A 57,671-nucleotide genomic window follows, 5' to 3' on the forward strand; every position below is an offset into this window, starting at 1 on the left:
GTGTCAACAACTGTTTGGCAAAAATGTTTAGGTTTATTACAGGATGAGTATTCTGCTCAGCAATTCAACACTTGGTTGCGTCCCTTGCAAGCTCATACAGATGAGCAGCGCCTGGTTTTGCTTGCCCCAAATCGCTTTGTTGTCGATTGGGTAAAAAAACATTTTTTTACGCGTATTGAAGAACTAATTAACCAATTTTGCGGCGATGATATCAAGTCTGTTTCCATTGAAATTGGTAGCAAAGCTATTGAGCCGATCGTATCTTCAGCTGATGCCTCGGGCTCTTCTTCTGAAGCTGCTGGAACTAAAACAATATCTAAAAAAGCTGTGGATTATAAAAGCAGCCACTTAAATAAAAAATTCGTATTTGATAGTTTTGTTGAGGGAAATTCTAACCAGTTAGCACGAGCAGCCTCTATGCAAGTAGCAGAGCGTCCCGGTGATGCCTATAATCCATTGTTTATCTACGGCGGTGTGGGATTAGGTAAAACCCATCTGATGCACGCAATTGGCAACAATATTCTCAAGAGTAATCCCGAGGCGAAGGTACTCTATTTACATTCAGAACGCTTTGTTGCTGATATGGTGAAGGCTTTGCAAACAAATTCCATTAATGAGTTTAAACGTTTTTATCGTTCTTTGAACGCATTGCTCATTGATGATATTCAGTTTTTTGCTGGTAAAGATCGTTCCCAAGAAGAGTTTTTCCATACCTTTAATGCGTTATTAGAAGGTCAGCAACAAATTATTTTAACTAGTGATCGCTATCCGAAAGAGATCGAGGGTATGGAAGAACGGCTTAAGTCTCGTTTTGGTTGGGGTTTAACCGTTGCAGTAGAACCTCCTGAATTGGAGACTCGAGTAGCTATTTTAATTAGTAAGGCAGAACAATCAAATATCGAATTGCCCTATGAAGTCGCTTTTTTTATTGCTAAACGCATCCGCTCTAATGTTAGAGAACTCGAAGGTGCTCTGCGACGGGTTATCGCGAATGCACATTTCACTGGTAAATCTATTACTATAGAGTTCGTACATGAGGCTTTGCGTGATCTTCTCGCCTTACAAGATAAATTAGTCACGATAGAGAATATTCAAAAGACTGTTGCTGAATATTACAAGGTAAAAGTGGCTGACTTACTTTCTAAACGTCGCAGTCGCTCAATCGCGAGACCACGCCAAATGGCTATGGCTTTAAGTAAAGAATTAACCAATCATAGTTTACCTGAAATAGGCGATCATTTTGGTGGCCGAGATCACACTACCGTCATTCATGCCTGTAGAAAGGTCAAGGAATTGGTACAGGATGACAGTGATTTTGCCGAAGATTATAAGAATTTAATGAGAATTTTATCGTCCTGATAAGGAGCTTGTCTTGTTTGAGTTTGCTATAAAAAAGGAAGATCTGCTGACTCCTTTGCTTACAGTTGCCGGAGCTGTTGATAAAAAACAATCCCTGGCCATATTGTCTCATTTTTTATTGAAGTTATCTGATGGCTTATTGTTCATTACTGCCACTGATTTAGAGATAGAAATTTCTGCCCAGGTAGTGTGCCAGTCGAATAGTTCTGCAGGGTCTATTACTGTCCCCGCAAAAAAATTTATTGATATCATTCGTTCACTCGATGAACATGCTACTCCTGCCATTGTTTTTGATAATGGTGTTTTAACTATTAAACAGGGACGTAGCTCTTTCAAATTGGCAACTTTACCTGCAGAAAATTATCCTTCAAGCGAGGATGAGTGTAATGATGTTGAATTAACTATACCTCGTCTGGTGTTATTGCAATTATTACAGTCCACTCATTTTGCAATGTCTCAGCAGGATGTGCGTGTTTTTCTTAACGGTTTATTTCTTGAGTTTGAGCCTAACCTAATTTCTGCCGTTGCTACTGATGGACACAGAATGGCTATTAGTCGTTATTCTTGTTCCAATGTTAGTCATAGCAAACTCTTACTTCCTAAAAAAGGAGTTCAGGAGTTGTTGCGGCTTTTAAATTGCATCAACGATGAGCATGTCTTACTTGCTGCTGGCAAATCACACGTCAAATTAATTGCGAGTCAGTTTATTTTCTTATCCAAATTGATTGAGGCGCGTTTCCCTCCCTATGCCAAAGCGATACCGAAAGAGCAGAATAAATACATCATTATTGATTGTGCTGCCTTAAAACGATCCTTGTCACGTATTGTTATTTTGGCCCATGAAAAGTCCAAGGCCGTTATGCTTTATCTCCAGTCTGGTCAGTTGACTCTGATTGCCCATAATAACGAGCAAGAAGAAGCTGTGGAATCGTTAGTTGCTGAAACTCAGGGAGAAGAGTTAAAAATTGGATTAAATGCAACCTATTTGCTTGATGTTTTAAGCCATTTAGGAGAAGGCCAGATACGCTTGTCTATGTCAAATACTGACAGTAGTATTTTAATTGAATCGTTACAAAACGATTCGTATCAATACATTATTATGCCTATGAAAATATGATTTTAACGGATTTACAGATTCATCATTTGCGTAATATTTCTTCCGCACATATCTCACTTAACTCCCGATTTACTATTATAACTGGGCCTAATGGAAGTGGTAAAACGTCTATCCTGGAAGCACTTTATTTACTTAGTTGTGGTCATTCTTTTCGCTCTCGAGAAATTGCATCAGTTGTAACTCACGGTCAATCGACCCTTACTGTGTTTGCTCGTGCACAAAATGAAAATACGATTAGTATTCAAAAATCATGCTCCGAACCTACTCAGATTAAATTAAATAACCTTTTTTGCACCACTACCAGTCAGCTCGCTTATGCCTTACCCTGTCAAATTTTCTATTCTGATATATTCCAGATTATAGATGCAGGCCCTTCTACGCGACGAAGTGTTCTTGATTGGGGATTGTTTCACGTGAAACCTGGTTACCTGGTTTTATGGAAAGAATATAAAAAAGTATTAAAACACCGTAATGCCTTATTAAAAAAACATGCACCCTATGCTCATTTTGTTCCCTGGGATCAACAGTTAAGTCATCTCGCGCATCAGCTTGATAATTTGAGAGAGAGTTATTTTGACTTGTTGAAAACAAGATTTTACGATGTTCTGCAGCATTTAACAGATAGTCCCTGCAGTATCGAATATGTTAAAGGTTGGGATAAAAAGAAAACGGGAAAGCCCTTAGAGCAAATTCTTGTTGAACATTTTAAAAGTGATACTCTAAAACAATATACTCAGTACGGAGCCCATCAGGCTGATATCACTATTGAAAGTAACGACATCAGGGCAAAACAACTGCTATCCCGCGGTCAGCAAAAAATTATTTTGATAGCGTTAAAACTTGCTCAAGGCGACTTACTCCAACACCCCTGTTTGTATCTTTTTGATGATTTGGTTTCTGAACTTGATCATTGCCATCAAAAAAATTTACTACGGTATCTTAATCGACAACAAGGACAATTTGTTATAACTTCAATAGATAAACTGGACATTATTGCTGAATTTCCTCCCGATCAGGTGCTTTCATATTCCATTGAAAACGGTTTGATAGCTAATAAACCAACCCATAATATTGTTTCACGTGAAACATGGCGTTCAGAAGAGTTCAAAACCCAGCTCATTAATGATGCTCCTATTTGATAGTTCAGAGTGATATAGTGGCTTTGCAATCGGATTTAAAAAGAAAACCCTCCTGAGATTAATCTCCATACTTCAAAAGACCCATCAAAAACAAGCTATGATAGTTTTGAAAAACAGAGTTGCAAAAATATCGTTCAGAAGATTATATAGCCAGAGCAGTCCCCAATGAAATAGCTGAGCCAGGTAACATAAACTTTTGCGATTTCGGCAAAAAATTCAAGAATCAAATTTAGTTAGAAAAGCGGAAGGGCTTGTTTTGGTCAGTTGTAGGGATGGTAAACTTAGAGCAAATTCATCAGCACACAATCAATTAAAGCCTATCCTGATTCGACTTTAGAAGGTTTCAGAAAAAACCCTACTTATGACTAGTTAGCTGAACAATGCCCCAACTTTGCAGATCCCTTCATGGATTCTTTGCCGATGACTAGACTCTCTCTAAACTAAATTGAACGGTTAAAATTTTAATACTAATAGCAATGTAATCGATAGCGCTTACTCCAAATCAGAAGAAGCAGATAGATGGCCGCAAAGTTACCCGGAAGATATAAACCCTCAGTAAAAGATGCTATAATGAGTGCATTTGAAATGCCACAATATGGTAAATGAGGTCCCTAATGAGCGTTGACGCCAGTTATGATTCAAATAATATTAAAGTCCTAAAGGGTTTAGATGCAGTAAGAAAAAGACCAGGTATGTATATAGGCGATACTGATGATGGAACAGGGCTTCATCATATGGTATTTGAGGTGGTTGATAATTCCATCGACGAAGCTTTAGCCGGTCACTGTAAAGAAATATTTGTAACCATTCATGGGGATGAATCCATTACCGTTAAAGACGATGGCCGTGGAATTCCAGTAGATATTCATAAAGAGGAAGGCCGATCCGCGGCAGAAGTTATTTTGACTATCTTGCATGCCGGAGGTAAATTTGATGATAACTCCTACAAAGTTTCAGGTGGACTACATGGAGTAGGTGTGTCTGTTGTTAATGCTTTATCCGAAGAATTGCATTTAACAGTACGTCGTCATGGAAAAATACATGAGCAAAATTACCGTCATGGAGTTCCCACTGCGCCTATAACAGAAACAGGGGATGCAACAAATACCGGGACTCAAATCTGGTTTAAACCAAGTCCTGCAACCTTCACCAACATCGAATTCCATTATGATATATTGGCCAAACGCTTAAGGGAGTTATCCTATCTTAACTCCGGAGTATGTATTCATTTATACGATGAGCGTACACAACGTCAAGACACCTTTCATTACGAAGGGGGAATAAAAGCTTTTGTAGAACATCTAAATAAAAACAAGACTCCTATTATCCCCATTGTTTTTTCAATGAATGCAGAAAAAGATGGCATTGTGGTAGAGCTGTCCATGCAATGGAACGATTCCTATCAGGAAACCCTCTTTTGTTTTACCAACAACATTCCGCAACGTGATGGCGGAACTCATATGGCGGGATTTAGAGCAGCATTAACCAGAACCTTGAATAATTATATTGAAAATGAAGGTTATGCCAAGAAAGCAAAAGTATCACCCACAGGTGATGATTCCCGTGAAGGTTTAACCGCAGTACTTTCGGTCAAAGTACCTGATCCCAAGTTTTCTTCTCAAACGAAAGATAAGCTGGTTTCTTCTGAGGTCAAATCAGCAGTTGAATCCAGTGTTGCAGAAAAATTTAATGATTTTTTAATGGAGAATCCGGCTGCTGCAAAAGCAATCGTTGCTAAAATCATTGATGCTGCAAGAGCACGAGAAGCTGCTCGTCGCGCCCGTGAAATGACGCGTAGGAAGGGTGCTTTGGATATAGCAGGGTTGCCAGGAAAACTGGCAGACTGCCAGGAAAAAGATCCGGCATTATCCGAGTTGTATTTAGTTGAGGGTGACTCGGCAGGTGGTTCTGCAAAACAAGGACGCGATCGAAAATTCCAGGCTATTTTACCGCTCAAGGGTAAAATATTGAACGTTGAGAAAGCGCGATTTGATAAAATGCTTGCCTCTCAGGAGGTTGCTACTCTTATTACTGCCTTAGGTTGTGGTATAGGTCCAGATGAGTATGATCCGGATAAAGTGCGTTATCATCGTATTATCATTATGACTGACGCCGATGTCGACGGTTCACATATTCGAACACTGTTATTAACTTTTTTCTACAGGCAGACACCTGAACTGGTGGAAAGAGGGTATATTTACATTGCCCAACCGCCTCTCTATAAAGTCAAGCGCGGGAAACAAGAGCAATACGTTAAAGATGATGAAGCGTTATTTGATTACTTAACCCAAAGCGCCCTAGACGGCGCCGCATTTTATCCTGCACAGGATGCACCTGCAATAACTGCGATGGCTTTAGAAGAATTAGTGCAGCAATTTAGACGCGTTGAGAAAATTATCAAACGTTACAAGCGAAGATATCCTTCTGATATTTTGAAGCGTGTTGCATATCTACCCGTTTTACAGAATGATGATTTTAATCAAGAAGCAAAAATTGCTAATTGGTGTAAACAGTTACATTTAAGTTTGCAACAAGTAGACAGTAAAACAGAACAATATAAAGTCGAGATGCAAGAGCTTCCTGACAGTAATTTATTTATTCCGCGAATAATAATCACCCAGCATGGAATGGATAACTATATTCCAATGAATGCTGAGTTTTTCTATTCTAAAGACTATAAAGAGATGGTTAACTTAGGTTCAAAATTAGCAAGCCTGGTCGACGAAGGCGCATACATCAAACGAGCAGATAAAGTTCTTGCTGTTGAAAACTTCGAGCAAGCATTAAATTGGCTAATGGAAGAGGCTAAAAAAGGACAAACCATCCAGCGTTACAAAGGTCTCGGAGAAATGAACCCCTCACAACTATGGGAAACAACTATGGATCCAGCAGTAAGGCGAATGCTGCAAGTGAATATAGAAGATGCGGTTGCTGCAGATGCCATCTTTACCACTTTAATGGGTGATAACGTAGAGCCTAGAAGAGACTTTATCGAATCGAATGCTTTGGATGCTGAAAATATAGATATATAAAACCACTTGAAAAGTAAAGCCCTCCAATTTGAATAATCTATGGCGGGCTTTTCTCGGTATAAATATTCAAAATGTGATTAAATATAACAGGGCTATGCAGTTGACTAACCCAACCACTATATATAGTATTCGGCCACATGAATATCTACCCCAAAAATGTGGTTGAACTGATGGATCTTTTTCCAACTGAAGAAGCTTGTTTAGAATATTTAAGCCTTATTCGTTGGCCTGATGGCTATGTGTGCATGCGTTGCGATGGAAAGGATGTTTGTAAAATGAGCAGCGGGTTATACCGTTGCCAAACGTGTCGGTATGCCGGATCAGTCATTTCTGGAACGCTTTTTCAAGATACACACAAACCTCTTCGGCTATGGTTTCAAGCCATCTGGTATGTAGTGAGCCAAAAAAACGGCGTTAGTGCACTTGGGCTGCAGAAGGCACTTGGACTGGGTAGTTATCACACGGCTTGGGAGTGGTTACATAAACTTCGTAGAGCTATGGTGCGGCCTGGTCGTGATAAGTTGAGTGGTATTGTTGAAGTAAATGAAACCATGATTGGTGGCGAGCACGCAGGCACACGGGGTCGTGGTGCGGGCGGTAAAACATTAGTGTTGATAGCAGCAGAAGACACAGGCGGTGGCATTGGACGCATTAGGCTTTCTACTATCAGTGATGCATCCGGTGGCGTATTGACCGACACTATTCAGAAAATGGTTTCACTAGGCAGTACAATCCGAACAGATGGCTGGAGTGGATACAGTGGTTTGAGCAGTAACGGGTATACACATTTGTCGATTAGTAATAATAACGTGAAAGAGACCGATGCAATTCAGATTGCTCATCGTGTTGCGTCGTTACTTAAACGCTGGTTGGTTGGCACACACCATGGTGCTATTAACCACAAGAATTTACCCTACTACCTTGATGAATTTACGTTTCGATTTAATCGAAGGACATCCACATCAAGAGGTAAGCTTTTTTTGCGATTAATACAGCAGGCGCTTGAAATTGATCCAGTGCCAGCAAAATCGCTAAACACTATATGTAGTGGTTAGGTTAGTAAACTGCATAGCCCTGAAATATAATTACATTTGCATCATCAATTGAGACGTCCCTAAATCAGAGTCCAGATTACGTTCTTTTGCATTATATTGAGGTAGGGGTAAATCAGAGTCCAGATTACGCTCTCTTTCAATAAATTGAGATAGGGAGAAATTAGCGTCCAGATTAGGTTCTCTTTCTTTAATGCGTTGTTCTTTACAGGACAGGCAGACCCCACAAAGGCATTTAAGGGTTCGACTGACAATTAAGGGCGTGGCTCCAAGCGATGCCCCCAAACCTATACTCAACAACCACCCGGAAACTGGAAGAAAGCAAGATGCCACTGCTCCCCCAACAATACCAAATACACAGAAACAGCCTGTAAACTGGATCTCTTCTTCAGTAATGTTAATGTCTTCAAATAGTTTGTCCTCGGAACGCACTGACCATGCTTCTAGATCAGATTTCAATAGGTTGCGAGATTTTTTAAGGGCATCAATTTCAGCTATTTCTTTATTGCGCGCCATCTTCTGATCAAAATAGTCACGACATATTTCGAGGAACTTTGGAAAGTCACCGTTAAATTCCCGGTTGCTTATTTTAATATGTATGTTGGGCAACTGACAAATCATGTCATAGGCGGATTTACTCGTTATTATTAAATTAGCGAGAGAACGGGCATCAAGGAACAGCACAATTTGCTGAATCAGGTCTGTTGGTAATGTGTTAAAAAAGCCCATTCTGATCGTTCGCTTTACCGAATTGTGTTCGTTCATTTTTAGTTGCACAAATACACCTTTAAATAAATTAAAATAGAGTTAGGACATCGCCATCCACGAGATCAAAAAGAAGACAGGCTTAATAATATCCTAAGCTAAATTAAACATGTTATCTGAAAGAAATGAAAATGACAAAAGTTCTGGTTCTTATCGATGTTGATGCGATGGTAATCGCAGATTGACTATAAAATTTTTTGCACAATGGGTATGATTCATTAGTTTAATCTAGTTATCCCAAGGTAATCCCAATTTCGCAATAACGAGTTTGTTACTGTATTCGGTCATGGTTCCTATTAGTGTCTGAGTACAGATAGTATAAAACGAGGATTTATGGCAGTAAATTACTTCAAAATACATTTATTAAGAGAATAATCTGGATTAAAGTGCTGCATCCTTGCAGCGAGTACGTCCATTGTACTGGTCCTTTATTTAACATCCTGTCAGAGGTAATCCCTTTCATCCTTTTGTTAAGTATATACAATTCGTTGAGGGAGTCATTGCGTGTAGTGAGGACAGAAGTGCAAGAGATATCTCAAAGAGTAGAGGGTATTTTCTTCCATTGGCGAGAAAAGCCTGTTCTCTAATAAGAAAATACCAGAATTTAAGTTGGAAACCAGTAAATAGTGTTTGAAACATTCAGTCTTGGTACGGATGTTACTTACTTACTGGTTGTTGTTGAGTAATACAATGAATGCCCCCCCCCCCAGCAAAAACATCCAGAGCATCAATTTGTCTTATCTTATAGCCTGAGAATAATTGTTTGAACAGTTGAAAGGCTTCTTTATCATACGATTCATAACCAAATGCAGGCATCACGATACCCTTATTGGCCAGATAAAAATTAATATAGGATAAAGTGAGCCTTTCATCATCAAGATAGGTGGCCGGGGGTTGCTCCACTGTATAAACCTCCAGGGTACGTCCTTTGGAATCTTTAGCAGACTTAAGAGTTTCAAGATTTTCTTGTAACCTGAGATAATTGGGATCTTGAGGGTCTTTAGTTATAAGACATAAAACCTTACCTGGTGCAATAAAGCAGGCAATCTCATCAATGTGTCCGTCAGTTTCATCGCCTAATAGGCCTTGATTTAGCCAAATAATTCGTTCGCCACCTAGATAATCATTAAGGTATTGTTCAATCTCTTGCTGCGAGAGATTGGGGTTGCGATTGGTATTGAGCAAACACTCTCGGCTGGTTAAAATGGTACCTTCACCATCAACGTGAAAGGAGCCTCCTTCCATAACCAGAGGCGCATGGAAATAATGAGCCTGGGTTAATTTCAGGAGGACGGAAGCAATTTGATTGTCTAATGTACAGTCGGGATAATTCCCGCCCCAGGCATTATGAATCCAATCAACTCCTGCCAGTTTTTGGTCTTGATTCAATAAAAAAGTAGGGCCTGTATCTCTGGTCCATGAATCATTGATAGGAATAGTGACCAGCTCAATGTTTTTTCCACAATATTGCTTTGCCGAGGGTTCATCTCCAGGATTAACTAATAATGTGACTGGCTCAAATTGTGCTATGGCTTGAGCAACTCGAGCATAGGCTATTCGCGCTCTCTCCAAACCTACTTTAGTCCAGGTAGCTGGATGACAAGGCCAAGCCATCCAGCATCGTTGATGTGGATGCCACTCTGCGGGCATAAAAAATCCTGCTTGTTTTGGTGAGTTCGTCATTACGGTCTATGTCCATCAAGATAGGTTAATTGAGAAAAAATACTTCTTAATTCATTGAGATAGGAAAGCATGGTCTCTTTGGATAATCCAGTTTGAATTAATTGTTTTTCATAAGACTGAATTAATTTTTTGGTATCAAAATGGGCAAAATTCAGTACATTAGTTACTGTATCACCACTAACCAAATCGTTAATTTCAAACTTCCCATCATCTGAAAGTTTTACGTCTAAAGAGTTAGTATCGCCAAATAGATTATGCAGATTGCCTAGTATTTCTTGATATGCTCCAACGAGGAAAAAGCCTATTGAATAGGGATTATTTATATCGTATGGAGGCAGCATTAACGTAGAGGTGACACAGGAACTTCCTGGATATAGCTTGATAGTACCATCCGAATCACAAGTTAAATCCTGTAAAATACTGTGCATGGTTGGCGGTTCAGTTAACTGCGAAATAGGTGCTACGGGAAAAATTTGTCCAATAGCCCAGGCATCAGGAATGGATTGGAAAAAAGAGATATTACAAAAAATTTTGGCCGCCATGCTTTCATTAATCATTAATAACAAGGATTGCTCAGTAGGATTGTCCTCGTCCAATCTCTCTTTTAATTCCATGCAGATATTTGTATAAAATGCTTCAACTTTAGCTTTTTCTTGTAAACTTATCACACCATGTTTGAATAAAGAATGAGCCTCAGTCAGCGAATGCTCAGCATAATTGTAGATTTCTGTTGGTGAACTGTCGGTGATTGCCTGATAGGTATCATAGATGTCTTGAATTACATGAGAATCTTCTTTTTCAATATTAGGCAGTACAGGTGACTTATCAATTATTTCGATATCAGTAATATTGGAGATTAATACCGCATGATGTGCGGTCAATGCTCGGCCTGATTCGGAGATTAGATTGGGCTCCGGTACTTCTGCATCCTGGCATATATGTTTAAGGGCTAGCAGAATATGAGTTGCGTATTCGCTAAGGCTGTAGTTCATAGAGCAGCCTTTGTTAGAACGAGTGCCCTCATAATCAACGCTGAGACCACCACCAACGTCTATGGTGTCTATGGGTGCATTTAGCTGACGTAATTCAACGTAATAACGTGACACTTCCTGCATGCAGTGACGAATATCATGGATGTTAGCTATCTGTGATCCTAAATGACAGTGCATTAACTGGAGGCAATCAAGCATTTTATTGGCTTTTAACTGCTCAATCAATTCTAATACCTGTTTGGCATTTAAACCAAATTTAGATTTAACCCCGCCGGTATTCTCCCATTTACCCGCGCTTTTACTCACTAAGCGGATACGAACACCAAGAGTAGGTTTTACCTGCAGCCGAGCAGATTCACTTAAAATGATATCTAGCTCAGACTTCTTCTCAATAACAATAAAAACAGTATGTCCCATTTGTTGAGCTATCAAGGCGGTGCGGATGTAACTGCTGTCTTTGTAACCATTACACACTATGGTACTGTGTCGATCGCCGAGCATTCCAATTACGGCCATGAGCTCCGGTTTACTGCCGGCCTCCAGACCGATACTGTTTTCGGGAGCTTTCAGTAATTCCCTAACAACACTTTGCTCTTGGTTAACCTTAATAGGGTATACCAGCTTGTAGCTGCCCGTATAATCTGTCTCTTCTCGAGCATGGGTAAATGCCTGATAAATCCGGTGAACTCGATCATGCAAAATGTCACTGCAGCGAATTAAAAGGGGTAAGTGCAAGCCCGCTCGATGTGCTGCATCAACAATAGCCTGTAGCTCAACACCTTTTTTCCCTGGTTTCCTGCTTATTTCGATATTTCCCTTAGCATTGATGCTGAAGTATCCCTCACCCCAATTTTCAATATTATACAAATTTTCATCGGCTAGTTCTTTGCTATTCATTCTATCAAGTTCCAATAAGGGTCAACGAGACCGGGTTAATTCGTGATAAGTATCTGGTTCACGTTGTTGGGCAAATGGGAATAATCGTCCCCACAAATCGCGTTGGCCAAAATCTAATTCAGCTACCAGTACCGCGGGTTCATCGCGTGGGGCTTGTGCCAGAATTTCACCCATGGGCGTGCTAATGAAACTACTGCCATAAAATTGTAAGTTATCTTCACCACCAATTCGATTCACCGCAATAATAAACGTATTGCTCATGATACCTTGAGCTACCATTACTTTTTGCCACATTGGTTGGCTATCAAACCCGGGCGCTGTTGGCTCACCGCCTATGGCAGTTGGGTATACTAAAATTTCAGCTCCTTTTAATCCATAAATTCTTGAGAGTTCGGGGAACCATTGGTCGTAACAGGTAGGTAGCCCCATTTGATGCCCGGCTATGGAGTGAACAGGGTAGTCAGAGTCTCCGGGTTTAAAGTAGAAGTCTTCGTGGTATTTTTCACCACTGGGGATATGTTGTTTTCGGGTAATGGCAATTAACTCACCTTGGGTGTTAAATGCTACAGCAGTGTTGTAGCCTGCTTTTTCAAAAAGAGAGGCGGTAATGCAGATTTTATTTGCCTTCGCCATTTTGCCAACAAATTGGGCTGTTGGCCCTGAGTAGATATCTTCCATATAGGGTCGGCCGTCTACATCTGAACGAGTACAAAAATAAGGGCTTAGGGTAAGTTCTTGTAAACAAACGAGTTGTGCACCCTGCTGGGCTGCAGAACTTATTCCTGCGGCTAAATTATCTTGATGTTCTGTTGCGTTTTCATACCATGGTTGTTGAACCAGTGCTGCCTTTAACTTATTTTGCTTCATTAGCGTTCCCATTTAAATTGCTTTAAGATGCTCTTCCCACCTTAGTTCCACATTGCTGTGCTGAACTATCCCAGCTTAAGTATACTGAAGTGTAGACTAAAAATACGGCTATGTTATCAAAAAAAACTCGTATTGTACCAGTATTAATTTCAATTAGCTTTAAATTATGTTTGAGAGACTTTTTGCGCTAAATGGTAAAAGCACAGAACGGTATCCTGTCAGAATCGCCGGGTAAGTGTCTGCCACTGAGCCCGGACTAATCCGAGCCGCGCGCGTCAGCAAGCGGAATTATCTCGAGATGCTTATGTGGTGCATGGAACCTGCCGCACTTTAAGTAAGATTAATTCAGCCAATGATGGCATTTCAAATTTTTTAGTCACCCTATCGTAAATATACTGATAAACGTTAACTTTCAGTTTTCTGGCCGTCTGTACAATCGTGGCAAACGTATCCTTTGATTTGGTGCCATTTTGGGAGACCGTTTGGAGATTGATGTCGCGTATCCTTGCTTGAAACCGTGTCCCTAATTCAGAGGCATTGTTGTGCAATGGCAGAAATGGATGGTCTAACACCAATAATAACGCTTGTTTTTTAGCACGTGTCTTTGCAATGCGTTGATCTAAAACATCATAGCCTGTCGTGGTTGCGAACAAAGTATCAAATTGCATTGATAGTTGTTGGGCCATTGATTGAGATGGAGCCGTCTTGTAAGTCAATAATGCATGGTAGAAATCCCATAATTGCTCAAGAAATACAGCCAATATATTCTGATTCATATCTGAGAATGGAGTGAGTTTTTTATAATGACGACCTTCATGGATCCAGCACAGCGCATGATGTAGGGCCAATTTATTAAACTGAGGCGCATCATCTGTCATTAAATAATGGATGAAGTATTTCGAGTGCTGATAATAGGCAAGAGCTGCTGACTCAAGAATTATGCGTCGATTCGTGCTGTGTTTTTTTGGATTTGGAAAAAGTGTTCCCATCAAACTATCGATTGATTCACGTGTGAGGGGTTGTGCATGCAGCATTGGTTTAATTTGATCCAACCATTTTTTTGCGAGACCAAACTCATCCATTAACTCATAAGCCTCCTGATTAAACATAAACTTTAATTGGTCTCGACACAGCAACTCCAATAAGGTCAAGCGATCTTTTTTACGACGAGTGAAGTATGCTGTAAAAAAGTCATTACATAAAACATGGGTGTAGTGATTTTTGCCGTTAACACGACTGCCTGTGTCATCCATCTGCTGGTACAAGCCTGCGTTGCTACCGGCATCGACAATATCTTCTTTTTCCTGATGAAAAATATCATTGCCTTCTGTCAGCATGGAAGCAATTTTACCATGTGATATTTGAATACCACATGTTTTTAAAAAGCGCTCAATGGCGCTCTCCGTCATCCCTGCATCACGGTATAATGTGATGACCAGCGCTTTAACCCCAGGACCAAATTCACTGCCCTTATATTCGCCAGGAATCGGCGCAATAAAGGTTTTTTTCAAAGATGGTGAGTAATACGTTTCCAGCTTGAATTCAACATTATCCGTGATGATTTTTAGATCCTGGATGATTCGAATCTCAAAACCCTTGAACTTGGCGTCATCTGGCAGCGTTGCTTTGTCCAGAGCAATCGTAACACGTCTATCAATACGTACGTTTTTTTTGTCTTTGCCTGTGTTTTTATTGTTCCCTTTACCACGTTTATTGCGATCTCCTTCAGATGAATGATTGGAATTGCCTGTATTATCGCCATTGCTACCTTTGGATTGACCGCGAATATTAGGTTTGCCCTGTTCACCCTTAAGGCGGTTTATCTCATCACGTAATACTTGGTTTTCCTCTCTGAGCAAAGCATTTTCTTCGGCAAGCATTTCGACCAAATTAACCAATACCTTAATGATAGTCACGGCCTTTTTGTCGGCAAGACTATCGATATCTTTTGTTAACTCATCTAAAACTTGTTTGATTTCTTGGCGTTTCATCATCTACCACTGCGTTACTAATGCTGATACGGCAATCATAACATGACTTTTTTTGAACGCATTTTTCGAGTTTTAACGCCACTAAGGGCTAAGAAAAAATCTGACCTCAGGAGGGAGATGTTTTATTAGTGAAAGGGGCTACATTGTGATCTTGGGGATCTTAGGGCATGCATATTGCATGACTTACGTTTGATATGGAAAAACATCAGTTTTACAGAAAAACCGTGTCAATAGGTATTTTGAATATTTTTAAAGAATTCCGCTTGCTGACGCGCGCGGCTCGGATTAATCCGGACTCAGTGGCAGACACTTACCCGGCGATTCTGACAGGATACCAATACTTGTCTTTGATAAACTGGGGGAAAAGCCTCAAATAACCAGGTATTATCTTTAGATAAAAGATAAAACCTGGGGTGAGCATTAAATGGATATGTTTTTTAATCTGATTTATTTCTAAATTCTTTACCACGTAAGTGACCACGCAAAAAACGAACAAATTTAGATTTAAAAGAGAAATAAATGCAAAAGAAAAAATAAACAAATACTATATTCAAAAGTGATGTGTCTTGTTGAGCAACTAACTTATTAAAAAAATAAATAGTTATTACAAGTAAGGTACTTTTTAAACCTGAAACCATACCCTTTTCTTTTAATAAATTAATGTATGTTTTATTGGCTTCATTTGGATTATACATAATGGTTACATCGACTCTTTATTTTTTTCACGTTTGATTGATCGATCATGGTTCTTCCAATCTTTATCTTTTGAAAAAATAAATGAAGCTGCTTCTTCAAAAAAATGATCCATTTCACTAATTCCAGCCCATGCACAATATTTCTGAATTTCTGCATAAATTTCTTTATTAATTTCAAGTTTAATTTTTTCTTTATCGTCAATTTTTTTAGCGTTAATTAAAGCCATTTAAATTCTCCAATGATTATCCCAGTTAGCATACCAAATCCGGTAATATTTATCACTATAAGGACACTGTAACTACTCTCTTAATAGTTTCTAAATGGATCATGATAATCATGATTCGAAGATGAATTATGAAACGTGTCATGATGGTGGTGGTTCAGCAGTTCCCGTAACCTACTCAACAGTGCGCCAGTACTGCATCCCAACTATTTTATTTCGTAAACTTTTTTGCTATTTTATCTTTAATTTAAAACTGAATGATAGAATGTCCAAAGATGTTACCAATAAGAAAATTTTTGTCTGCAGTTGGGTTGATCACTGTAGTTCGTAAAGAGTTTCAGAAAATCAAATCTCCCCGTGATGCTGCGCCAGGGAAAAATGTTATTTCGTTGACGGATTGTTTGATGTCTGCCTTTGCGATGTTTAATCTCAAGTACCCTTCATTACTCCAATTTGATAGGAGTCACCGACTGGATCCCCAAGTTCAACATAATTTAGGAACTCTTTATGGCATTGAACAGATCCCTAGTGATACGTACATGCGCGAGCGATTGGATGAAGGAGCCCCATCTACTCTGCGTAAAGTCTATAAGCGGTTATTTGCCTTTCTTCAAAGAGGGAAATCCCTGGAATCTTATCGTTACCTAAACGGTCGTTATTTACTGGCTGGGGATGGAACTGGATTTTTTGCATCCAATGTAATTCATTGCGACCAATGTTGTATTAAGCATGATCACAAATTATCTGTAGTTTTAACCACAAAGCAATCTATTACCGACCTATCTCTGAAAGCACGTAGTTATATTTTAGCTAATCCACTACGAACATATTTTGCATTATGGTATATAGATGACCACAAAAAAATTACTTTGATTCCAATTAAAGATATCGATAGTTTGCCTACATTGCTGCATGATAAAAAAATGTATAAGGAATTATCAAAAGAAGTTAAGGCGGAAATAGAGCTGGCCATCAAATCCTATCATTATGCTCGATTTCCTGACGAGAAGGTCTCGTATTACCACAATATGTATTGCGCAGCCATAGTTCACCCGGATAAAAAAGTGGTTATTCCATTTGTACCAGAACTTATCATGAAAGAAGATGGCGATACTAAAAACGACTGTGAACGCAACGCTTCCAAACGGTTATATAGGGATTTGAAACGAGAACACCCACACTTAAAAGTCATTGTCGTTGAAGACAGCTTGGCTTCAAATTACCCTCACCTCAATGAGCTTAAAAACCTGGATATGCAGTTCATAACGGGTGCTAAAGAAGGGGATCACAAAGCACTATTTAAATGGCTCAACGAACATGAGTGTATTACTTATGAGCACAAAACAGAAGACGGGGTGACGCACAGTTACCGTTATATTAATGGCGCACCACTCAATACAAGCCATTATGATTTTAAAGTAAATTTCATGGAGTACTGGGAAACAAATAAAAAGGGTGGCAAGCAACATTTTAGCTGGGTCACTGACATAACGATTACCAATAACAATGCTTATGACATTATGCGAGGAGGACGTGCGAACTGGAAAATAGAAAATCCCATATTTAATACACTCAAAAACCTAAACTACCACTTTGGTCATAATTTTGGACATGGATATAAAAATCTCTCGACCATGCTAGCCTTATTGATGATGCTCGCTTTCTTTGTTGATCAGGTTCAGGAGCTTTGTTGTAATATGTTCCAAAAAGCACTAAAAATGCGCCAATCAAAAATTGGTCTCTGGGATAAAATGAAACGCCTATTCAGTGAATATTTTGTTGATAATTGGAATGATTTATTTAACGCAATTATTCATGGGCAGGAGAAAATCAAACTTAATCCCATTAATACCTCATAGCATCTTATTTTTGAACACGGCTATTGTTTTGGTTTTAAATGAGTTTTTGAGTTTTGATAACGATTAGTGCTTGTTTTGCAATCAGATGATTTGTGAATTGCTTGTTGCTGCCCATGAGGAATAGATAGGGAATATTCTATTACCTATCGGTGGGGAGAAACTGGTAGCGGGAACCGCTGGTGGTGGTTATGAGAATCATTAAAAGAGCTGGTATGATTATTAAAATGATTATGATGGCGATTACTTTCTGCAAAGGGATCATGGCTTATTGAGTTTCCAGCACCAAAAGGATTGCCATGGATATCAACCGAACCATTCATTGGTAAACTACTTGCTGGATTTATTCGGTTTTGATTGTCATCACTAAATGAATGGGCATTGTGTCTTGTACTCTCAATTCCATTTTTAAATGATGAAAAGGTTGAATTTAACCAGTCAAAAATTTTCATAAACATTCCTTATTTTTAATGTAACTTATTTTTAAATTTGAAACCTGCACACGCCCAGTTTTATCCGCTTTTAAATCACTGATTTTCTTTATACTAAGTAGTATATCTGCTTTATACCTTTTTTGAATTATATTCTGCTGTCTGATCTAACCCCCTCACACACCACGCAGTGGCTCTGGCTAGATAGTTCCGTTTCAAGTCCTTGATTATTAACGGATAAATAATAGTTATACCATTTTTCTAAAATGATATAACATTTTTAATGAAATCAACCCGTATACAATAGTATACTAAGATAAGCCATATAAATCAGTATTATCAATGGTTCAATTTATTAGTATACTATAGCATACGAATGTATGCCATAGTATACGAAAAGCATGCTATAGAATACAGGTGTATGCCAAGGCATACGACAAAATACTGGATTCTAATTACAAATCCTTGCAGTAATCGGTCAATAAGGAGAGCAACGCAATGATGCCTTTATCCATAAGAATAGAAAGAAACGAAGAAGATTATTTAAGGAAAATAGCAGATCAAAACAATATTTCTATTGGTAAATCGCTTAAAAAAGTTTTGGAATGGTGTGCTCTCAATGATGTTGACTTATCAAAATCACACAGTGTTTTTGATGAAGAAGTTAGAAAAATGATAGAGCATATTCACGTGTCCATTCCCAACTTAATGTACCTATCCAGAATGAATACTTTGTTTTCTGGGGAGGGAATAGCCAAAGAAAAATCAGAAGAATTTAAAAAGACTTCTCTGGATTATATCAATAATACCTGCGGTGATTTTCAATACATCCATTATAATAATGTACGTGTTTCGATTAATCCATTTGGCATGAAACAGGTTCCAAGCGGCAAGGAAACAACCCTATGGAAATGATTTTGGATGCGGGAAAAGACACTATCAACTCTTTAGAAAAAATAGCAAAAATAGAAGACAAACCTCTTGATGTAATTGCTCTGGAAATGATGGCTTTAGGTGCTCGTGTTTATCATGCTTCCAAGGAAGAAAATCCAAAGAATGATATAGACATGCATAGGAATATATTAAAAACAGCTCTGGTTAATCATGAATTATTATCAGAAATATTAACCATTATCTTTAATAAAGAACGTTCAAAACTTAAGGCTTATGACAGTGAAAGCGCCATTAAAATGGCTGAGCAATTGGCTGAAAAATACTTAAGGGGTGGCGAGAGACTATAACTCTCGCTCTAAATTTCTTAGTTTGTTCCTGGTGGAGTTTGTCATTTCCTGCTTAATGAAATCTTTTATTTTCTCCTGACTTATTTGTCTTTCTATGGAGTGTACAGAGGCATTTTTTGTTATTTTTTCATCAGGATTATTGTGAGTTTCTTTAATGGAATTTGTTACATTTTGATCGTGAATTTTTTTAAATTCAGAAGGCGTTATTTCATTTTTAATGACGGCTTTTAGTGCTTCTTTCCCATCGATTACCAACACATCATTTAAGTCATGCCCTTCTTTTTTTGGCATGATGACAGACACCTTTTTCCCCTCTTTTTCAAGCCTATCAAGAGCAGCAGTTCCCGTAACCTACTCAACAGTGCGCCAGTACTGCATCCCAACTATTTTATTTCGTAAACTTTTTTGCTATTTTATCTTTAATTTAAAACTGAATGATAGAATGTCCAAAGATGTTACCAATAAGAAAATTTTTGTCTGCAGTTGGGTTGATCACTGTAGTTCGTAAAGAGTTTCAGAAAATCAAATCTCCCCGTGATGCTGCGCCAGGGAAAAATGTTATTTCGTTGACGGATTGTTTGATGTCTGCCTTTGCGATGTTTAATCTCAAGTACCCTTCATTACTCCAATTTGATAGGAGTCACCGACTGGATCCCCAAGTTCAACATAATTTAGGAACTCTTTATGGCATTGAACAGATCCCTAGTGATACGTACATGCGCGAGCGATTGGATGAAGGAGCCCCATCTACTCTGCGTAAAGTCTATAAGCGGTTATTTGCCTTTCTTCAAAGAGGGAAATCCCTGGAATCTTATCGTTACCTAAACGGTCGTTATTTACTGGCTGGGGATGGAACTGGATTTTTTGCATCCAATGTAATTCATTGCGACCAATGTTGTATTAAGCATGATCACAAATTATCTGTAGTTTTAACCACAAAGCAATCTATTACCGACCTATCTCTGAAAGCACGTAGTTATATTTTAGCTAATCCACTACGAACATATTTTGCATTATGGTATATAGATGACCACAAAAAAATTACTTTGATTCCAATTAAAGATATCGATAGTTTGCCTACATTGCTGCATGATAAAAAAATGTATAAGGAATTATCAAAAGAAGTTAAGGCGGAAATAGAGCTGGCCATCAAATCCTATCATTATGCTCGATTTCCTGACGAGAAGGTCTCGTATTACCACAATATGTATTGCGCAGCCATAGTTCACCCGGATAAAAAAGTGGTTATTCCATTTGTACCAGAACTTATCATGAAAGAAGATGGCGATACTAAAAACGACTGTGAACGCAACGCTTCCAAACGGTTATATAGGGATTTGAAACGAGAACACCCACACTTAAAAGTCATTGTCGTTGAAGACAGCTTGGCTTCAAATTACCCTCACCTCAATGAGCTTAAAAACCTGGATATGCAGTTCATAACGGGTGCTAAAGAAGGGGATCACAAAGCACTATTTAAATGGCTCAACGAACATGAGTGTATTACTTATGAGCACAAAACAGAAGACGGGGTGACGCACAGTTACCGTTATATTAATGGCGCACCACTCAATACAAGCCATTATGATTTTAAAGTAAATTTCATGGAGTACTGGGAAACAAATAAAAAGGGTGGCAAGCAACATTTTAGCTGGGTCACTGACATAACGATTACCAATAACAATGCTTATGACATTATGCGAGGAGGACGTGCGAACTGGAAAATAGAAAATCCCATATTTAATACACTCAAAAACCTAAACTACCACTTTGGTCATAATTTTGGACATGGATATAAAAATCTCTCGACCATGCTAGCCTTATTGATGATGCTCGCTTTCTTTGTTGATCAGGTTCAGGAGCTTTGTTGTAATATGTTCCAAAAAGCACTAAAAATGCGCCAATCAAAAATTGGTCTCTGGGATAAAATGAAACGCCTATTCAGTGAATATTTTGTTGATAATTGGAATGATTTATTTAACGCAATTATTCATGGGCAGGAGAAAATCAAACTTAATCCCATTAATACCTCATAGCATCTTATTTTTGAACACGGCTATTGTTTTGGTTTTAAATGAGTTTTTGAGTTTTGATAACGATTAGTGCTTGTTTTGCAATCAGATGATTTGTGAATTGCTTGTTGCTGCCCATGAGGAATAGATAGGGAATATTCTATTACCTATCGGTGGGGAGAAACTGGTAGCGGGAACCGCTGTATCAAGAGCATCTATAATAAGGCTTGTTTTATAGGTATCCTTGCCATCATTATCGACACACAAGACCACTTCTTTACCTAAATTGTGATGTTTTATATTCTTAAAATTACCCTTCCCAAGTACTGTTACTACTCGTGCCTTGTTATCTACACTGACGATACTAAGCCCTGTTTCAACCCCTTCTGTAACGTATGTTTTTTCTTTTTGATACGCTTTATTAAGCTCCACATAGTAACCCTCTTTTCTGCCAAAACTTTGCTTTATTGGATCTGATTTCTCATCTTTCCCTGCATTATTTTGATTAAGCTTAATTACTGTCATGGGTCACGATTACTAGCCCACCCTCTGGCCACTCAAAGTAGCCCACTTAGGGTAAATTTTTTTAACTCACTTGTCATCTACTAAATTAAATTTCGGTATAAATTTTTTCCTGTATGACTCCCCATCAAGAACAATTCGATAAGCTTTATTTACGATACGATCTAATGCTGCGTTTGCCATAACCGGATCATAAAATAGCTCCATCCATCCTTCTATTTTACGGTTAGTAGTTATAATTAGCATAGAGTTTACATGGATAGCTGCTATTAAATCATACAGATCAGTGGACTGTTCTGGCGATAATGCTTTCAGCCCGAAGTCATCTAAAATAAGCACATCGTATCGTGAGTAACGTTTAAAAAGCGCAGTCCATGTTTCATCCGCTCTTGCTTGGTGGAACTGATTTAACAGTTCATTCGCTCTTATAAAGCAGACTTTTTTATGTCGTTGACATGCCATTAGACCCAGGGCTTGAGCCAGGTGAGTCTTTCCGGTGCCAACAGGTCCCATGATGATGACATGGTTTTTTTCTTTGATAAACTTCCCTGTCATCAGGGTGCGGATGGCTTGTGTGACTTGTGTTGAATATCGAGCCAGTTCAAAATTTTCAAAACACTGAGGCTCCTCAAATCGAGCTTGCCTTACACGCCCAGCAAGCAATTTTTGTTGACGAGCCTCATCCTCATCCTGAAACAACATTGAGAGCAACTCTTCATAAGAGAGGGACGCTGCGCGAGCCTGTTCTACTCTTGCTAGCAGTGTGTCTGGGATCCCTGTCAAACGTAGTTTTTTTGCAAGCTCTAACATATTGATATCACTCATAATGAGCCTCCATCGTTGAGCTGTAATCACTTGCTGCGCGAATATAGGCAAAGTTCTCATGATTGGCCGAGCGCTTAGTGGAGAATGTTCTCGTGTCTTTTTTATCCAGGCCTTCCGTGAGGATTTTTTTCAATGATTGATGAGTATAATTATCAAATAAAATCGCGCGTAAACATGCATTTTCAAGGCGCTCATTACCGTATTCCTCAACCAAGCGGATGATAGCCTGGGCTTTTCTTAAGCTCGTTCTAGAGCCTTCAGCCAGTACCTTTGTGACCATTTCCTCCGTTGCCTGACCAATTGCTTTGGCCGCTTCAATACAAACGCCAGCAGTATTTTCTAAGTAATACTTTGCAGAATTATGGTAGTCATTGGGATCCGTTTCCCACTGTCCACGCCCGTAGTTACGAATATGGGTCTTAATCAAAGCATGATTCACATAGGCCTGAACGGTCTTCAAGCCAACTCTAATTTTAACCTTTGTCCCGATATGTATCGTTGGCACAGAATAAAAATTACCAGCAACAACAAAATGATGGTCACGATGAACTTGAGCATCCATCCAAATGGGCATATCAAAAGCGCCTGCTGGCAGTGGGTTTAATAAATTAAATTCTTCATTTTTAAATACGTCAATTGGCTTTTCACCAGTGGTACTGCAGATGACGTGCGATACCTTATTAGCGCACCAATCACGTGCAAAGGCGTTCATCGAGGCCAAATCATCATAGGTTATCCCCGCGATAACCTGTTCTTTTACCAATTGAACACTACGCTCAACCTTCCCCTTGTGCTCGGGCGTTCGAGCCTTCGCCGGATCGGCTATAAAGTCATAAAAGCGAGATAACTCTGCATAGGTTTCATTGACCGTTGGATCATAAATATGTGCTTTAATAATTCCCGATTTCAAATTGTCTAAAAGAATGCAGTTGGGCACGCCTCCAAAAAAATGAAAGGCATTGATATGGCTTTGCGCCCATGATTGCTGATTTTGAGAATGTACAAACTCAACATATCGATACCGACTATGTGATAACGTCATAATAAAAGCGTATGTTTTTTTATTATTGATAAACCCAACAAACGCATAGTCAACTTGTGCTTCATGCCCAGGCTTTGTTAACAAATGTACCGTAGCCTTAGGCAACGAGGGGAAATGACGTTCAATATAACGACTAAGACTTCTTCGACTGCTAACAAGACCATTATCGCTTAAAATTCGGTGTATCTGCATATGGGTAATCCACTTCTCAGTGAGGAGTGATGCTATTTTTTCGTGATGCGCCTCAAGTTCTTTTTCTGATTTATTGGGTCTGTTGTTGGCTGTAGTATTAACGATTTTATTATGTATCTGCAAAGCGATAACTTCGAGCTCATCATTGGAAATATCCTCCTGATAACCCAAATCCTTGGCCATTGAAACGTACTTGCGTATGCTCATTCGTGAAACGCTTAGAGACTTTTCAATATTGCGTTGAGTCATCCCTTTTTTGTGCTGATATAGCACCTCTCTAATTTCTGCCATTGTTTTAATCCTCATCTCATAACAAATCCGTTAGTTATTGGTAATGACCAAACTAACACTGTTTATTTGCTACTCAAAGTGGGACTCAGAGATGGCCATGGAGTGGGCCATTAATCGTGGCCAAACCCGACCTTTAGTGGGCTAGTAATCGTGGCCCATGACAATTACTTCAATATTGTTTATAGCCCCCTTTTCATCCCGTGCAATAGCAACCAATGCGGGTACATAGACCTTTTTCTTTCCATGATATGTTTCTTGTTGTTCTACAAAACGGATATCAGCCTCATCAAAATGACTTAAACCGCGCGTTTGTTTTAAATAGGTTTCAGCCAGTGTATCTTTCACAGATAGTGAGCGACCAACTATTTCCATGACTTTTTCTTTTTTCTTAATTTGCTCCTGCATTTCTTTGGCATGTTTATCAACTTTAGATTCTTCTTTGGATTTTGGTACGATCATCTGATAACCACCCAAGAACTCTTTAGCAAAAGCCAATACCTCCTTAAAATCATTACAATGATGCGCGTATTTAATTAACCCCAGAGCGTTGCCAGCTTCCTCGGTCTCAAAGTTTTTCCACAACCCTTTGCTCAAATTAATGCTTAAACTTCCTTTGGCACCATATCGATATTCTGTTTTGCTTGATTGCTTGCGGTTAGGCTCGCCAATAAGAGCCAAACACAAAGACTCCATATTTGCTGACAGGCGGGCTTCTATAGCTTTCACACTAAGTTCTTGGTGCACAAACCCTCGTGCCTTGCTTTTTTGAGATGATTTGTCGGGGTTACTCAGCCCTTGCATTACATTGCTTTCAAGATTAAGTGCACTATTTTTGGCATGAATATCTTTAAGTGATTCTTCTTTCTGTTTTTGTTGTTGATGCGCCTTTTCCATTAACAAAGCTGATTTTTTGTTGGTCTCGTCTTGTTTTTTAAAATCGGTTAAGATTTTTTTAAACGCGCCATAATCTTCGGTATAAAGGGTCGCCTGTATTTTGGCTCTTGATATAATTATTAAATAAGAGCGGTAATTGGTTGCTTTTTCTCTTTCAGCCAGCATAAGGCCTATCACAAAGCTATCTGTTCCCCCTTGGATTGAATGGGCTGTATTGGTGTAGGCATAATCCCAATGTTTGCTGGCATGATCGTTCCTATTAAGCAGCAATTCACCGTCTTTGTTTGAAAGCTTCAGTGTATCAGAGCTTAAGCTACTGACTACATACTCGGTATTGGCGAGCAAATTAGATTCTTTTTGAGTTTTCTTAATCCTTACCCTATCGCCTTTAGATAAAACGGAACTGACTTCGACATAGACTGACATTCTTGCCTTGTGTGCCAATTCATGAGGGCTTATTTTGTACTCTATTCCTTCATGCATACAGGTTAGTTCGTTTTTTTCACAATCTTTAGCAGTGATTTTAAAATAATCACCTCGTTTAGCCACAGAATAGGTTTTATCAAAGCGAATAATATCATTAACTTCATAGCTTTTAGCATAAAGCATGTCGACCTTGTGCATGTCTTTAGGTAGATAGCGATTAACCTGTATGTCCTTATTATCAATCTCTCCTGTTTGTTTAAGTCCTGCTCGCACCAGCAATGAAATTTCATGCCTGTCTACGTTGGCAGGGGCAACAATAAGCGTTTGATCGCGGTGCTCTTTGGTTCTACTTAAATAATCTTCGGCAATGGCTTTATAAATAGGCTCATAAGAGGGGTTTTTCTTGTTCTCATCCAATACAACAGGTATTTCTTTAATCGAAGATTGACTGTCATGTGAAAAGCTTTGTTTGCGCTGAATGTAATCCTGGGGATTGATTTGTTTTACCTTCTCAAGGCTTTCTCCTAACTTCATTTGAGATGCGTTTAAAACCGCTTCTTTGAGGTCTGGGTTGGGATTTTGGCGAATAATGTCTTCCATGAACGCTGTTTTTTGCGTTTTTGAGGTAATGGTTAATTCGTGTGGTATTCCTGCTTCAAGGGATTGTAATTGGGTCATATCCCCTGCATAAATTAATCGGCCATCGAGTTCTATGGCTTTTTTTTGCAGTGCACGATATTGTTTGTTACTGACCATGGAGGTTTCATCTACGATAAACATCGATTTTGGGGGGTACGGCGCGGCATTAAGGAGAAAACTATCAACGGTATCGCTTTTAATCCCTTGAGCTGACAATTCCTGCCTTGCTTTATGAGTAGGAGTTAACCCATAGACCGCAATATTTTTGTGCTCAGCGAATTTCTGGATTTCCTTAGTCATAGTCGTCTTCCCTACCCCTGCCAGGCCTTGAATGGAGATAAATCGGTCTGTATTAGTGAGTGCCAGAATAACTGCACTTTTTTGTCCTTTAGTGAGGTTGGGATTGATTTGGTCTAACTCATCAGCATTTTTTATAATGGCCTCCATCATATTTTGATGCGCTAAATTATCCTTAATCACTTCCTTTTCGAGTACTTTTGCCTCACCTGTTGGGGTCCTGTGGAAGAACTGACAAAAAGTGGGATTTCAAGATTAGGCCCAACAATCCGTGCAATTTTATAGCAAATAGTTAAAAATGCACGCGTTACTTAAGTAACTTTCCAAAAATGCTGTTTTAAATGTTTTTCCAGTTCCTCAACCATTGCTGCAATATTAATATCACCATTACTTTTTTTAAAACTGTACTTTCCGGTAAAGGCAATATGCGCCCAAGCAATAGGTGATATTCTAATAAACTCATCAATAATGTCTTGGCTAACCCCTTCTTTAAGCATTTTTTCATAAATAGTATTCAAAATAATACCGTTGTAGGCAATGATGCAGTTTGCAACAAGTCTTACTGCATGTGCGCTGACTCGATTGTTAACAATTTTCTTTCCCTTAAAGACCCCACGATAAACTTTCCTAATGAGACCTTGCAATTGGTGATAAGCCTCTGTCCGATTTCTTGCCGCACGTATGGCCTTCCTAAGCGCCATGTTATCTATTAAATTTAATACATGCGTACTTTTTAATATTTTATTGTACTCAAAAAGTGCTTTTTTTAATCTTCCATACCGAGCAGAAGAATTTATTTTTTTAACGATGATGCTCTGAGTATTTTCCTGCAGAAGTAAGGAGAGTAAAACCCGTAATATCCCTCTTTCCTCAGCTTGAATCAGGCTTTTATCAATGATCCCACTAGGACGAATAATTCCAGTGTAGTTATCAACTGATTTAACCGAAAACAAGTCATTTGTCGCTTCTTTAACATTTTTTATACTTGGAACATATTCAATATCTATTGAATCCAGTATAACAAAATTGAGTTGATTTAAAGAGTGGTTGTCTCCAGTCACCATGTCAATATCAATGTCTGTCTTATTGCCAAAGATTACATCATAGAGACAGTGTCCTTCATACTCATTAGGCCCAATATTCTTGGCATTCACAGCAACAAAATTAGCAATTAATGTGTACACAGAAAGCCCTGGTTCTTTGCCAAGAAATTTTTTTGAATATCTTGACTGAATTGTACTTTCACTAGTTGGAAGCTTTTGTCCGTCTGCATCAGCTAATAATTGTAAATCCATTAAATTCCATTGTTTAAAAATAGGCAATGAATGGAGTAGATTGCTTGCTATATCATTCGCAGGGCATAAGGTATCCACACGAATGAAATCTTCATGAGTTGATCGCAAAAGATTATGGCTAAGATCTGACATATCAGCCATTTTTTCCTCACCAATACCAAAGGCATCGGACAGTACGCACGCATTAACAACCAAAGGAACAGGCTTTCTTTTTTTATGATAACGGGTTTTCATGTGGGTAAATGCACGCCACATATCAACGTGATTACCAATATGCATAGTAATATCAGGGATTTCTACTTGTGTGAGGGTCTTAAAAAAAGCATCATCTAGCTTATCCAGGCTATCGTAGCCTAGACTCCACTCTTGCTCACCAGATTTAGTTTCTTTTATCAGAAATCCAGGATTTTCGCCAAGACTAATGCGTTTTGTTGCCCTATCCCACGTGTTATCCAGTACGTTAAGCACTTCATCTAAGTGCTCACTGCAATAGATTGGAATATTTGGATAACCAAATTCATGGGCTATTTTTTCTACATCATCCACTAACGCATCATCAATTAAATCATGGTCTATGTCACAATAAGAGACACTTTCATTGCAACAGAGCAGTCCTTTATCTAAACGACGATACATTTTTTGATAGACAAAAAATTCAAATAAATGGGGATCTACCTGTTCATCAGTTGGATTTTCTTTCAAGTAAAGAATCATTGTTTTAGAGATGGTGTCCTCCAAATCCTTGTCAGCTTAAATGATGATGGACTTTTATCAGCACCATAATGTTTTTTGAGTAAATCGATAAGCTTCATAATATCGCTGTCTTTTTTATAAAATACGAGCGGTACTGCTAACATAATAGGCCGGAGATACAATGCAATTTGCCTTGATGATTCCAGATAAAATGCCCATTTAGCTGCTTTTTTATCAAATACACTGCCTTCCAAAAATTGTGCAAGGGCAGGGAACTGTTCCTCTGGTAAAATATTATAAGCTTGGTGGTTTAGCTCATCATGGGTTAAATTCTGCTTGCGATTTGGAAACCATTTTAGAAATCGAGCCAATTTTGGTAAGTCAACAACTAAACCAGAACTATGCTCAGTCATTGCCTTTTCAGCATATATTTTACCCTCATTCATTATACCTCTGGTGTGATATATAAAGCTGGTAATTAAGTGATCCATAATTTGTTGATAACGATGATATACAAAACACAGAGCTTGAAGCCATTGTTGTGGCTTACTTAAACGTCTGAGCCTAGAAGCAGCGTATTGTTCCGCTAAATCAGCATAATAGCGAATAGAATTCTTGGATATTTTGAGTCTTGGGAGGAAGTTTTTTGCAAAATCATATAATTCGACAAGTCCCAATGCCTTATCTACCTCAGCCTTGATAGCCTTATATTTAAAATTCTTCTGATCCAACCGTATTACATTCAATGGAGTTATCCCATCCTCTTTATTGATTAAAACCGACAGTTGTTCTTTTTTTGATTCTGGAATAACTGAAATAAGTTCATCAAGTCGAGCATCTTCCATTGAATATGCATTGGTAAACATATCCTGTATGGTGCGATACGAAGGTAAAACAATCTGTTGACTACTAAAGTAGTTTAATAATTGTCGTAGAGCATCATGTCCTTTAGGGTAAAGTTTGATCAACTCACTTAAATGAAGCTGAATTTTGGACTCATGCATTGGCTGCCAATCTTTAAAGCCAAACAACAAGAGAATATCAGTTTTTTGTTTTTGATAAGTTTTAAAATCGATTTGACCTGTAAGTCCCAGTAGGCGTTCCCCGAAATATTTTCCTAAAATAAATTGTGAGTTATTATCTTGGCCTAAATTAAATTTATAAAACTGTTGCTTGGCCTTAAAATAGCCAAGCAATCGAATAAAATAAATCTGTGCCTTCGTAGTGCGATATTTTTTGACGATGAGCATTTCCTCATCCGTTATTGAAAAATACAACTCTCGTTCAGCTTTATTAAATTCAGGGATAGCATAAATGGCTTCAATTTCTTGATCAGATAACAGGTTTATTCGATTAGGGCTATACATTAATTACTTGGATACCTATTATTGAAAACGTTCGTTTTTGAGCATACTTACTTGGCTTAGTGATATCACTATGTTTATTGGATCCATGGATTCTCAATAACCATTCTTGATATTGCTTTCTTGCTGCATTATACTAGATATGAGTTTTGAGAATAGAGGACAACGAGTAAATGCCAACAATTAGTGCATTTTATGGAATACTGATTCAAATGTTTTGGGGTGATCATGCACCTCCTCATTTTCATGCCTTATATGCTGAATATGAAGTTCTTATTGATATTCATACACTTGAAGTGGTTCGAGGCTCTATGCCCCGCAGGGCATTGGCTTTAGTATTAGAATGGGCTTTTCAGCACCGTGCTGAATTATTTGAGGATTGGACATTATGCGAAAACAATCAGTCGCCAAAGAAAATATCGCCCCTGGAATAGTTTGTACCGCTCCTTGGAGACTAACGAAAGTCACACCACTGCCCAATTATGAGCTTGAAGTTGAATTCAATGACGGAACGCATGGGTTTGTTGAAATGGTTAAATTGATCATGAGTGATAAAGCAGGTGTATTTGCAGTACTTCAAGATAAAGACCTTTTTAATAAGGCTCATCTTGAATATGGAGTACTCACTTGGCCTGGTGAAATTGATTTAGCACCGGATGCAATGCATGATGCAATCAAACAAAAAGGCCGTTGGGTTTTGTAATAGGCCTGGTGTGTACGTCGAGGCTGTTTTAGGTCAAGATTAGTTCCCAATTTGGCTTATGTAGTTGTCATTACCGTGCTCAAAGGCGGTTTTTTTGGGTTAATTTATCACCTGATGTTGTTTATAAAGATTTCAAGCAATAAATAAAGACCGATTAACATACAAAATTTAATGGTTAAGATCACATTGAATTAATAATTTTCTACAATCTTGACCGAAAACAGCCTCGACGTACACACCAGGCCTTAGATGCGTTTTTATTTAATTACGGCCGTAGAAATCCATTTTTACCTAAAATTTTATGGGACGATAAAGAAAGTACACTAAAGCTGATTAAATTTATGTTAGATAAATGCGATAGTTCACAAATTAAAAAATATGTTACTCGGCCTGGTGTGTACGTAGACCATGTTTTCGGTCAAGATTATAGGACTTTATTTGCTCACAATGAATTGAATAATTATATTTTGATGCATAACCTAACTTTAACCAGTTGATACAAATCACAATAAATACGTATAAATTACATCTACAGTGGATTTAAACCTGAAAACCAGTGTTTCGGGATGATAATGACAACTACATTAAGCAAATGGGAACTAATGTTGACCGAAAACATGGTCTACGTACACACCAGGCCTTGAGACGTTTACGCGCAAGAGCACGCTGTGCAGACAGCGCCTGCAGATTAATGTTGCATGCTTTAAAAAAGGCGGGTGTTAGGCACTTCACGGCAGCAAGACCAATAAAACGCTCTTTACCGGCATCAACTTTAACATCAAAACGCTCAATCATTTTTAAATAGCCCGCACGCACCAGTAATTTAATAGCACGTTGTGCGCGCTTTAAACCGATACCTGCCTTATCAGCAAGAAACTCGATGGTAAGAGAACGAAATCCTTCACTTGCATGAGGTACACCTACCCTAAGGCTTGCCAGTTCCGTGTAATGTAATAAAACCTGAGATATGCTTGCCAGGGCTTCACGTGCCTCAGACCGCTGCTGGCGCGTTGAGTTACGGCGCAACCGGATTTCTTTAAAATAGGATGTGGGTAAACCGTAGTAACGCCGCCAGGCATCAATCGCCCAGGTAATTATTTTTGGGCGCTCTTTATGTTCCTGTGGCTTTTGAAAAAAACGTGGGGACTCGGGATCATGGCCGCACCAGTTACCCTGGCGCACCACTCCTGCCCTTCGAGAGCTGTAGTCTTTGCCTGTTGATTTCTCTATGAAATCAATGCAATCCATCACTAACGCATTTTCTTGCATGCGTAAAATATCCTTAGCGCTTCGCCAATAATTGACAATGATTCAATGAAACGCTAAGATTAACTTGACTAGAGTAGTATCATTAGCGTTATTAAAGAGTGGCCCGTTTTACGGGCCGTTTTTTTTATGCAATTTCCAACCCCAATAATCTAATTTAAAAAATCAATTTACTGATGAAATCACATGAGAATGAACAAGTCAATCAAGAAAATACATTGGTTTATTTGCAATTTGCAATCAATACAATATCATAATGCAATCAATTTGATTGCATTATGATTTCATCAAATATGCTTTATGCTTGCAAAATGCTTGCAAAATGCTTTTTTCAAAATAAATTACTCATCTTTTAATTCTCTCAATTTTTTTCTAATAGATGGTCTTAATAACTCAAGACAAACTGCATTCATAGATAAGCCAGTAAGATTCATAATCTCTTGAATATCATTCCAGTAACTTTCTGGCGCTCTTAAATAAAGTGTTTTTGTAGATTCTTTTATAGCACGAGTCACTTCTTGTTTATCAGGCGAGTCCTTATTAAAGCTCAAAAATTCTCTTTCTTTTTTTTCTTTTTCCTCTGGGGTCAAAGGAGTTTTTTTAAAAATCGTCTTATTAGACATTGAATATCTCCTCATAGAGCGAAAGTATTTCACTCGATGCTTTTTTGTCTTCAGGAAGTAATTCTTTAACACTTTTGCCAGAAATTGCTGCTTTTCTAAATGCAATTCTTTCGGTAATCATGGTATTTAGTAATCGCAACTCTATGAAATCATCCAAGAACCCTCCCGCCTCTTCACCTTCTTTAACCGAAGGATTAGGGGATGCTTGATTTATCATTACAAATGCATTTAATCCCTCATTAATTGCTTTGGCATCGCTAACATGGCTATTAACTTTTGCTAAAGTCCACAGATCAAATTGTGAAGCCCTCAAAGGAAATACCGCTTTATTTGCTACCAAAAGCGAGGTTCTTAGTTCAACTGAATCACGACCACCGGCATCGATAATAATGTCGTCAAATTTACTCTTAAGTGCTTGAATTTCTTTTTTTACATTGTCAAATTTCTGTATAGTAGTAACTCTGGGCAAAATATTATTATCATCTCTCGTTAAGCTCCAAAAACTAGCTGTTTTTTGAGGATCTGTATCCACAAGCAATACATCATATCCATCAAGAGCCCGGAGAGCTGCAAGATTAGTAGAAATTGTTGTTTTACCAGTACCACCTTTTTCACCACCGATTAGTAAGATCATTCTCAACCTCATAGTTAAAATAATAGAATACGGCTTAAGCGCAATGAATGCAATCAATCAGCTTGCGCAGTGCAATCAATCAGCTTGCGCAGTGCAATCAATCAGCTTGCGCAGTGCAATCAATTGTCAAGGGGCCATATTCTAATTATCAAAGCTCCCCACTACTTTATAAATTGAACACTTGAAATCAAGCAATTGACATGATTCATATCAATAGTATAAAGTTCGACTTATATAATTGGAAAAAATGGAACAGAATGAAAGAAATTCAAGATAGATCCTTAATTAGTGGGTTGGATGATTCATCACACCACGAGAAAATAAAACAAGCTGATTCACAAGAACCGAAATCAAAATATTATGACTTAACTACAAATATTTCAGAAAGAACAGTGGTTTTTCCAGGAGATCCAGAGTACAGCATGAGAAAAGTATGCACTCTAGATGAGGGTAACTCGTCGCTGTCGCGAAATGATTTGGGCAAGTTTGAGGAATAAAAATCGAAGGAATTTTTTTGATTTTAAATCATGAACAAAGTATCATAATTAAGAGTAATTTTTCAATACTCACTAACGCCAAGTAAAAATATAGGATTGCTGATGCAGGGAATGAACTATCGATTAGATATCAAAAAAGGATTGCTGGTAAGGTCCAATGACGGGACGATTGCCAGCAATCAGCAATCAGCAATCAGCAATCAGCAATAGCTTTTTCCTTATTTTCAATGTCCTCTATTATTTTTTATTGTGTGTATTTCCTTTGTTCAGGGTTCTTGCCTATCCTTTTGCTCAGTTTTTATTCAGCGATGCGTATTAGTCCATTTATTCGCTTGTTATTGAAATCGATTGCCGCTGCCTGTTGTTTAAGTCCATTTAATAAATCATTTGTATTATACAAGGAACGTTTATGAAGCATCGCTTAGTTCTTTCTCTCATCACGGCAGGAGTGCTGGGAAGTACAGCCTCAGCTGGCACTATGGGGCCTGTCATGGCCATCAAAGACTGGACCTGGGTAGGCTCTGTGAGCGCAGGCCCGGTTTGGGCTCGTGGTGGGGAGACTCAGACTTTTTATTTGGCTCCGGAAATTGAAAAGACGTATGCGGCCAGAAAATCGACCAATGCATTAGCATCAGGTGAGCTGTTTGTGGGGATACAAAAGTCATTATCCTCCCAGTGGTTGGGTCAATTGGGACTGGCAGTGACCACCACCGGCAGTGCCCATCTTCAGGGCATTATCTGGGATGATGCCGACCCTCAATTTGATAATTACAGCTACCAATATAAAGTACGCAACACGCGCATAGCGGCAAAAGGAAAACTTCTGCTTGATAAAGGCTATTGGCTCATGCCCTGGGTGAGCGCGAGCCTTGGCGTTGGTTTTAACCGCACTCATGAATTCACCAACACACCCTTGATTTTTGAAGCCTTACCCAATGCCAATTTTACAGACCACACAAAAACCGCATTGACCTACACGCTGGGGGCTGGCGTGCAAAAGTCGCTCAATGACCACTGGCAGGTAGGGGTTGGATATGAGTTTGCCGACTGGGGTAAAAGCGAACTGGGTCGCGCTTTTGGGCAGACTATGAATTCAGGATTAGCACTCAATCACCTTTACACCAATGGGGTGTTGGTCAATCTTACTTACGTGGCATAAGGATAAAAATCATGCTAGAGAAAACAAAGACATTTTTCAGCAATGCAATACTGACCGTTTTATTCTCCTGTCTGACGCTTGCAAGTGCGCAGGCGGCGAAGCCCTTATGGACGTTTGTGCCGCAAACACCAACCGAGATTACCGTAGCTAAAGGGGGCAGTGCACAGGTGATTTACACGGTACAAAATCAGTCCTCGAGAGCCAAAAACCTGGTGATGAAACCCATTGCAGGGGTGATTCAGGGCGCACCCTGCCAGTTTCCAGCTAAAGGAAGTTGTACGCTGACGCTCAATATCAATGGCTCTGCCCTGCTGGGCGATGTATTGGGCGGCCCTGTTTTATGCCAACAGGGCAATGACCTGCAGTGTTACCAGCCGAGTTCAGCCAATATCCTGCGTATTCACCTGGCAACGCCGCCACCGGTGCAGCAATTCACCGTGGCACCATCGGCGGGTGCGAATGGCTCCATTTCCCCCACAACAGCACAGGTGGTCAATGCTGGCAGCAGCCTGACGTTTACGGCAACACCCAATACCGGTTTCGGAGTCAATCAGTGGCTGCTGGATGGCAATGTGGTACAAAATGGTGGCACGAGCTTCCAGTTGAACAATATCCAGGCTAATCATGCTATAGAGGTAACCTTTAATCAGACAACCCTGTCTCCTCTCACGCAAAACTTGGCTTTGTCAATTAACAATCCAGGAGCAGACCCAGCCCTTTCTGGCACTGCGCGCATCATTCGAATAGAAAATACGGGCTCAATACCAGCAAACAACGTACAGGTGAGTACATCCGGATTTCCTGCTGGAACGTCAATTACCAGTAATGCCTGTATGGGCACACTGAATAACGGAGCCACCTGCGACATCACCATCACCCCAGGCATTAATGCCAGTTTGGATTCTTTAAGCTCTGCCTGCACTACTGCGCCAGGAACTGCGCCTGTACCAACAACGGTCACAGTAACTGCAGATAATGCGCCATCTACGGACGTTAATGTCTTGGTGTTAGGATACGGTTGTATTTATCAAGGGGGTTTTTTGTTTTCTGTGGATAATGCCACACCCAGCACACAAAGCATTGGTGGGAAAGTGGCCGCATTAACGGATGAAGAAGAAAGTCCAGCAGACTTTTTTTTCCAATGGGCAACATTATTCGATAATACGGCAGCGGACAGTATCACGGATGGATTAAGTAACACCAATGCGCTTGAAACCCCTGTAGGTCAATATCCGGCAGCGCAGGCCTGTCGAAACAAGAGTGAACAGGGGTTTACTGACTGGTTCATGCCGGCGATTTGCGAGTTGGGACGATATTCCAATCCACCAGGAGGAACTGATGCGGGTTGTGGCACTACCAATCCCAACTTATATACAACGTTGCATACGAATGGTTTAGGCGGTTTTGCCGGTGACTTCTACTGGGGTTCTACCGAGTTTTCCGGCGTTCCTACGACCGGCGCCTGGATCCAGAACTTCTTCGATGGCGTCCAGGACGTCGACAATAAGTTCGACAGTCTTCGGGTTAGGTGTGTTCGGGCTTTTACCCCTTAAACCCTTTATCCCTTTTCTTTTGAGGCAGCGAAGCTGCCTCTTATAAAACCGCATAGCGGTCGGACTTAATTTTTATGGTTTAATGATGGCGCTATATACCGAGTTGCCGGTTTATCGGGACGCATACCTTTTGACACTAAAGGTGTTTGAGATAACAAAAGATTTTCCAAGGGAGTACAAATACACACTGGGCCAGGATATGAAGCGTGACGCCCTTCATTTGCTTCGTTGTATTTACCGAGCAAACAAGAATCAAAACAGAGTAGAGCACTTAGAGGTGTTTTTAGCTCGACTTTAGCCAATTATGCAGCCAAAGCCAGTTGATAAATCAATAAGTTAGCAGTTTTTTCGGTTATTTTTAAAGAATCCGTATTATTTTCGTAATTTTTAGACATTGAAAAATACATCTTCACCCAGATTGATCTTCTTATGGCTGTAATAATGTCGACTAAGGTGAGCTCGCCCTTTTTGTCATACCATGATGTAGTTTCTTGCACTAACAATTTTTTAGTTTCATGCATTTTAATGGCAACCAGTACCAATATCGAAAGTAGTCCCATAAGCAGAGGGGTAGTTCTTGCAATAGCCTTATCTGACCACTGACGCTGTGTTTCAATGCCTAAGTGGGCACGGGTTTCTTCAAAGGTAACTTCAATGTTCCAGCGTAAAACAAACCACTCAATAATTTGTGTCGGTGAATTTTCCGTATTGGTGCTGAAAAATGTCTCCGCCTCATTCTTACCATCGGGTGTTTTAACAAGCACTATGCGTAGCCTTATTGGTGGAACGCCTGCATGATACCATAGGCATTCAAAGGTTAAGCACTCAATAGTTTTTTGTTCACCACCATACCACTTTACCTGAAGTGTATCCCATGTCTTAGTATCTACTAGTAATTCCTTGAGCCGGATACGCTGTCCTTTAATTTGATTTCTTCCACGCTTTCCCGCTGGCTTGACCTCAGGAAATTCAAATAACTGCGCATCCATTCGTACTCTGGATATGAGTGTTGCACCATTTTTTATACAGACTTTTGCAAGGGCCATACAAGCATAGGCGCCATCACCAACCAAAATCCAAGGGGTACGGTGCAACCATCGGCTGACACAACGCACCATTTGTATGGTCCAGTCTATCGATGTTTTGTGTCTTTTTCCTGAGGCCTCATCTGACTTTTTTGATGGTGAAAGGATAACCATAAAAGGCAAAGCCCATGGTCTTTTACACCAAGGAAGCGGTACTATCAAGGTCATGCATTCCCATTTCAAACCAAAACAAATAACCACCCGTGATTGGCTGGACGCAACAGCATCACGGTATGCTCCTTTGGCTTTGATGTTCTTTCCGCGTCGGCGCTCCAGTGTTTCATCAACAGCAACAATCTTGGGCCATGATTCAGGAAGCAGTGTGATTAAAAGACCAAATAAAATTTTGCTGGCAGTTAAACCACTCCATTGTGTACGACTCAATACACGATGATATTTTGAGAAATTTTTAACCTCGCTTAAGCCCATAACACGTAAAATACTCGTAATACGCCTTGCCCCTCGACAAAGGATGGCACCAATGAAAAGCGTATTGATATTGTTCCAGGTAGGACGTGTAAATAAAGGTGCAAAAGCAGCTAAAACGGATATAATCTCGGGTGTCATTGTTGAGCAACTCCTTGTACCTTATTGTTTTTGCGAACATCAAGATACTCGCTTTATCCGCTTTAGCAATTTTTTTAAATAGGAGTCATCCCGCTCTTGGCCTCACACCACGAACATACAGAACAAAAATCAACATGAAACGATGGAGTATTGCCGACATGGTGAATATTGGCCGCAAGTTGTTCGCCAAAATTCACAAACAAAAACATCATGCAAACCCTAATCACGACGTGCATTTCATGGCACGAGAAATAGATGATTGGCTGGTGCGGGGTGTTGAATCCATGGTGAATGGCAGCTATACACCGCGCCATCTTAAGCGCCATTATTTTCCAGATGAAATGGTTGATCAGCTGCATTTATCGGACAGGATTTTCCAAAATATTTTGCTCAAACAAATAAAACCTACCTTCCCTTACGTGATGAACCCCAATTGCTACCATCTTCATGGACCAAGTGGTGTACGGCTTGCCACGCGGCGTATCCGGCAAGTGCTTTTGGAAAAAAAACCACAATACATCATCCGCGCTGACATCAAATCGTTTTACAAGTCCATCCCGCATCACCAATTGATTCAAGATATCAAAAAGCACTATAACGATCTCAATGTCCAATCCATGCTAGAACAAATTATTATCAATCCCATTGAAACCCCTCGCGGATATAAAAATCCCGATCAGGGAATTGCGCTACGTGGGCCGCTGTCTCAGTTTTTTAGTGGCATTTATTTAAAGCCATTGGATGATGCCTTCAATTCGATGGATGTAACCTATATCCGGTATCAGGATGACATTCTTATTCTGTGCCAAACCAGCCGTCAGCTTAACCGTTGCAAACAGCGCATGATGGAGGTGTTGCATGAAAGACGGCTCAGTTTATCGCGCAAAAAGACACGCATAGGCAACATTGAGAAAGGATTCCACTTTCTCGGAATACACTATCCTGGGACGCAAACCCAGGATAACACCCATGTGATACAGGCAAATGATAGAGCAGTTATCCCGGCGGGTACTGCGCAAAATCTAACCTCATTGTGGGGGGGGGTACAGAGATTGCAATTAATCATCAAACGCCTGGGCTTGACACTATTGTCCCGCACGCAAGGACGTTACGAAAAGCACGAGAGCAGATTAATCTTATGGTCAAAGATGGGGTGTCTCCCAAAAAGATCAGAAGGTACCTACATCTCTGGGTCATGTGGTGGGTAAGAACAACAGAAAGTTGGCAGTACCAGGAGCTACTTGAATGGTTTTTAAATGTGTGCTGGGATTTTAGCCCGGCGGCCTATGCCGCCGGTCTGCTCACGCACGCCATTAAAAAATACGGTTATCAATCTCAAGCCCAGGTTTTGTCGGCTCCAGGTTTTTACGCGACTGCGTGAGATCTAATGTTCTTACTTCATCAAGGCGGATTATAGCCGCCAAATCATCCGGCGCCGCCGAAAGCGTCCAACCCCCACGGCCCCGCCGCGCCCACCCCACGCCCCGCCCTAATTAATGCAAAATCAACCGCAAGCCCGGAAGAATCAGAAATAACCAAGGGGAACCACGATTCGCCTTTGTTTGTATTATAATTGTGGAACGCTAACTTACGGGGTAATTTGTCCTCATTAAACTGAGGTGTTGGGTCAAACGAGCGGTCTTTACGGCAATATTCATTAGCCACATGGACTGGAACATCGCGCTGCTCTTTTCCAACCTCCATCCATGCCGCCTTCATGGCGTCACAATTCTGGGAGCTCTCCCAGTTATCATAACCATCAATATAATTGTTCAGTGCTGTTTTGAGTGGGGTTAAGTCAAAATGCTTTGAATTCTTAACCTCGACCCCATGTTGCTTATAGGTTAACCCATTGCTCTCTATCGCTTCGCAGCGCTTTAGCATCGCCGCTTTTGTATTCTCGTCCATATGCGATTCAAGCATCCGGCACATATGCTTGTCCTTTGCCCAATAAGCGTATTCATACGCTGAAATATTGGTAAAGGTTCGACCTGAATAGTCGGTCACTGTGCCTCGTTCAAGTAATAACTCCTGGAGCTGGTGGGGATTTTTTTTCCTTATTGTAAATATTTTTTCTGCATGGTCTTGCTTTCCATGAGCCACAAACTCCAGGAATTTGGATAAAATGGCAGGGGGTTGAAATAAGGTTCGGGTATGTTTATCTAATATAGCATTCGTTTTGGCTTTTATCGAAGGTAGGTGACCCGAAATTTCCTTTCCTATCTCTGAAGGTAAATCGTAGATTGATTTTTTCATACCCATTCTCTCTTAATAATAATTCACATATTATAACCAGTATCACAAAAAAAGTACATAGTGAATTTATATTTATCATTTCGAATTCCATGCTATGGTTGAGGCGAGGTGAGTAGAATTGGGTTCGATATATTGCTTGAGGTTTTAAATTATCTCATAGCAGGTTTTGGAAAATGGCCAAAGTCCAGTTTAGATGAGTTGGAGTTATTGAAACTAGAAATTCGCCTGTGTGTCGAGATGAAACTGGTATCACTTAAAAAGCAGGCATTATTAAGTGAGCTTTTAGATCGCATAGGCAAACAGGTGACCGGCTGGCGTAATGCCAGTCGATAAAGCCAGAATCATGAGAGCTACGGCGTTCATGAGCGAGCATGCTTTTGTTTAAAAGCGATAAAGGGACTGACTTGGCAGTTGATTCGCGTCTGCACAAGACGCCTTGTACAGACCAAAACACCTTTATTAATTGTTTAGGCGGTTTTGCCGGTGACAACTACTGGAGTTCTACCGAGTTTTCCGGCAATCCTACGAACAACGCCTGGAACCAGAACTTCAACAATGGCAACCAGAACGACGACAATAAGAACAACAATCTTCGGGTTAGGTGTGTTCGGGGTTTTAAACAAAGTAAAGTCACAATCGGCGTGGGCTTTTAACAAGTCCACGCTACCCTATTAGAATGAGACTATTGATAGAAAAGGAACAGAGCCGTATGAACTATGGTGCGTCATTGGAATCCTTATTTCAAGCCTATTTTGACTGCCGCAAGAACAAGCGCAACACCATGAATGCGCTCCGCTTTGAAACGGATTATGAAAGCAATCTCATTGCTTTGCGAGATGAACTCAATTCTAGCACCTGGAACCCTGGGCGCTCGATTGCTTTTGTGATTGATAGGCCTGTGAAACGCGAAATCTTTGCTGCTGATTTTCGTGACCGTGTGGTGCATCACTGGTTAATCAATCAATTGAATCCTCTGTTTGAGAAAGCCTTTATTTATGATAGCTATGCGAGCCGCAAGGGACGAGGCGCGCACATGGGCATTGCGCGTGCCGACGAATTTATCCGCAAATGCTCTTTAAATTACCAAAGAGACTCCTATGTGCTGAAGCTCGATATCTTAAGTTTTTTCATCCGCATTAACCGCCATATTCTCTGGGAGAAACTTCGCTGTTTTATCGAGACCCATTATAACCAGCCCGACAAGGGATTAATCCTGGAGGTCGCCTGCAAAGTCATTCAAAATGAACCAACCAGCCACTGCTTTATCAAGGGGAAACGACGCGACTGGCAGGGTTTTCCCAAAGACAAGAGCCTTTTTTATGCCAGGTCTCACTGCGGGCTACCGATTGGCAATCTCACCAGCCAGGTATTTGCCAATTTCTATTTAAATCCCTTTGACCATTTCATCAAACACGATTTGGGTGTGCGTTTCTATGGTCGTTACGTCGATGATTTTATTCTGGTGCATGAAGATAATGCATTTTTAAAATCACTCATACCCCGAATGGAGCAGTTTTTGCAAAAAGAGCTCGAACTTGAGCTTCATCCGCGTAAACGATACCTGCAGCACTACTGCAAAGGCGTCCCGTTTCTTGGAGTGATGCTCAAACCACACTGCATCCATGCCGGACGTCGCATCAAAGGGAATTTTTATGAGGCCATCCAGCGCCATAACCAGGTTGTTAAAGACCATAAACCCACCAAAGAAGAGCAGATGGCTTTTTTATGCTCCATCAACTCTTATCTTGGGATTTTAAGTCATTACCAGACCTACCGCCTACGAAAAGGCATGCTTAAAAAGCACTTATCCATCTGGTGGTGGAATCTGATGTTTTTCAGTAACAGATGTGCCAAATTAGTAGCGAAGCAAAGAACAGTACGATAAAGAGGGTGTAAGCAAACAATGAGCTTGGATGTGAATGGCTTTGATGAGCCGGTTACAGGAGGCACCGCTACCATTACAGTCGGTAATGACCATCGCCTGGTTAAGCTGGCTCAGAAACTCCCCTGGGATGAGATGCTGCAATTAGTATTGCCTGATTTACAGCGCACGGAGAAGAAACATTGGTGGATGGGCAGACCCTTGCGAATCCGTATTCATTTAGGGGTTTATGTCTTACAGCAGATGTTTAATTTAACCGATAGGTTTGCTGAGCAGCAGGTACGTGATAATGCCGCCTTCCGTCTGTTTTGTGGTTATGGTCTCATCAAGAAATGGCATGCGCCAGACCATACCAAAATCGAGACGTTTCGTTCTCGATTAAGCCCTGAAAAACAACGACGGCTTGCCAATTTGATAGCGCAACAAGCGGTTAAACTGAATTATGCTAATCCTACGGAGCTCGATATTGACTCTACTGTGCAAGAAGCTAATATAGCCTATCCCGCAATCGCTAATTTATTGATTAAAGTTGCTGTCCTTGCGTCAAAAGTTGGAAAAGGACTGAATCAATTGTGTTCTGGTGGCATGAAACAGTACTGCGTTGGACTAAGCAATTTAAAACAAATCGCGCTGTATTATTTTAATTTGAAACGTAAAGATGTTGGTGGGGGTATATTATCCGTGGTACTTCAGCGATTATGGCGTGAAACGTATGCTGATGTACTGCCTATCTTAAATGATTTATATTTGTTTGGTGCTAAGTTAGCATCGGGTAAATATTGGGCGCTTCGCCGTTCTGTCGAGACGCTGAGCTGGCGCGGGACTATGTTATTACAGAATGTACATGGTTATCTTTTTGAAGGTATTATCAATACATCGATCTCTTCATTGCATGCTTATGAAGTCGGCTGTTTTAACAAAGGTAAATTAAATAAAGGAGTGCAGTTTGGCCGCGTCTATCAATTAGGACGTATTGGAGGTAATTTTCTTTTTGTTGGCGAATGCACGTCTACTTATATGCCAGATGCTCAGTCTTTACCGCTGATGCTCAATACACATGAGCATCTTTTTGGAAAGGGGTTGCTGGCATCTGTGGCGACAGATAAAGGGTATTATTCACTGAGCAACGAACAGCTATTGATTGAAAAAGGCGTCCTTGAAATTCAATTACCCCGTCCTGATAGGACGCTCAATGCGGCTCGTGAAACAACACCATGGCCAATTCGGCAATTATTGCATCATCGACGCGCTGGTATTGAGCCTTTGATTGGCCACACGAAACACGGAGGTCAATTGGGTAGAAGCCGTATGAAATCTGATGAAACCACCAAAAGCGCTGGTTATGCTGCTGTATTTGGGTTCAATTTAAGGCAACTTACTCGTTATCTTTCAGGCGAGGTACGTCCAGAAATTGATAAAATGACTAATATTGCAGCAAATAATGCAAATAGCACCTATAAAACGGTTATACAAGGGGCGTGATTGAGCTGGCTGGGTTCGATCTGATTTAAGTTACATGTTGGTGCGTCAAATCAAGTCTCATCGATTATTTATCGAGCAAATCATTTCGCGACAGCGACTGTGTGCCGTAGATGCACAGAACGTGAATTTAAGGAACGAATTTACCTCGAAGCATAGAAGCTATAGAAAAGATGGCGGTAGTCCCGCCGAAGCAAGCGACCAAGAGCGGGCTTGAAACCACTTCATGTGGCGTATGTTAAGAGCATAGGTCATGAGCGATGAAGAAAAGTCAGAATAGATCTGGCAGGTGTGGAACAGAAAGACGAATGTAAATGAACCACTGATGACGCGTCGATAGCGCGTGATATTGACATCGAAACCGGGGGCAAGGTCGTACTTCCGGGAAGAGTTTATGAGCGAACTTGGGTGCTGCATAAATGGTGTCCGGCGTGTAGGTGGCGTGAGTCTGTTTTCGGGCTTTTCTATGGAACTGCGGGAACCAATGTATTGATGCCAAGGGAAAGGTCAAATTGCAGAAACAATGAGGCTGATAGTACTGATGCAATACATTGGGGCGGAGCAACTCGTATTAGTGTTGAAGTCACTGTAATGGTGATGGAGCGAAGGGGTTGCGTTAAGTCGTTAGCATTAATGTACAACTGGAAGCAGGATGACATATTAGTGACAACAAAACCATTTAACATACCAAAACAACTTGTCTGGCAAGCTTATAAATTGGTGCGAGCCAATGCTGGCTCTGCTGGTATTGATAATCAATCCATTGATGAGTTTAGCCAAGACCTCAAGGGCAACTTGTATAAGCTATGGAATCGCATGAGTTCAGGAAGCTACTTTCCACCAGCGGTGAAAGAAGTAGCTATTCCTAAGAAACAAGGCGGTGTGAGAAAATTAGGTATACCTACAGTGACGGACAGAATTGCGCAAATGACGGTGAAATTAATGATGGAGCCGCTTCTTGAACCGCACTTTTTGAACGACTCCTATGGATATAGGCCTAATAAATCCGCCTTAGATGCGATAGGCGTTACAAGGAAACGGTGCTGGGATTATGACTGGGTCGTTGAATTTGACATAAAAGGTCTGTTTGACAATTTATCCCATGAACTTCTCATGAAAGCAGTGAAGCATCACATCAGCGACAAATGGATAGTGCTGTATGTGGAAAGATGGTTAACTGCACCAATTCATGATCCACAAGGAATATGCCTGCCGAGAACGGCCGGCACGCCGCAGGGCGGCGTGATCAGTCCTCTATTAAGTAATCTGTTTCTGCACTATGCATTTGATCACTGGATGACAAAACATCACCCGGAGTCTCCATGGTGTCGGTATGCCGACGATGGGCTTGCCCATTGCCGGACACAGCGAGAAGCAGAGGAAATGCTAAAAGAGATTGATGATCGATTTAAGTCTCGTGGTCTTGAAATTCACCCTGACAAGACAAAGATTATCTATTGCAAAGACGGAGCACGGAAAGGACGATATGGAAATAAATCATTCGACTTTCTAGGCTATACGTTCAAAGCAAGACGAGTCAAAGTCAAGTCAAGAAACAGTTTCTTCATTGGCTTCACTCCGGTGGTATCATTAAAGGCCGTGAAGGCAATGACATTGAAACTGCGGAGGGGCAGCTGGAGAAATAACACTTCCTTGAGTCTTCAAGAACTGGCTGACTTCATCAACCCGATGCTAAGGGGATGGCTTGCGTATTATGGAAAATACTCACGATCCGCTATGTATCGAGTTTGGCGGTGCGTCAACAATATGTTGTTGGCCTGGGCAAAGAAGAAGTATAAATCATTGGGGAACAGCAGAACCAAAGCAGGCAAACTAATGGAACGAATCCATAAAGAAATGCCTACGCTGTTCATTCATTGGCGCGAAGGTATGTTCGGTGCGTTGACTTAATGGGAGCCGGATGATGCGAGAGTATCATGTCCGGTTCTGCGAGCGGCTGAGGGGGAAGTTCCCTCGGTCGACTCACCAACTCTTTTAATCTATGTCACATGCAATTTGGAAATCATACAGGTACTCACATAGATTATCCTGCACACGTAATCAAAGAAGGAAAAACAAGTAGCGATTTTTCAATAGATCATCTTATTGGCTCTGGGATTATTATCAAAGTTCCAGACACAGAAAGATCTATAACTAAAAGCTTTATCACAGAGCAACCTATTATGAGTAGTGATATTGTATTTTTCAAAACAGCAAATTCCAAACTTTCTAAACAAGATAAATTTACTAATAATTATGTTTATATAGAGCCGGAAGCGGCTGAAGAACTTTTGAGAAAAAAGGTAAAAATCGTAGGGATTGATTATATTAGTGTCGATAAATATGATGCGGAAGATTTACCTGTGCATAAATCATTACTCTCCAAAGAAGTGCTGATTGTAGAAGGTTTGGAGTTAAATAATGCACCTATAGGTCGTTGTAAAATTTACATTATGCCTTTAAATATAATTAACATGGATGGCTTACCAGCCAGAGTTATTGCTAAAGTGTGAAAACTAATATGTTAGATAACAAATTCAATCCAAGATATTTAATGATTTCAATATTTATTTGTTGGATTATTTATAGCTTTTTGTATTTAACTTTAGTAAAAAATGAATCGGGTTCAATGGCTGGATGCTTTGCCTTGCTGGGACAAGTAAGTCTAGATATTGCTGCATCCTATTTAACATTTAAGTTATATAGAACAGCTAAGGATCCTAGAACAAAAATTATTTATTTCTTGTTTTTTATTTCCTTTATTTCTGCTGCTTTTGCTGATGGAATTTATAATTTTGGAATGAATATACTGGATATTAAATATTTCTCTAACATTAATTCATTTTTTGAAGTTCCTTTCCTTTTTTTCTTATTATTTCAGGTTATAGCATGGGGTAAAATATTTTTCTTACAGAATAATGATATTAAGTATAAATCGAAGCATCTATACATACCTTATATAATGGTATCAATCCTTATATTTTTTATGTTTATATTTGGCATTCCTTGGAATATAAAATATTTTTCACTTCTTGGTGTCTATCAATTAATAGATACAATACTTGAAGTGGTTGGATTTACATTGGTTACGACTTGTTTAGCAAGATCAAAAGATATCACAATAAGTTTAGCCTCCGTTGGCTATCTTATTATTATTTCCTCAGATCTTTTAATACGTTATAACGTTGTTTCCGGGATTATCCCGTTTCTAAATCCTTTTGAAACGACATGGGTACTTGGTTTACTTATGATGACTACAAGTTTTTTTTTTGTGGAAAGAAGGGTTCCTTCAAGTTATTAGCTCTAAATAGTCTTCAATCACACATTGCTATTTTGATACTTTGATATGGGTCCGCATGTCTGGAACAAAATTAAGGAAAAATAAGAGCTATTCATCCATCATTTATAGTTAAAAATTCACTCAAATTAACCTATTTAAACCTACTCAATACCGTATGAATAGTGATTGCTACTACGAATTGTCTTAGGTCATTTTACCACAACTCTATCAGAATGACTTATCCACAAGTCCACAGGTCAGGAGAGCTTCACTTTCTCGTATAGGCCTGTGGGCCTTGTGGGTAAGTCATGACGCTCTCATTTAGGGTTTATGGTCTTTTCCGGCCATAATACACCTCTGCGGGCGTTAAATAATTAAAGGACTGGTGAAGCCTTCGGTTATTATAATACTCAAAATACTCCGTTAAGGCCAGCTCAACCTCTTCAATTGTATCAAAATCATACCGGTAGATTTTTTCTTGCTTAACACTACGCCACAATCGCTCGATAAATATATTATCTAAATAACGTCCTCGCCCATCCATGCTGATAGAAATGTGGTGAGATTTTAGCGTATTTATCCAATCTTTTGAGGTAAATTGAGAACCCTGATCCGTGTTAAAGATCTCACAACGCGAATGCAGCAAAGCGTTTCTAAGCGCCTCAATACAAAATTCAGCCTCCATAGTAGGTGAAATAGCCCATCCAATCACATAACGACTATACCAGTCCATAATAGCTACTAAATACACATGCTTTCCTTTCATGCGGATGTAGGTGATATCTGCGGCCCAAACCTGATTTGGTTTGGTGATATCCACCTCTTTTAATAAATAAGGGAACACCTCATGCTCCTTATTGGGAACGCTTGTATTTGGCTTTGGGTAAACAGTCGATAACCCCATCATTTCCATCAACTTTTTTACTCGACGTTTACCAACAGGATAGCCTACTTCTTTTGACAGCCATCTTGCCCGCTTAATTTTACCTTCACATGGATACTGCAGATAGTGCTCATCAAGTAGCGCCATAAGCGCTTCATCTTCGACAGAAATGGGCTTGGCACTATAATAATAACTTGAAACAGGCAAGTCTAATAGCAAGCATTGTTCACGAATGGTGAGCTCGGCAAGAGGATCAATCATGACGCGCTTTTCATCCAGACTAAAGTTCATGCTTTTTTTTTAGCCAAGATAGCTGCGCTTGAAGTCGACCAATTTCTTGATATAATGCCTCAACAAGCTGCTCTTGGGACTTGGCTTCTTTTTCATTAGCCCCAGAGAATAAATCGTTAATGGCTTTGATGGCCGATTGCTTCCAAGTTTTTACCTGCGTTGCGTGAACACCGTATTCACTGGTAATTTGCGCTTGTGTGAGTTTCCCCTCAATCGCAGCTAGCGTTATTTTTGCCTTCTTGGCCGCCGTATAATAAGCTCGCTTTTTAGACATTTTATTCTCCTCTTTGTATTAAGAAGAATAGCTCTTAAAAAACCTTTTTTTGTGTCCAGAAAACCGCGCCTATATTACTTAATATTGCCTTGTTATTTGTAATTTTATTTCTATTTATTTCTTATTTGTTTTCACAAAGTATTGCGCCATATTTAGGTCAAATAAATAAAAATCTACTTTCAATTATTATTCCGTTTTCAATTTTTTCTATTATTGGTAGCAAATTTTTATCTGTAAAAATTGCTGCGCCATTAGAGAGAGTTGAAAATATAATCAGACGTTTTACCAATGGCGAAGAACTGCAGATACCGATGGTGGATATATCAAAGTCTAATTACAATTACATCCATGAATTTACTGTTTTAGAATCTTTTGTATATGATGCTTTAGAGATACATAAAAATAAATACCATTTTGAAATGGAATTTGCAAAAATGGCAACACAAGTTGCTCATGACATTAAATCACCAATGGTTGTACTAAATAATTATTTTAAAGAAATAATTAGAGTAGATGATACTAAAACAGCAGCGGTTCCCGCTACCAGTTTCTCCCCACCGATAGGTAATAGAATATTCCCTATCTATTCCTCATGGGCAGCAACAAGCAATTCACAAATCATCTGATTGCAAAACAAGCACTAATCGTTATCAAAACTCAAAAACTCATTTAAAACCAAAACAATAGCCGTGTTCAAAAATAAGATGCTATGAGGTATTAATGGGATTAAGTTTGATTTTCTCCTGCCCATGAATAATTGCGTTAAATAAATCATTCCAATTATCAACAAAATATTCACTGAATAGGCGTTTCATTTTATCCCAGAGACCAATTTTTGATTGGCGCATTTTTAGTGCTTTTTGGAACATATTACAACAAAGCTCCTGAACCTGATCAACAAAGAAAGCGAGCATCATCAATAAGGCTAGCATGGTCGAGAGATTTTTATATCCATGTCCAAAATTATGACCAAAGTGGTAGTTTAGGTTTTTGAGTGTATTAAATATGGGATTTTCTATTTTCCAGTTCGCACGTCCTCCTCGCATAATGTCATAAGCATTGTTATTGGTAATCGTTATGTCAGTGACCCAGCTAAAATGTTGCTTGCCACCCTTTTTATTTGTTTCCCAGTACTCCATGAAATTTACTTTAAAATCATAATGGCTTGTATTGAGTGGTGCGCCATTAATATAACGGTAACTGTGCGTCACCCCGTCTTCTGTTTTGTGCTCATAAGTAATACACTCATGTTCGTTGAGCCATTTAAATAGTGCTTTGTGATCCCCTTCTTTAGCACCCGTTATGAACTGCATATCCAGGTTTTTAAGCTCATTGAGGTGAGGGTAATTTGAAGCCAAGCTGTCTTCAACGACAATGACTTTTAAGTGTGGGTGTTCTCGTTTCAAATCCCTATATAACCGTTTGGAAGCGTTGCGTTCACAGTCGTTTTTAGTATCGCCATCTTCTTTCATGATAAGTTCTGGTACAAATGGAATAACCACTTTTTTATCCGGGTGAACTATGGCTGCGCAATACATATTGTGGTAATACGAGACCTTCTCGTCAGGAAATCGAGCATAATGATAGGATTTGATGGCCAGCTCTATTTCCGCCTTAACTTCTTTTGATAATTCCTTATACATTTTTTTATCATGCAGCAATGTAGGCAAACTATCGATATCTTTAATTGGAATCAAAGTAATTTTTTTGTGGTCATCTATATACCATAATGCAAAATATGTTCGTAGTGGATTAGCTAAAATATAACTACGTGCTTTCAGAGATAGGTCGGTAATAGATTGCTTTGTGGTTAAAACTACAGATAATTTGTGATCATGCTTAATACAACATTGGTCGCAATGAATTACATTGGATGCAAAAAATCCAGTTCCATCCCCAGCCAGTAAATAACGACCGTTTAGGTAACGATAAGATTCCAGGGATTTCCCTCTTTGAAGAAAGGCAAATAACCGCTTTGATATGGGTCCGCATGTCTGGAACAAAATTAAGGAAAAATAAGAGCTATTCATCCATCATTTATAGTTAAAAATTCACTCAAATTAACCTATTTAAACCTACTCAATACCGTATGAATAGTGATTGCTACTACGAATTGTCTTAGGTCATTTTACCACAACTCTATCAGAATGACTTATCCACAAGTCCACAGGTCAGGAGAGCTTCACTTTCTCGTATAGGCCTGTGGGCCTTGTGGGTAAGTCATGACGCTCTCATTTAGGGTTTATGGTCTTTTCCGGCCATAATACACCTCTGCGGGCGTTAAATAATTAAAGGACTGGTGAAGCCTTCGGTTATTATAATACTCAAAATACTCCGTTAAGGCCAGCTCAACCTCTTCAATTGTATCAAAATCATACCGGTAGATTTTTTCTTGCTTAACACTACGCCACAATCGCTCGATAAATATATTATCTAAATAACGTCCTCGCCCATCCATGCTGATAGAAATGTGGTGAGATTTTAGCGTATTTATCCAATCTTTTGAGGTAAATTGAGAACCCTGATCCGTGTTAAAGATCTCACAACGCGAATGCAGCAAAGCGTTTCTAAGCGCCTCAATACAAAATTCAGCCTCCATAGTAGGTGAAATAGCCCATCCAATCACATAACGACTATACCAGTCCATAATAGCTACTAAATACACATGCTTTCCTTTCATGCGGATGTAGGTGATATCTGCGGCCCAAACCTGATTTGGTTTGGTGATATCCACCTCTTTTAATAAATAAGGGAACACCTCATGCTCCTTATTGGGAACGCTTGTATTTGGCTTTGGGTAAACAGTCGATAACCCCATCATTTCCATCAACTTTTTTACTCGACGTTTACCAACAGGATAGCCTACTTCTTTTGACAGCCATCTTGCCCGCTTAATTTTACCTTCACATGGATACTGCAGATAGTGCTCATCAAGTAGCGCCATAAGCGCTTCATCTTCGACAGAAATGGGCTTGGCACTATAATAATAACTTGAAACAGGCAAGTCTAATAGCAAGCATTGTTCACGAATGGTGAGCTCGGCAAGAGGATCAATCATGACGCGCTTTTCATCCAGACTAAAGTTCATGCTTTTTTTTTAGCCAAGATAGCTGCGCTTGAAGTCGACCAATTTCTTGATATAATGCCTCAACAAGCTGCTCTTGGGACTTGGCTTCTTTTTCATTAGCCCCAGAGAATAAATCGTTAATGGCTTTGATGGCCGATTGCTTCCAAGTTTTTACCTGCGTTGCGTGAACACCGTATTCACTGGTAATTTGCGCTTGTGTGAGTTTCCCCTCAATCGCAGCTAGCGTTATTTTTGCCTTCTTGGCCGCCGTATAATAAGCTCGCTTTTTAGACATTTTATTCTCCTCTTTGTATTAAGAAGAATAGCTCTTAAAAAACCTTTTTTTGTGTCCAGAAAACCGCGCCTATATTACTTATAGACTTTACGCAGAGTAGATGGGGCTCCTTCATCCAATCGCTCGCGCATGTACGTATCACTAGGGATCTGTTCAATGCCATAAAGAGTTCCTAAATTATGTTGAACTTGGGGATCCAGTCGGTGACTCCTATCAAATTGGAGTAATGAAGGGTACTTGAGATTAAACATCGCAAAGGCAGACATCAAACAATCCGTCAACGAAATAACATTTTTCCCTGGCGCAGCATCACGGGGAGATTTGATTTTCTGAAACTCTTTACGAACTACAGTGATCAACCCAACTGCAGACAAAAATTTTCTTATTGGTAACATCTTTGGACATTCTATCATTCAGTTTTAAATTAAAGATAAAATAGCAAAAAAGTTTACGAAATAAAATAGTTGGGATGCAGTACTGGCGCACTGTTGAGTAGGTTACGGGAACTGCTGCATAAAGAGTAACATGTAAACAAAAACAATTTAGAATATTTAGCATTATTCCTGTTATGATTTATTGGATTCTTGATTGTCTATTTACCCATGATCTATTTTGCAATAAAAGGCTAAAGAAAGTCATGGGTAAAAATGAAAAATGATCTAAATTTAAGAAATTTACTAAATAAATATCGTTTTAATTTGTTCTTCATAAAAGCAAAAAACAGGATTTAATCCCACTTTACTAACTAATAAGGTCTTTGTATTTGTCCGTTGTTTCTTGAGTTATTTTTGCAATTTTTTCAGGACTAAATTCAAAATTTCCAACTGCTATTTCTTTAAGTATCCCATTAATTTGAATGATCAACTTATTGCAATATTCATCGACCTTTGAAACTTCATTCTCTTCTGGTTTCTGATTTTTATTGTTCGTTACAAGAAGGCCTAACTCTACCAATCTTGATACCGTATAAGAAACACTACCCCCTTCCTTTTTGGCAAGCTTTAACACCTGTGTATGAAGGTTATCAGGAATGGTTATTGTAATTCTAGCCATTTTTCACCTAATTTTTAATCATTTTATAAAGTATGCATATTTGCATACCTTTCTATTGTGTTGCATAATGTTATTAAAATACATTAAACCATATTGTATATGTATTTACAATAAGTTATCTTAATTAGTATGCATATATGCATACTTTTTAAAAGTGTTATATAATTGAAGTTATGCAGATGTGCATACTGGGTTATGGTTCAATATTAATCAAATATTCATGGTTTTGGGGAAATGAAATTTCCACACATAAAAATACTATATATTTCAACGGGTTAAACACCGACAACCAGTTGCGAAAGGTGTGCTTGTTTTAGAAAGTTCTATTATTGTGTTTTTATTTACCATGATTTTTTTGTTGCTTTTGTTTGATTTTTTGTTGAGCGCAGTTCAATTGCGCGTGTGTGATTGGTGGTGCTATGCTTGGTTTCACCATTTAATTAAATAATTTTATTACAGGAGTATATCTTATGAAATGGATTAAAATAATCTTTAAACCCATCATATGGTTTTTTAAAAATCTTGCCGTACCTAACCCCAATTATCAAAATAATATTAACCAGAGAAACAATAATAATGAAACAAAAATCAATCCTTCAACTGGACTTCCAATGATTGGTAATCTGGACAGTATGGGAAACTCTTTTGGCTCAAGTGCATCGGACAGGCAACATAATATAGGCGCGGTTTTCTGGACACAAAAAAAGGTTTTTTAAGAGCTATTCTTCTTAATACAAAGAGGAGAATAAAATGTCTAAAAAGCGAGCTTATTATACGGCGGCCAAGAAGGCAAAAATAACGCTAGCTGCGATTGAGGGGAAACTCACACAAGCGCAAATTACCAGTGAATACGGTGTTCACGCAACGCAGGTAAAAACTTGGAAGCAATCGGCCATCAAAGCCATTAACGATTTATTCTCTGGGGCTAATGAAAAAGAAGCCAAGTCCCAAGAGCAGCTTGTTGAGGCATTATATCAAGAAATTGGTCGACTTCAAGCGCAGCTATCTTGGCTAAAAAAAAAGCATGAACTTTAGTCTGGATGAAAAGCGCGTCATGATTGATCCTCTTGCCGAGCTCACCATTCGTGAACAATGCTTGCTATTAGACTTGCCTGTTTCAAGTTATTATTATAGTGCCAAGCCCATTTCTGTCGAAGATGAAGCGCTTATGGCGCTACTTGATGAGCACTATCTGCAGTATCCATGTGAAGGTAAAATTAAGCGGGCAAGATGGCTGTCAAAAGAAGTAGGCTATCCTGTTGGTAAACGTCGAGTAAAAAAGTTGATGGAAATGATGGGGTTATCGACTGTTTACCCAAAGCCAAATACAAGCGTTCCCAATAAGGAGCATGAGGTGTTCCCTTATTTATTAAAAGAGGTGGATATCACCAAACCAAATCAGGTTTGGGCCGCAGATATCACCTACATCCGCATGAAAGGAAAGCATGTGTATTTAGTAGCTATTATGGACTGGTATAGTCGTTATGTGATTGGATGGGCTATTTCACCTACTATGGAGGCTGAATTTTGTATTGAGGCGCTTAGAAACGCTTTGCTGCATTCGCGTTGTGAGATCTTTAACACGGATCAGGGTTCTCAATTTACCTCAAAAGATTGGATAAATACGCTAAAATCTCACCACATTTCTATCAGCATGGATGGGCGAGGACGTTATTTAGATAATATATTTATCGAGCGATTGTGGCGTAGTGTTAAGCAAGAAAAAATCTACCGGTATGATTTTGATACAATTGAAGAGGTTGAGCTGGCCTTAACGGAGTATTTTGAGTATTATAATAACCGAAGGCTTCACCAGTCCTTTAATTATTTAACGCCCGCAGAGGTGTATTATGGCCGGAAAAGACCATAAACCCTAAATGAGAGCGTCATGACTTACCCACAAGGCCCACAGGCCTATACGAGAAAGTGAAGCTCTCCTGACCTGTGGACTTGTGGATAAGTCATTCTGATAGAGTTGTGGTAAAATGACCTAAGACAATTCGTAGTAGCAATCACTATTCATACGGTATTGAGTAGGTTTAAATAGGTTAATTTGAGTGAATTTTTAACTATAAATGATGGATGAATAGCTCTTATTTTTCCTTAATTTTGTTCCAGACATGCGGACCCATATCAACATAATTGGAACAATGATTATCATCGTCAAAATTCTTCTTATACTAGTAGCTATGATTCCTTTACTAATCGGTATTAGCATGGTTTAAATTTTCATATTGGATATGGAATATATTCAGTCATTTTTTGATGATAAAGAAGTACATTATTGATATAATTTTTTGATATTAATTGGAGATATAACATGGCATTAATCTCAGCACGGAAAACAAACAGCAAAGAAAAAATTAAATTAGAAATAGATCAAGATATTTTTTCGAAAATCAATCAATATTGTGAATGGGCTGGCATTTCCAATATTGACCATTTTTTTGAAGAAGCTGCCACCTATATTTTTTCAAAAGATAAAGATTGGAATAAATTTTTAAAAACTACCAAGAAGGAAGTTGTTTAAATAGAACAATTGAGAATACTGGTTGTTCAACGAGTTATATGGAGTGTGTTTTATGTTTAAGAAATATATAGTGGGATTTTTAGGTTTAGGAATTTTTATTACAGTTCATGCTCATAATTTTTCAAAGAGTAATGAAGAGATTATAGCCTTGTCTAAAGTATATCAGACATCCGCTGAAGAATTAGCTGAAATTCAAATTAATGCCGGATGCTTTGAATCTTTATCAAATGGTTCCGAGTTTTTAAGTTATATCTCATTGATGATAAATACAGATCGTGAAGCAACAAAATCCATAGCCAAAAATGCTCGGGAACATGTTCATGCTGCAACTTTAAAAAACTGCGAACATATTTCAGATATTAGGGCTTTGGATATCAATATAAAAAATTTAATTGCAGAATTTTAGTCCATTGGTGGTTAAAATACAGAAACGGGAATTTTTGTATTTTAACCCAAGAATAACAAAGAAATACCTCTTACATTCGAATTAATTCCCAATCCCCAAAGTACCCCTCCTTTGTTTTAATTAAATCCTCATATACGCGCATTTCTAAACCATCCCCTAATTCATCCCATCCCGTTAAATGTCGCGCCCTCAAATCCCCAATCATCCATTGCTTGTTCTGGACTATTGCGTCCATGGTATAATCTTAATTTCATAAATTTCCTTCAAACTTAATTTTTTTATTATCTACTATTAGTCCATTACTTTCTTTAGGTATAAGCAAAGGGGTATCCCTTTGCTTATAAATTATCAACTATCTTTTTATCTCCATTATTTTTTCAGTCAACGTCCACAAGGCGCGATTTAATTTCACATTTTGATCAATGGCTTTTACTTCTCTCGTTTTTGTTCGAGTGGTATAACCGTATTTATTTAAACGATAGCCACGGATACCACCTTTAATCAAATTTTCTTGTATGACATTAAACACCGTAAACAGATCACTATCTTTTTGATCAACATAACGTCTTGGTTGAAGTAAGCTTTGAGGTTTAACCATCATTTCCCCCTCTTCATCAGAAAACTTTAGTGCATGGGCGGCTTGGGCAAAAATCCCTTTTTCATCAGCGTTCAAATGAATTGAGGCCATATCATCAGAAACATCCAACATCTGATTCGCTGTTTCAATCACTTTGTAAGTGCCTTCAATAACATTTCCAATAACATCACCCTGATGTTTAATTCTGATCTCGTTATACGATTGCCCCGCAATCATTCCATTGCCACACACGAGCCGAAAAAGACCCGCCATTAACCGATAGGAAGACAACCCATCATGTGAGTTGATAAGAACCAGCTCTGGGTAAAGCCCTTGATTATTTTGTAGGGCGTCATGACGTTGAAAACGAAGCATGTGTTTTGCAAATGCTTTAGATTCTTGACGCAGGCTTTTGGTCTGAGTTGCCCATGTTGGGAAGAATCCTTCTGACATTAATTTATCAATGATTTGCTCTGTTGAGATGGGTGCGTACTTATTGCTTGTTTTATGAGAGCTGGCTTGTGTGAATATGGAAGGTGCCAATTTAAATAGTTTTTCTTTTGATAAGACTGGTAGCATGTTGTTCTCCTATGTTTTTTCTATTTGTTCTCAAGGAACAAGATCATTATCACATAGTAATTAACAATTATCAACTTATTTTATAAACTTTGTTTATAATTAATTATTATAAAATTTGTTTACAATTAACAAATGCCTTGATATACTCTTTCTTGTCATCACGACAAAGTGTAAAAACATAGGAGAACACAATGACTATCCCAAAAATTATCCAGCAACAACTACTCCATACCAATAAAGCCATCGTATGGTCATGGGGCGTATCTAAATGGTATGAACTATCAGAGACTACTCTTGCTTTGCGAGTCCATGCGCGTTACTTAAATGGTTTTGTCTGTATCGAACTGGATGAGGGGCAAGACTTATATACTATTTCCTTTTTCCTTAATAAAAGTATTGAGGATATGCTAATACATCCAGTACTACCCTATAAAACGATGGAAGGCGTGTATTGTGATCAGCTGGTTGAATTTATTGATAAAAGAATAGAAAAAATACCAGATTATAAATATTGATATCCTCCAACTCCCAGATGGTTCTGGGGGTTGGCAAACATCAAAGGGGATTTAATGAAAAAACTATCATTTGCTGTAAAAGCGAATATGAATAAACCACCCAGGGTGCATGTTCAGTCATCGGATAAAAAGACAACCTATGGAGCATTTCAGGCCAATGATTGCAGTGAATTTAATGGCTGGGAGAAGCTAAGCCCTGAGGAAACCATTGAATTAAAGCAATACATGAACAACCTGATAGCGATTGAACACTACTTTTCAGCACAGTCTCTTGGAGAACAAAAAGATTTCAGAATTCGATTGCCAGGCAGTTTTATTCAGGCCATTTCTGAATTAAGTGTTATCTGCCTTGAAGAAGGCATTAATCTTGATGTCTATGATGCG

59 protein-coding genes (1 of these 59 running past the window's edge) are annotated in these 57,671 nt (G+C 39.2%); 31 read left to right on the forward strand and 28 right to left on the reverse strand.

The window, feature by feature from the left end; all coding sequences use genetic code 11:
- The 5 genes from dnaA (at position 1) to HRS36_RS00025 (ending at position 7,702) form a co-directional block, all read left to right on the forward strand.
- Positions 1–1,359 (forward strand): chromosomal replication initiator protein DnaA, encoded by a 1,359-nt coding sequence (dnaA, locus tag HRS36_RS00005; protein ID WP_173235404.1) that lies wholly within the window; start codon positions 1–3, stop codon positions 1,357–1,359.
- A gap of 13 nt (positions 1,360–1,372) precedes the next feature.
- Positions 1,373–2,476, forward strand: coding sequence for a DNA polymerase III subunit beta (dnaN, locus tag HRS36_RS00010; protein ID WP_173235406.1), 1,104 nt, complete (start codon positions 1,373–1,375; stop codon positions 2,474–2,476).
- Positions 2,473–3,615: a DNA replication/repair protein RecF gene (gene recF / locus HRS36_RS00015; protein WP_173235408.1), complete on the forward strand. Its 1,143-nt coding sequence runs from the start codon at positions 2,473–2,475 to the stop codon at positions 3,613–3,615. The genes dnaN and recF overlap by 4 nt, the downstream gene beginning before the upstream one ends.
- 614 nt (positions 3,616–4,229) lie before the next feature.
- Positions 4,230–6,647 (forward strand): DNA topoisomerase (ATP-hydrolyzing) subunit B, encoded by a 2,418-nt coding sequence (gene gyrB, locus HRS36_RS00020; protein WP_173235410.1) that lies wholly within the window; start codon positions 4,230–4,232, stop codon positions 6,645–6,647.
- A 137-nt stretch (positions 6,648–6,784) separates the two neighbouring features.
- Positions 6,785–7,702 (forward strand): IS1595 family transposase, encoded by a 918-nt coding sequence (locus HRS36_RS00025; RefSeq protein WP_173235413.1) that lies wholly within the window; start codon positions 6,785–6,787, stop codon positions 7,700–7,702.
- 30 nt (positions 7,703–7,732) lie between these two features.
- On the opposite strand, the gene HRS36_RS00030 is transcribed toward HRS36_RS00025, so the two are convergent.
- The 7 genes from HRS36_RS00030 to HRS36_RS00060 all read right to left on the reverse strand — a co-directional run bounded on the left by HRS36_RS00030 (position 7,733) and on the right by HRS36_RS00060 (position 15,816).
- Entirely contained in the window at positions 7,733–8,476 is a 744-nt protein-coding gene (locus HRS36_RS00030; protein ID WP_173235415.1) for an F-box protein, read from the reverse strand.
- 645 nt (positions 8,477–9,121) lie between these two features.
- Entirely contained in the window at positions 9,122–10,147 is a 1,026-nt protein-coding gene (locus HRS36_RS00035; RefSeq protein WP_173235417.1) for an agmatine deiminase family protein, read from the reverse strand.
- The gene (speA, locus tag HRS36_RS00040; RefSeq protein WP_173235419.1) at positions 10,147–12,036 is read right to left on the reverse strand and encodes a biosynthetic arginine decarboxylase; all 1,890 of its coding nucleotides are present in this window, start codon (positions 12,034–12,036) and stop codon (positions 10,147–10,149) included. The genes HRS36_RS00035 and speA overlap by 1 nt, the downstream gene beginning before the upstream one ends.
- Before the next feature lie 21 nt (positions 12,037–12,057).
- Complete coding sequence (locus tag HRS36_RS00045; RefSeq protein ID WP_173235421.1) at positions 12,058–12,903, reverse strand: carbon-nitrogen hydrolase; 846 nt, start codon at positions 12,901–12,903, stop codon at positions 12,058–12,060.
- 302 nt (positions 12,904–13,205) lie between these two features.
- The gene (locus tag HRS36_RS00050; protein WP_173235423.1) at positions 13,206–14,897 is read right to left on the reverse strand and encodes an IS66 family transposase; all 1,692 of its coding nucleotides are present in this window, start codon (positions 14,895–14,897) and stop codon (positions 13,206–13,208) included.
- A gap of 434 nt (positions 14,898–15,331) precedes the next feature.
- Positions 15,332–15,589, reverse strand: a complete 258-nt coding sequence (locus HRS36_RS00055) for a hypothetical protein (RefSeq protein ID WP_173235425.1) — start codon at positions 15,587–15,589, stop codon at positions 15,332–15,334.
- 5 nt (positions 15,590–15,594) lie between these two features.
- Positions 15,595–15,816 (reverse strand): hypothetical protein, encoded by a 222-nt coding sequence (locus HRS36_RS00060; RefSeq protein ID WP_173235427.1) that lies wholly within the window; start codon positions 15,814–15,816, stop codon positions 15,595–15,597.
- Positions 15,817–16,088: 272 nt separating this feature from the next.
- Here HRS36_RS00060 and HRS36_RS00065 point away from each other — a divergent pair, with 272 nt between their 5' ends.
- On the forward strand, positions 16,089–17,672 hold the full coding sequence (locus tag HRS36_RS00065) for a hypothetical protein (RefSeq protein WP_173235428.1): 1,584 nt from the start codon (positions 16,089–16,091) through the stop codon (positions 17,670–17,672).
- Between the two features lie 143 nt (positions 17,673–17,815).
- Here HRS36_RS00065 and HRS36_RS00070 read toward each other — a convergent pair whose 3' ends face one another.
- Positions 17,816–18,121, reverse strand: coding sequence for a hypothetical protein (locus HRS36_RS00070; protein WP_173235430.1), 306 nt, complete (start codon positions 18,119–18,121; stop codon positions 17,816–17,818).
- 477 nt (positions 18,122–18,598) lie between these two features.
- Between HRS36_RS00070 and HRS36_RS00075 the strand changes: the two genes are divergently transcribed.
- Together HRS36_RS00075 and HRS36_RS00080 are read left to right on the forward strand one after the other, a co-directional pair.
- Positions 18,599–19,015: a hypothetical protein gene (locus tag HRS36_RS00075; protein WP_173235432.1), complete on the forward strand. Its 417-nt coding sequence runs from the start codon at positions 18,599–18,601 to the stop codon at positions 19,013–19,015.
- Positions 19,006–19,341: a hypothetical protein gene (locus HRS36_RS00080; protein ID WP_173235434.1), complete on the forward strand. Its 336-nt coding sequence runs from the start codon at positions 19,006–19,008 to the stop codon at positions 19,339–19,341. The genes HRS36_RS00075 and HRS36_RS00080 overlap by 10 nt, the downstream gene beginning before the upstream one ends.
- Here HRS36_RS00080 and HRS36_RS00085 read toward each other — a convergent pair.
- Positions 19,336–19,632, reverse strand: coding sequence for a hypothetical protein (locus HRS36_RS00085; RefSeq protein WP_173235436.1), 297 nt, complete (start codon positions 19,630–19,632; stop codon positions 19,336–19,338). The two genes, HRS36_RS00080 and HRS36_RS00085, sit on opposite strands and share 6 nt — an antisense overlap.
- 161 nt (positions 19,633–19,793) lie before the next feature.
- Here HRS36_RS00085 and HRS36_RS00090 point away from each other — a divergent pair, with 161 nt between their 5' ends.
- Positions 19,794–21,377, forward strand: coding sequence for a hypothetical protein (locus tag HRS36_RS00090; protein WP_173235428.1), 1,584 nt, complete (start codon positions 19,794–19,796; stop codon positions 21,375–21,377).
- An 81-nt stretch (positions 21,378–21,458) separates the two neighbouring features.
- On the opposite strand, the gene HRS36_RS00095 is transcribed toward HRS36_RS00090, so the two are convergent.
- The 6 genes from HRS36_RS00095 to HRS36_RS18565 form a co-directional block, all read right to left on the reverse strand.
- Complete coding sequence (locus tag HRS36_RS00095; RefSeq protein ID WP_173235438.1) at positions 21,459–21,878, reverse strand: toprim domain-containing protein; 420 nt, start codon at positions 21,876–21,878, stop codon at positions 21,459–21,461.
- Between the two features lie 66 nt (positions 21,879–21,944).
- Positions 21,945–22,700, reverse strand: a complete 756-nt coding sequence (gene istB / locus HRS36_RS00100) for an IS21-like element helper ATPase IstB (protein WP_173235440.1) — start codon at positions 22,698–22,700, stop codon at positions 21,945–21,947.
- Positions 22,693–24,240: an IS21 family transposase gene (gene istA, locus HRS36_RS00105; protein ID WP_173235442.1), complete on the reverse strand. Its 1,548-nt coding sequence runs from the start codon at positions 24,238–24,240 to the stop codon at positions 22,693–22,695. Before istA ends, istB begins: the two co-directional genes overlap by 8 nt.
- 126 nt (positions 24,241–24,366) lie before the next feature.
- Positions 24,367–26,664, reverse strand: a complete 2,298-nt coding sequence (locus tag HRS36_RS00110; protein ID WP_173235444.1) for an AAA family ATPase — start codon at positions 26,662–26,664, stop codon at positions 24,367–24,369.
- Positions 26,665–26,792: 128 nt separating this feature from the next.
- Positions 26,793–28,478, reverse strand: a complete 1,686-nt coding sequence (locus tag HRS36_RS18560) for a Tn3 family transposase (RefSeq protein WP_226905519.1) — start codon at positions 28,476–28,478, stop codon at positions 26,793–26,795.
- Between the two features lie 8 nt (positions 28,479–28,486).
- The gene (locus HRS36_RS18565; protein WP_226905520.1) at positions 28,487–29,836 is read right to left on the reverse strand and encodes a DUF4158 domain-containing protein; all 1,350 of its coding nucleotides are present in this window, start codon (positions 29,834–29,836) and stop codon (positions 28,487–28,489) included.
- Positions 29,837–30,006: 170 nt separating this feature from the next.
- Between HRS36_RS18565 and HRS36_RS00120 the strand changes: the two genes are divergently transcribed.
- Positions 30,007–30,267: a DUF4160 domain-containing protein gene (locus HRS36_RS00120; RefSeq protein WP_173235446.1), complete on the forward strand. Its 261-nt coding sequence runs from the start codon at positions 30,007–30,009 to the stop codon at positions 30,265–30,267.
- Positions 30,222–30,536: a DUF2442 domain-containing protein gene (locus HRS36_RS00125; RefSeq protein WP_173235448.1), complete on the forward strand. Its 315-nt coding sequence runs from the start codon at positions 30,222–30,224 to the stop codon at positions 30,534–30,536. The genes HRS36_RS00120 and HRS36_RS00125 overlap by 46 nt, the downstream gene beginning before the upstream one ends.
- 579 nt (positions 30,537–31,115) lie before the next feature.
- On the opposite strand, the gene HRS36_RS00130 is transcribed toward HRS36_RS00125, so the two are convergent.
- The 3 genes from HRS36_RS00130 to HRS36_RS00140 form a co-directional block, all read right to left on the reverse strand.
- The gene (locus tag HRS36_RS00130) at positions 31,116–31,805 is read right to left on the reverse strand and encodes a hypothetical protein (protein WP_197933201.1); all 690 of its coding nucleotides are present in this window, start codon (positions 31,803–31,805) and stop codon (positions 31,116–31,118) included.
- A gap of 338 nt (positions 31,806–32,143) precedes the next feature.
- Positions 32,144–32,425 (reverse strand): hypothetical protein, encoded by a 282-nt coding sequence (locus tag HRS36_RS00135; RefSeq protein ID WP_173235450.1) that lies wholly within the window; start codon positions 32,423–32,425, stop codon positions 32,144–32,146.
- Positions 32,418–33,116, reverse strand: a complete 699-nt coding sequence (locus tag HRS36_RS00140) for a nucleotide-binding protein (protein ID WP_226905521.1) — start codon at positions 33,114–33,116, stop codon at positions 32,418–32,420. The genes HRS36_RS00135 and HRS36_RS00140 overlap by 8 nt, the downstream gene beginning before the upstream one ends.
- 200 nt (positions 33,117–33,316) lie before the next feature.
- Here HRS36_RS00140 and HRS36_RS00145 point away from each other — a divergent pair, with 200 nt between their 5' ends.
- The 3 genes from HRS36_RS00145 to HRS36_RS00155 all read left to right on the forward strand — a co-directional run bounded on the left by HRS36_RS00145 (position 33,317) and on the right by HRS36_RS00155 (position 36,268).
- Positions 33,317–33,556 carry a hypothetical protein gene (locus HRS36_RS00145; protein ID WP_173235452.1) on the forward strand — a complete coding sequence of 80 codons (240 nt, stop codon included), beginning with the start codon at positions 33,317–33,319 and terminating at the stop codon, positions 33,554–33,556.
- Between the two features lie 409 nt (positions 33,557–33,965).
- Positions 33,966–34,715, forward strand: coding sequence for an outer membrane protein (locus HRS36_RS00150; RefSeq protein ID WP_173235454.1), 750 nt, complete (start codon positions 33,966–33,968; stop codon positions 34,713–34,715).
- A gap of 422 nt (positions 34,716–35,137) precedes the next feature.
- Complete coding sequence (locus HRS36_RS00155; RefSeq protein ID WP_226905522.1) at positions 35,138–36,268, forward strand: DUF1566 domain-containing protein; 1,131 nt, start codon at positions 35,138–35,140, stop codon at positions 36,266–36,268.
- Positions 36,269–36,570: 302 nt separating this feature from the next.
- Here the strand turns inward: HRS36_RS00155 and HRS36_RS00165 are convergent, their stop codons facing one another.
- On the reverse strand, positions 36,571–37,920 hold the full coding sequence (locus tag HRS36_RS00165) for an IS701 family transposase (protein WP_173235460.1): 1,350 nt from the start codon (positions 37,918–37,920) through the stop codon (positions 36,571–36,573).
- A 134-nt stretch (positions 37,921–38,054) separates the two neighbouring features.
- Here HRS36_RS00165 and HRS36_RS00170 point away from each other — a divergent pair, with 134 nt between their 5' ends.
- Both HRS36_RS00170 and HRS36_RS00175 read left to right on the forward strand, forming a co-directional pair.
- Complete coding sequence (locus tag HRS36_RS00170) at positions 38,055–39,128, forward strand: reverse transcriptase/maturase family protein (protein WP_173235461.1); 1,074 nt, start codon at positions 38,055–38,057, stop codon at positions 39,126–39,128.
- A complete protein-coding gene (locus HRS36_RS00175; protein ID WP_173235382.1) occupies positions 39,116–39,301 on the forward strand; it encodes a hypothetical protein in 186 nt (61 codons plus the stop codon). Before HRS36_RS00170 ends, HRS36_RS00175 begins: the two co-directional genes overlap by 13 nt.
- 44 nt (positions 39,302–39,345) lie before the next feature.
- Here HRS36_RS00175 and HRS36_RS00180 read toward each other — a convergent pair whose 3' ends face one another.
- A complete protein-coding gene (locus HRS36_RS00180; protein ID WP_173235463.1) occupies positions 39,346–40,176 on the reverse strand; it encodes a hypothetical protein in 831 nt (276 codons plus the stop codon).
- Positions 40,177–40,284: 108 nt separating this feature from the next.
- Between HRS36_RS00180 and HRS36_RS18530 the strand changes: the two genes are divergently transcribed.
- From HRS36_RS18530 to HRS36_RS00215, 7 genes are all read left to right on the forward strand, one after another.
- A complete protein-coding gene (locus HRS36_RS18530) occupies positions 40,285–40,509 on the forward strand; it encodes a four helix bundle protein (protein ID WP_197933202.1) in 225 nt (74 codons plus the stop codon).
- 38 nt (positions 40,510–40,547) lie between these two features.
- A complete protein-coding gene (locus tag HRS36_RS00190) occupies positions 40,548–40,829 on the forward strand; it encodes an Lcl domain-containing protein (RefSeq protein WP_173235465.1) in 282 nt (93 codons plus the stop codon).
- A gap of 32 nt (positions 40,830–40,861) precedes the next feature.
- Entirely contained in the window at positions 40,862–42,061 is a 1,200-nt protein-coding gene (locus tag HRS36_RS00195) for an RNA-directed DNA polymerase (protein WP_226905453.1), read from the forward strand.
- Between the two features lie 18 nt (positions 42,062–42,079).
- Positions 42,080–43,540, forward strand: a complete 1,461-nt coding sequence (locus HRS36_RS00200; RefSeq protein WP_173235467.1) for a transposase — start codon at positions 42,080–42,082, stop codon at positions 43,538–43,540.
- A gap of 489 nt (positions 43,541–44,029) precedes the next feature.
- Complete coding sequence (gene ltrA / locus HRS36_RS00205; RefSeq protein ID WP_226905451.1) at positions 44,030–45,448, forward strand: group II intron reverse transcriptase/maturase; 1,419 nt, start codon at positions 44,030–44,032, stop codon at positions 45,446–45,448.
- 98 nt (positions 45,449–45,546) lie between these two features.
- Positions 45,547–46,050: a cyclase family protein gene (locus HRS36_RS00210; RefSeq protein WP_173235469.1), complete on the forward strand. Its 504-nt coding sequence runs from the start codon at positions 45,547–45,549 to the stop codon at positions 46,048–46,050.
- Between the two features lie 8 nt (positions 46,051–46,058).
- Positions 46,059–46,838, forward strand: coding sequence for a hypothetical protein (locus HRS36_RS00215; protein ID WP_173235471.1), 780 nt, complete (start codon positions 46,059–46,061; stop codon positions 46,836–46,838).
- 307 nt (positions 46,839–47,145) lie between these two features.
- On the opposite strand, the gene HRS36_RS00220 is transcribed toward HRS36_RS00215, so the two are convergent.
- Both HRS36_RS00220 and HRS36_RS00225 read right to left on the reverse strand, forming a co-directional pair.
- Positions 47,146–47,991 (reverse strand): IS3 family transposase, encoded by an 846-nt coding sequence (locus tag HRS36_RS00220; protein WP_173235473.1) that lies wholly within the window; start codon positions 47,989–47,991, stop codon positions 47,146–47,148.
- Positions 47,981–48,265, reverse strand: coding sequence for a transposase (locus HRS36_RS00225; protein ID WP_173235475.1), 285 nt, complete (start codon positions 48,263–48,265; stop codon positions 47,981–47,983). Before HRS36_RS00225 ends, HRS36_RS00220 begins: the two co-directional genes overlap by 11 nt.
- A gap of 89 nt (positions 48,266–48,354) precedes the next feature.
- On the opposite strand from HRS36_RS00225, the gene HRS36_RS00230 reads away from it, so the two are divergent.
- Positions 48,355–48,891, forward strand: coding sequence for a hypothetical protein (locus tag HRS36_RS00230; RefSeq protein WP_173235478.1), 537 nt, complete (start codon positions 48,355–48,357; stop codon positions 48,889–48,891).
- Positions 48,892–48,972: 81 nt separating this feature from the next.
- On the opposite strand, the gene HRS36_RS00235 is transcribed toward HRS36_RS00230, so the two are convergent.
- From HRS36_RS00235 to HRS36_RS00255, 5 genes are all read right to left on the reverse strand, one after another.
- The gene (locus tag HRS36_RS00235; RefSeq protein ID WP_173235480.1) at positions 48,973–50,295 is read right to left on the reverse strand and encodes a hypothetical protein; all 1,323 of its coding nucleotides are present in this window, start codon (positions 50,293–50,295) and stop codon (positions 48,973–48,975) included.
- 212 nt (positions 50,296–50,507) lie between these two features.
- Positions 50,508–51,353 carry an IS3 family transposase gene (locus tag HRS36_RS00240; protein WP_173235473.1) on the reverse strand — a complete coding sequence of 282 codons (846 nt, stop codon included), beginning with the start codon at positions 51,351–51,353 and terminating at the stop codon, positions 50,508–50,510.
- A complete protein-coding gene (locus HRS36_RS00245; protein ID WP_173235475.1) occupies positions 51,343–51,627 on the reverse strand; it encodes a transposase in 285 nt (94 codons plus the stop codon). The genes HRS36_RS00240 and HRS36_RS00245 overlap by 11 nt, the downstream gene beginning before the upstream one ends.
- A 74-nt stretch (positions 51,628–51,701) precedes the next feature.
- Positions 51,702–52,022, reverse strand: a complete 321-nt coding sequence (locus tag HRS36_RS00250; RefSeq protein ID WP_173235482.1) for a hypothetical protein — start codon at positions 52,020–52,022, stop codon at positions 51,702–51,704.
- A gap of 346 nt (positions 52,023–52,368) precedes the next feature.
- Positions 52,369–52,680: a hypothetical protein gene (locus HRS36_RS00255; protein ID WP_226905523.1), complete on the reverse strand. Its 312-nt coding sequence runs from the start codon at positions 52,678–52,680 to the stop codon at positions 52,369–52,371.
- Between the two features lie 470 nt (positions 52,681–53,150).
- Here HRS36_RS00255 and HRS36_RS00260 point away from each other — a divergent pair, with 470 nt between their 5' ends.
- The 5 genes from HRS36_RS00260 to HRS36_RS00280 all read left to right on the forward strand — a co-directional run bounded on the left by HRS36_RS00260 (position 53,151) and on the right by HRS36_RS00280 (position 55,616).
- Positions 53,151–53,396: a hypothetical protein gene (locus tag HRS36_RS00260; RefSeq protein ID WP_173235384.1), complete on the forward strand. Its 246-nt coding sequence runs from the start codon at positions 53,151–53,153 to the stop codon at positions 53,394–53,396.
- A gap of 34 nt (positions 53,397–53,430) precedes the next feature.
- Positions 53,431–53,715, forward strand: a complete 285-nt coding sequence (locus HRS36_RS00265) for a transposase (protein ID WP_173235475.1) — start codon at positions 53,431–53,433, stop codon at positions 53,713–53,715.
- Positions 53,705–54,550 (forward strand): IS3 family transposase, encoded by an 846-nt coding sequence (locus tag HRS36_RS00270; RefSeq protein WP_173235473.1) that lies wholly within the window; start codon positions 53,705–53,707, stop codon positions 54,548–54,550. Before HRS36_RS00265 ends, HRS36_RS00270 begins: the two co-directional genes overlap by 11 nt.
- 450 nt (positions 54,551–55,000) lie before the next feature.
- Complete coding sequence (locus tag HRS36_RS00275; protein ID WP_173235484.1) at positions 55,001–55,210, forward strand: hypothetical protein; 210 nt, start codon at positions 55,001–55,003, stop codon at positions 55,208–55,210.
- A gap of 52 nt (positions 55,211–55,262) precedes the next feature.
- Complete coding sequence (locus HRS36_RS00280; RefSeq protein ID WP_173235486.1) at positions 55,263–55,616, forward strand: hypothetical protein; 354 nt, start codon at positions 55,263–55,265, stop codon at positions 55,614–55,616.
- A 352-nt stretch (positions 55,617–55,968) separates the two neighbouring features.
- Here HRS36_RS00280 and HRS36_RS00290 read toward each other — a convergent pair whose 3' ends face one another.
- Complete coding sequence (locus HRS36_RS00290) at positions 55,969–56,646, reverse strand: DUF932 domain-containing protein (protein ID WP_267313915.1); 678 nt, start codon at positions 56,644–56,646, stop codon at positions 55,969–55,971.
- Positions 56,647–56,963: 317 nt separating this feature from the next.
- Here HRS36_RS00290 and HRS36_RS00295 point away from each other — a divergent pair, with 317 nt between their 5' ends.
- Positions 56,964–57,287 carry a hypothetical protein gene (locus tag HRS36_RS00295; RefSeq protein ID WP_173235491.1) on the forward strand — a complete coding sequence of 108 codons (324 nt, stop codon included), beginning with the start codon at positions 56,964–56,966 and terminating at the stop codon, positions 57,285–57,287.
- A gap of 54 nt (positions 57,288–57,341) precedes the next feature.
- A protein-coding gene (locus HRS36_RS00300; protein ID WP_173235493.1) for a hypothetical protein crosses the window boundary here: on the forward strand, positions 57,342–57,671 show its 5' end (the start). 483 nt of this gene lie beyond the right edge of the window; the window shows 330 of its 813 coding nt (coding positions 1–330); the start codon lies at positions 57,342–57,344; the stop codon falls past the right edge of the window.

The sequence above is a fragment of the Legionella antarctica genome, assembly GCF_011764505.1.
Lineage (GTDB): Bacteria > Pseudomonadota > Gammaproteobacteria > Legionellales > Legionellaceae > Legionella > Legionella antarctica.

What these genes read in the sequence shown, in the direction of transcription:
- recF (WP_173235408.1), top strand. Translation starts at nt 2,473, where the DNA reads ATGATTTTAACGGATTTACAGATTCATCATTTGCGTAATATTTCTTCC.
- gyrB (WP_173235410.1), top strand. Translation starts at nt 4,230, where the DNA reads ATGAGCGTTGACGCCAGTTATGATTCAAATAATATTAAAGTCCTAAAG.
- HRS36_RS00025 (WP_173235413.1), top strand. Translation starts at nt 6,785, where the DNA reads ATGAATATCTACCCCAAAAATGTGGTTGAACTGATGGATCTTTTTCCA.
- HRS36_RS00035 (WP_173235417.1), bottom strand. Translation starts at nt 10,147, where the DNA reads ATGACGAACTCACCAAAACAAGCAGGATTTTTTATGCCCGCAGAGTGG.
- speA (WP_173235419.1), bottom strand. Translation starts at nt 12,036, where the DNA reads ATGAATAGCAAAGAACTAGCCGATGAAAATTTGTATAATATTGAAAAT.
- HRS36_RS00045 (WP_173235421.1), bottom strand. Translation starts at nt 12,903, where the DNA reads ATGAAGCAAAATAAGTTAAAGGCAGCACTGGTTCAACAACCATGGTAT.
- HRS36_RS00050 (WP_173235423.1), bottom strand. Translation starts at nt 14,897, where the DNA reads ATGATGAAACGCCAAGAAATCAAACAAGTTTTAGATGAGTTAACAAAA.
- HRS36_RS00055 (WP_173235425.1), bottom strand. Translation starts at nt 15,589, where the DNA reads ATGTATAATCCAAATGAAGCCAATAAAACATACATTAATTTATTAAAA.
- HRS36_RS00060 (WP_173235427.1), bottom strand. Translation starts at nt 15,816, where the DNA reads ATGGCTTTAATTAACGCTAAAAAAATTGACGATAAAGAAAAAATTAAA.
- HRS36_RS00065 (WP_173235428.1), top strand. Translation starts at nt 16,089, where the DNA reads ATGTTACCAATAAGAAAATTTTTGTCTGCAGTTGGGTTGATCACTGTA.
- HRS36_RS00070 (WP_173235430.1), bottom strand. Translation starts at nt 18,121, where the DNA reads ATGAAAATTTTTGACTGGTTAAATTCAACCTTTTCATCATTTAAAAAT.
- HRS36_RS00075 (WP_173235432.1), top strand. Translation starts at nt 18,599, where the DNA reads ATGATGCCTTTATCCATAAGAATAGAAAGAAACGAAGAAGATTATTTA.
- HRS36_RS00080 (WP_173235434.1), top strand. Translation starts at nt 19,006, where the DNA reads ATGGAAATGATTTTGGATGCGGGAAAAGACACTATCAACTCTTTAGAA.
- HRS36_RS00085 (WP_173235436.1), bottom strand. Translation starts at nt 19,632, where the DNA reads ATGCCAAAAAAAGAAGGGCATGACTTAAATGATGTGTTGGTAATCGAT.
- HRS36_RS00090 (WP_173235428.1), top strand. Translation starts at nt 19,794, where the DNA reads ATGTTACCAATAAGAAAATTTTTGTCTGCAGTTGGGTTGATCACTGTA.
- HRS36_RS00095 (WP_173235438.1), bottom strand. Translation starts at nt 21,878, where the DNA reads ATGACAGTAATTAAGCTTAATCAAAATAATGCAGGGAAAGATGAGAAA.
- istB (WP_173235440.1), bottom strand. Translation starts at nt 22,700, where the DNA reads ATGAGTGATATCAATATGTTAGAGCTTGCAAAAAAACTACGTTTGACA.
- istA (WP_173235442.1), bottom strand. Translation starts at nt 24,240, where the DNA reads ATGAGGATTAAAACAATGGCAGAAATTAGAGAGGTGCTATATCAGCAC.
- HRS36_RS18565 (WP_226905520.1), bottom strand. Translation starts at nt 29,836, where the DNA reads ATGTATAGCCCTAATCGAATAAACCTGTTATCTGATCAAGAAATTGAA.
- HRS36_RS00120 (WP_173235446.1), top strand. Translation starts at nt 30,007, where the DNA reads ATGCCAACAATTAGTGCATTTTATGGAATACTGATTCAAATGTTTTGG.
- HRS36_RS00125 (WP_173235448.1), top strand. Translation starts at nt 30,222, where the DNA reads ATGCGAAAACAATCAGTCGCCAAAGAAAATATCGCCCCTGGAATAGTT.
- HRS36_RS00130 (WP_197933201.1), bottom strand. Translation starts at nt 31,805, where the DNA reads ATGCAAGAAAATGCGTTAGTGATGGATTGCATTGATTTCATAGAGAAA.
- HRS36_RS00135 (WP_173235450.1), bottom strand. Translation starts at nt 32,425, where the DNA reads ATGTCTAATAAGACGATTTTTAAAAAAACTCCTTTGACCCCAGAGGAA.
- HRS36_RS00145 (WP_173235452.1), top strand. Translation starts at nt 33,317, where the DNA reads ATGAAAGAAATTCAAGATAGATCCTTAATTAGTGGGTTGGATGATTCA.
- HRS36_RS00150 (WP_173235454.1), top strand. Translation starts at nt 33,966, where the DNA reads ATGAAGCATCGCTTAGTTCTTTCTCTCATCACGGCAGGAGTGCTGGGA.
- HRS36_RS00165 (WP_173235460.1), bottom strand. Translation starts at nt 37,920, where the DNA reads ATGACACCCGAGATTATATCCGTTTTAGCTGCTTTTGCACCTTTATTT.
- HRS36_RS00170 (WP_173235461.1), top strand. Translation starts at nt 38,055, where the DNA reads ATGAAACGATGGAGTATTGCCGACATGGTGAATATTGGCCGCAAGTTG.
- HRS36_RS00175 (WP_173235382.1), top strand. Translation starts at nt 39,116, where the DNA reads ATGTGGTGGGTAAGAACAACAGAAAGTTGGCAGTACCAGGAGCTACTT.
- HRS36_RS00180 (WP_173235463.1), bottom strand. Translation starts at nt 40,176, where the DNA reads ATGAAAAAATCAATCTACGATTTACCTTCAGAGATAGGAAAGGAAATT.
- HRS36_RS00190 (WP_173235465.1), top strand. Translation starts at nt 40,548, where the DNA reads ATGCTTTTGTTTAAAAGCGATAAAGGGACTGACTTGGCAGTTGATTCG.
- HRS36_RS00200 (WP_173235467.1), top strand. Translation starts at nt 42,080, where the DNA reads ATGAGCTTGGATGTGAATGGCTTTGATGAGCCGGTTACAGGAGGCACC.
- ltrA (WP_226905451.1), top strand. Translation starts at nt 44,030, where the DNA reads ATGCCAAGGGAAAGGTCAAATTGCAGAAACAATGAGGCTGATAGTACT.
- HRS36_RS00210 (WP_173235469.1), top strand. Translation starts at nt 45,547, where the DNA reads ATGCAATTTGGAAATCATACAGGTACTCACATAGATTATCCTGCACAC.
- HRS36_RS00215 (WP_173235471.1), top strand. Translation starts at nt 46,059, where the DNA reads ATGTTAGATAACAAATTCAATCCAAGATATTTAATGATTTCAATATTT.
- HRS36_RS00220 (WP_173235473.1), bottom strand. Translation starts at nt 47,991, where the DNA reads ATGAACTTTAGTCTGGATGAAAAGCGCGTCATGATTGATCCTCTTGCC.
- HRS36_RS00225 (WP_173235475.1), bottom strand. Translation starts at nt 48,265, where the DNA reads ATGTCTAAAAAGCGAGCTTATTATACGGCGGCCAAGAAGGCAAAAATA.
- HRS36_RS00235 (WP_173235480.1), bottom strand. Translation starts at nt 50,295, where the DNA reads ATGAATAGCTCTTATTTTTCCTTAATTTTGTTCCAGACATGCGGACCC.
- HRS36_RS00240 (WP_173235473.1), bottom strand. Translation starts at nt 51,353, where the DNA reads ATGAACTTTAGTCTGGATGAAAAGCGCGTCATGATTGATCCTCTTGCC.
- HRS36_RS00245 (WP_173235475.1), bottom strand. Translation starts at nt 51,627, where the DNA reads ATGTCTAAAAAGCGAGCTTATTATACGGCGGCCAAGAAGGCAAAAATA.
- HRS36_RS00250 (WP_173235482.1), bottom strand. Translation starts at nt 52,022, where the DNA reads ATGTTACCAATAAGAAAATTTTTGTCTGCAGTTGGGTTGATCACTGTA.
- HRS36_RS00255 (WP_226905523.1), bottom strand. Translation starts at nt 52,680, where the DNA reads ATGGCTAGAATTACAATAACCATTCCTGATAACCTTCATACACAGGTG.
- HRS36_RS00260 (WP_173235384.1), top strand. Translation starts at nt 53,151, where the DNA reads ATGAAATGGATTAAAATAATCTTTAAACCCATCATATGGTTTTTTAAA.
- HRS36_RS00265 (WP_173235475.1), top strand. Translation starts at nt 53,431, where the DNA reads ATGTCTAAAAAGCGAGCTTATTATACGGCGGCCAAGAAGGCAAAAATA.
- HRS36_RS00270 (WP_173235473.1), top strand. Translation starts at nt 53,705, where the DNA reads ATGAACTTTAGTCTGGATGAAAAGCGCGTCATGATTGATCCTCTTGCC.
- HRS36_RS00275 (WP_173235484.1), top strand. Translation starts at nt 55,001, where the DNA reads ATGGCATTAATCTCAGCACGGAAAACAAACAGCAAAGAAAAAATTAAA.
- HRS36_RS00280 (WP_173235486.1), top strand. Translation starts at nt 55,263, where the DNA reads ATGTTTAAGAAATATATAGTGGGATTTTTAGGTTTAGGAATTTTTATT.
- HRS36_RS00290 (WP_267313915.1), bottom strand. Translation starts at nt 56,646, where the DNA reads ATGTCAGAAGGATTCTTCCCAACATGGGCAACTCAGACCAAAAGCCTG.
- HRS36_RS00295 (WP_173235491.1), top strand. Translation starts at nt 56,964, where the DNA reads ATGACTATCCCAAAAATTATCCAGCAACAACTACTCCATACCAATAAA.